General features: G+C 72.1%; 54 protein-coding genes (2 of these 54 running past the window's edge). 34 read left to right on the forward strand and 20 right to left on the reverse strand.

Going from position 1 to position 56,859, the window contains the following annotated elements; genetic code table 11:
- A protein-coding gene (gene ileS / locus AB0K18_RS02700; RefSeq protein WP_364908792.1) for an isoleucine--tRNA ligase crosses the window boundary here: on the reverse strand, positions 1–2,162 show its 5' portion. The gene continues 985 nt to the left of window position 1, outside the view; only the first 2,162 of its 3,147 coding nucleotides appear in the window; the start codon lies at positions 2,160–2,162; its stop codon lies off the left edge, out of view.
- Between the two features lie 462 nt (positions 2,163–2,624).
- Between ileS and AB0K18_RS02705 the strand changes: the two genes are divergently transcribed.
- The 3 genes from AB0K18_RS02705 to AB0K18_RS02715 all read left to right on the forward strand — a co-directional run bounded on the left by AB0K18_RS02705 (position 2,625) and on the right by AB0K18_RS02715 (position 4,520).
- On the forward strand, positions 2,625–3,014 hold the full coding sequence (locus AB0K18_RS02705; protein ID WP_364366072.1) for a TraR/DksA C4-type zinc finger protein: 390 nt from the start codon (positions 2,625–2,627) through the stop codon (positions 3,012–3,014).
- A 65-nt stretch (positions 3,015–3,079) separates the two neighbouring features.
- Positions 3,080–3,598, forward strand: a complete 519-nt coding sequence (gene lspA, locus AB0K18_RS02710) for a signal peptidase II (protein ID WP_364908794.1) — start codon at positions 3,080–3,082, stop codon at positions 3,596–3,598.
- Entirely contained in the window at positions 3,591–4,520 is a 930-nt protein-coding gene (locus tag AB0K18_RS02715; protein ID WP_364908797.1) for an RluA family pseudouridine synthase, read from the forward strand. Before lspA ends, AB0K18_RS02715 begins: the two co-directional genes overlap by 8 nt.
- 250 nt (positions 4,521–4,770) lie before the next feature.
- Here AB0K18_RS02715 and AB0K18_RS02720 read toward each other — a convergent pair whose 3' ends face one another.
- The 6 genes from AB0K18_RS02720 to AB0K18_RS02745 are packed head-to-tail and all read right to left on the reverse strand — an operon-like array spanning position 4,771 to position 11,749.
- Positions 4,771–6,147 (reverse strand): protein kinase, encoded by a 1,377-nt coding sequence (locus AB0K18_RS02720; protein WP_364908799.1) that lies wholly within the window; start codon positions 6,145–6,147, stop codon positions 4,771–4,773.
- Between the two features lie 10 nt (positions 6,148–6,157).
- The gene (locus tag AB0K18_RS02725; protein WP_364564281.1) at positions 6,158–6,469 is read right to left on the reverse strand and encodes an AzlD domain-containing protein; all 312 of its coding nucleotides are present in this window, start codon (positions 6,467–6,469) and stop codon (positions 6,158–6,160) included.
- Positions 6,466–7,128, reverse strand: a complete 663-nt coding sequence (locus AB0K18_RS02730; protein WP_364908802.1) for an AzlC family ABC transporter permease — start codon at positions 7,126–7,128, stop codon at positions 6,466–6,468. The genes AB0K18_RS02725 and AB0K18_RS02730 overlap by 4 nt, the downstream gene beginning before the upstream one ends.
- Positions 7,129–7,139: 11 nt before the next feature.
- Complete coding sequence (locus AB0K18_RS02735) at positions 7,140–7,994, reverse strand: AraC family transcriptional regulator (RefSeq protein ID WP_364908803.1); 855 nt, start codon at positions 7,992–7,994, stop codon at positions 7,140–7,142.
- Positions 7,995–8,004: 10 nt separating this feature from the next.
- The gene (locus AB0K18_RS02740) at positions 8,005–9,810 is read right to left on the reverse strand and encodes a protein kinase (RefSeq protein ID WP_364908806.1); all 1,806 of its coding nucleotides are present in this window, start codon (positions 9,808–9,810) and stop codon (positions 8,005–8,007) included.
- Positions 9,811–9,820: 10 nt separating this feature from the next.
- On the reverse strand, positions 9,821–11,749 hold the full coding sequence (locus AB0K18_RS02745; protein WP_364908808.1) for a protein kinase: 1,929 nt from the start codon (positions 11,747–11,749) through the stop codon (positions 9,821–9,823).
- A 286-nt stretch (positions 11,750–12,035) separates the two neighbouring features.
- Between AB0K18_RS02745 and AB0K18_RS02750 the strand changes: the two genes are divergently transcribed.
- Positions 12,036–12,929 carry a chorismate mutase gene (locus tag AB0K18_RS02750; protein ID WP_364908811.1) on the forward strand — a complete coding sequence of 298 codons (894 nt, stop codon included), beginning with the start codon at positions 12,036–12,038 and terminating at the stop codon, positions 12,927–12,929.
- An 87-nt stretch (positions 12,930–13,016) separates the two neighbouring features.
- Here AB0K18_RS02750 and AB0K18_RS02755 read toward each other — a convergent pair whose 3' ends face one another.
- The gene (locus tag AB0K18_RS02755) at positions 13,017–14,078 is read right to left on the reverse strand and encodes an SGNH/GDSL hydrolase family protein (protein WP_364908813.1); all 1,062 of its coding nucleotides are present in this window, start codon (positions 14,076–14,078) and stop codon (positions 13,017–13,019) included.
- Between the two features lie 81 nt (positions 14,079–14,159).
- Positions 14,160–15,512 carry an amino acid permease gene (locus AB0K18_RS02760; RefSeq protein ID WP_364908816.1) on the reverse strand — a complete coding sequence of 451 codons (1,353 nt, stop codon included), beginning with the start codon at positions 15,510–15,512 and terminating at the stop codon, positions 14,160–14,162.
- Positions 15,513–15,671: 159 nt separating this feature from the next.
- Between AB0K18_RS02760 and dnaE the strand changes: the two genes are divergently transcribed.
- On the forward strand, positions 15,672–19,199 hold the full coding sequence (gene dnaE, locus AB0K18_RS02765; protein ID WP_364908819.1) for a DNA polymerase III subunit alpha: 3,528 nt from the start codon (positions 15,672–15,674) through the stop codon (positions 19,197–19,199).
- A 58-nt stretch (positions 19,200–19,257) separates the two neighbouring features.
- The gene (locus AB0K18_RS02770) at positions 19,258–20,640 is read left to right on the forward strand and encodes an amidase (protein WP_364908822.1); all 1,383 of its coding nucleotides are present in this window, start codon (positions 19,258–19,260) and stop codon (positions 20,638–20,640) included.
- Here AB0K18_RS02770 and AB0K18_RS02775 read toward each other — a convergent pair.
- Positions 20,637–21,206, reverse strand: a complete 570-nt coding sequence (locus tag AB0K18_RS02775) for a hypothetical protein (protein ID WP_364908825.1) — start codon at positions 21,204–21,206, stop codon at positions 20,637–20,639. The two genes, AB0K18_RS02770 and AB0K18_RS02775, sit on opposite strands and share 4 nt — an antisense overlap.
- Positions 21,207–21,269: 63 nt before the next feature.
- Here AB0K18_RS02775 and murA point away from each other — a divergent pair, with 63 nt between their 5' ends.
- Positions 21,270–22,580 (forward strand): UDP-N-acetylglucosamine 1-carboxyvinyltransferase, encoded by a 1,311-nt coding sequence (murA, locus tag AB0K18_RS02780; protein ID WP_355420749.1) that lies wholly within the window; start codon positions 21,270–21,272, stop codon positions 22,578–22,580.
- 52 nt (positions 22,581–22,632) lie between these two features.
- Positions 22,633–25,197, forward strand: a complete 2,565-nt coding sequence (locus AB0K18_RS02785; protein WP_364908828.1) for a transglycosylase domain-containing protein — start codon at positions 22,633–22,635, stop codon at positions 25,195–25,197.
- A 12-nt stretch (positions 25,198–25,209) separates the two neighbouring features.
- On the opposite strand, the gene ybaK is transcribed toward AB0K18_RS02785, so the two are convergent.
- Together ybaK and AB0K18_RS02795 are read right to left on the reverse strand one after the other, a co-directional pair.
- Entirely contained in the window at positions 25,210–25,665 is a 456-nt protein-coding gene (gene ybaK, locus AB0K18_RS02790) for a Cys-tRNA(Pro) deacylase (RefSeq protein WP_364909176.1), read from the reverse strand.
- Positions 25,666–25,724: 59 nt separating this feature from the next.
- On the reverse strand, positions 25,725–26,462 hold the full coding sequence (locus AB0K18_RS02795; protein WP_364908831.1) for a helix-turn-helix transcriptional regulator: 738 nt from the start codon (positions 26,460–26,462) through the stop codon (positions 25,725–25,727).
- 55 nt (positions 26,463–26,517) lie between these two features.
- On the opposite strand from AB0K18_RS02795, the gene AB0K18_RS02800 reads away from it, so the two are divergent.
- Positions 26,518–27,645: an MFS transporter gene (locus AB0K18_RS02800; protein WP_364908833.1), complete on the forward strand. Its 1,128-nt coding sequence runs from the start codon at positions 26,518–26,520 to the stop codon at positions 27,643–27,645.
- On the opposite strand, the gene AB0K18_RS02805 is transcribed toward AB0K18_RS02800, so the two are convergent.
- From AB0K18_RS02805 to AB0K18_RS02815, 3 genes are all read right to left on the reverse strand, one after another.
- Positions 27,632–29,125, reverse strand: coding sequence for a trypsin-like peptidase domain-containing protein (locus AB0K18_RS02805; protein WP_364908836.1), 1,494 nt, complete (start codon positions 29,123–29,125; stop codon positions 27,632–27,634). The two genes, AB0K18_RS02800 and AB0K18_RS02805, sit on opposite strands and share 14 nt — an antisense overlap.
- An 88-nt stretch (positions 29,126–29,213) precedes the next feature.
- A complete protein-coding gene (gene ligD / locus AB0K18_RS02810) occupies positions 29,214–30,218 on the reverse strand; it encodes a non-homologous end-joining DNA ligase (RefSeq protein WP_364908838.1) in 1,005 nt (334 codons plus the stop codon).
- A 48-nt stretch (positions 30,219–30,266) separates the two neighbouring features.
- Positions 30,267–30,470 carry a hypothetical protein gene (locus tag AB0K18_RS02815; protein ID WP_364908839.1) on the reverse strand — a complete coding sequence of 68 codons (204 nt, stop codon included), beginning with the start codon at positions 30,468–30,470 and terminating at the stop codon, positions 30,267–30,269.
- Between the two features lie 411 nt (positions 30,471–30,881).
- Here AB0K18_RS02815 and hisD point away from each other — a divergent pair, with 411 nt between their 5' ends.
- Genes hisD through hisF form a run of 9 tightly spaced genes read left to right on the forward strand, consistent with a single transcriptional unit; the run spans position 30,882 to position 36,889 of the window.
- Entirely contained in the window at positions 30,882–32,198 is a 1,317-nt protein-coding gene (hisD, locus tag AB0K18_RS02820; RefSeq protein ID WP_364908842.1) for a histidinol dehydrogenase, read from the forward strand.
- Positions 32,195–33,265: a histidinol-phosphate transaminase gene (locus AB0K18_RS02825; protein WP_364908845.1), complete on the forward strand. Its 1,071-nt coding sequence runs from the start codon at positions 32,195–32,197 to the stop codon at positions 33,263–33,265. The genes hisD and AB0K18_RS02825 overlap by 4 nt, the downstream gene beginning before the upstream one ends.
- Complete coding sequence (gene hisB, locus AB0K18_RS02830; protein ID WP_345401418.1) at positions 33,262–33,855, forward strand: imidazoleglycerol-phosphate dehydratase HisB; 594 nt, start codon at positions 33,262–33,264, stop codon at positions 33,853–33,855. The genes AB0K18_RS02825 and hisB overlap by 4 nt, the downstream gene beginning before the upstream one ends.
- On the forward strand, positions 33,852–34,007 hold the full coding sequence (locus tag AB0K18_RS02835; RefSeq protein WP_364366130.1) for a hypothetical protein: 156 nt from the start codon (positions 33,852–33,854) through the stop codon (positions 34,005–34,007). Before hisB ends, AB0K18_RS02835 begins: the two co-directional genes overlap by 4 nt.
- A complete protein-coding gene (gene hisH / locus AB0K18_RS02840) occupies positions 34,004–34,639 on the forward strand; it encodes an imidazole glycerol phosphate synthase subunit HisH (protein WP_364908848.1) in 636 nt (211 codons plus the stop codon). The genes AB0K18_RS02835 and hisH overlap by 4 nt, the downstream gene beginning before the upstream one ends.
- On the forward strand, positions 34,636–34,977 hold the full coding sequence (locus AB0K18_RS02845; RefSeq protein ID WP_364908851.1) for a hypothetical protein: 342 nt from the start codon (positions 34,636–34,638) through the stop codon (positions 34,975–34,977). The genes hisH and AB0K18_RS02845 overlap by 4 nt, the downstream gene beginning before the upstream one ends.
- Positions 34,978–35,700: a bifunctional 1-(5-phosphoribosyl)-5-((5-phosphoribosylamino)methylideneamino)imidazole-4-carboxamide isomerase/phosphoribosylanthranilate isomerase PriA gene (priA, locus tag AB0K18_RS02850; protein WP_364908853.1), complete on the forward strand. Its 723-nt coding sequence runs from the start codon at positions 34,978–34,980 to the stop codon at positions 35,698–35,700. It abuts the gene before it with no gap.
- A gap of 20 nt (positions 35,701–35,720) precedes the next feature.
- A complete protein-coding gene (locus tag AB0K18_RS02855; protein WP_364908855.1) occupies positions 35,721–36,131 on the forward strand; it encodes a Rid family hydrolase in 411 nt (136 codons plus the stop codon).
- Positions 36,128–36,889 carry an imidazole glycerol phosphate synthase subunit HisF gene (gene hisF, locus AB0K18_RS02860; protein WP_364908857.1) on the forward strand — a complete coding sequence of 254 codons (762 nt, stop codon included), beginning with the start codon at positions 36,128–36,130 and terminating at the stop codon, positions 36,887–36,889. The genes AB0K18_RS02855 and hisF overlap by 4 nt, the downstream gene beginning before the upstream one ends.
- A 6-nt stretch (positions 36,890–36,895) precedes the next feature.
- Here the strand turns inward: hisF and AB0K18_RS02865 are convergent, their stop codons facing one another.
- The 3 genes from AB0K18_RS02865 to AB0K18_RS02875 all read right to left on the reverse strand — a co-directional run bounded on the left by AB0K18_RS02865 (position 36,896) and on the right by AB0K18_RS02875 (position 39,307).
- Positions 36,896–38,257 carry a glutamine synthetase family protein gene (locus AB0K18_RS02865; protein WP_364908860.1) on the reverse strand — a complete coding sequence of 454 codons (1,362 nt, stop codon included), beginning with the start codon at positions 38,255–38,257 and terminating at the stop codon, positions 36,896–36,898.
- 61 nt (positions 38,258–38,318) lie between these two features.
- Positions 38,319–38,480, reverse strand: a complete 162-nt coding sequence (locus tag AB0K18_RS02870) for a hypothetical protein (protein WP_345401436.1) — start codon at positions 38,478–38,480, stop codon at positions 38,319–38,321.
- Between the two features lie 197 nt (positions 38,481–38,677).
- Positions 38,678–39,307, reverse strand: a complete 630-nt coding sequence (locus AB0K18_RS02875) for a TIGR03085 family metal-binding protein (RefSeq protein WP_364908863.1) — start codon at positions 39,305–39,307, stop codon at positions 38,678–38,680.
- A 116-nt stretch (positions 39,308–39,423) separates the two neighbouring features.
- Between AB0K18_RS02875 and AB0K18_RS02880 the strand changes: the two genes are divergently transcribed.
- On the forward strand, positions 39,424–41,232 hold the full coding sequence (locus tag AB0K18_RS02880) for an ABC transporter ATP-binding protein (RefSeq protein ID WP_364909179.1): 1,809 nt from the start codon (positions 39,424–39,426) through the stop codon (positions 41,230–41,232).
- Positions 41,229–43,010, forward strand: a complete 1,782-nt coding sequence (locus AB0K18_RS02885; protein ID WP_364908866.1) for an ABC transporter ATP-binding protein — start codon at positions 41,229–41,231, stop codon at positions 43,008–43,010. Before AB0K18_RS02880 ends, AB0K18_RS02885 begins: the two co-directional genes overlap by 4 nt.
- A gap of 36 nt (positions 43,011–43,046) precedes the next feature.
- Here AB0K18_RS02885 and AB0K18_RS02890 read toward each other — a convergent pair whose 3' ends face one another.
- Together AB0K18_RS02890 and AB0K18_RS02895 are read right to left on the reverse strand one after the other, a co-directional pair.
- Positions 43,047–43,460, reverse strand: coding sequence for an ATP-binding protein (locus AB0K18_RS02890; RefSeq protein ID WP_364908868.1), 414 nt, complete (start codon positions 43,458–43,460; stop codon positions 43,047–43,049).
- Positions 43,461–43,464: 4 nt separating this feature from the next.
- Positions 43,465–44,295, reverse strand: coding sequence for an MEDS domain-containing protein (locus tag AB0K18_RS02895; protein WP_364908870.1), 831 nt, complete (start codon positions 44,293–44,295; stop codon positions 43,465–43,467).
- Positions 44,296–44,435: 140 nt separating this feature from the next.
- Between AB0K18_RS02895 and AB0K18_RS02900 the strand changes: the two genes are divergently transcribed.
- The 14 genes from AB0K18_RS02900 to AB0K18_RS02965 all read left to right on the forward strand — a co-directional run.
- Complete coding sequence (locus AB0K18_RS02900; RefSeq protein ID WP_364908873.1) at positions 44,436–44,786, forward strand: STAS domain-containing protein; 351 nt, start codon at positions 44,436–44,438, stop codon at positions 44,784–44,786.
- 25 nt (positions 44,787–44,811) lie between these two features.
- Positions 44,812–45,171, forward strand: coding sequence for a phosphoribosyl-AMP cyclohydrolase (gene hisI / locus AB0K18_RS02905; RefSeq protein ID WP_364909182.1), 360 nt, complete (start codon positions 44,812–44,814; stop codon positions 45,169–45,171).
- Between the two features lie 4 nt (positions 45,172–45,175).
- Positions 45,176–45,745, forward strand: coding sequence for a Trp biosynthesis-associated membrane protein (locus tag AB0K18_RS02910; RefSeq protein ID WP_364908875.1), 570 nt, complete (start codon positions 45,176–45,178; stop codon positions 45,743–45,745).
- Between the two features lie 110 nt (positions 45,746–45,855).
- On the forward strand, positions 45,856–46,590 hold the full coding sequence (locus AB0K18_RS02915; RefSeq protein ID WP_364908878.1) for a DUF4190 domain-containing protein: 735 nt from the start codon (positions 45,856–45,858) through the stop codon (positions 46,588–46,590).
- Between the two features lie 28 nt (positions 46,591–46,618).
- Complete coding sequence (locus AB0K18_RS02920; RefSeq protein WP_364564367.1) at positions 46,619–47,050, forward strand: DUF2752 domain-containing protein; 432 nt, start codon at positions 46,619–46,621, stop codon at positions 47,048–47,050.
- A 122-nt stretch (positions 47,051–47,172) separates the two neighbouring features.
- Positions 47,173–48,012: an indole-3-glycerol phosphate synthase TrpC gene (gene trpC, locus AB0K18_RS02925; protein ID WP_364908881.1), complete on the forward strand. Its 840-nt coding sequence runs from the start codon at positions 47,173–47,175 to the stop codon at positions 48,010–48,012.
- Between the two features lie 38 nt (positions 48,013–48,050).
- On the forward strand, positions 48,051–49,256 hold the full coding sequence (gene trpB / locus AB0K18_RS02930) for a tryptophan synthase subunit beta (protein ID WP_364909185.1): 1,206 nt from the start codon (positions 48,051–48,053) through the stop codon (positions 49,254–49,256).
- 87 nt (positions 49,257–49,343) lie between these two features.
- The gene (trpA, locus tag AB0K18_RS02935) at positions 49,344–50,138 is read left to right on the forward strand and encodes a tryptophan synthase subunit alpha (RefSeq protein ID WP_364908884.1); all 795 of its coding nucleotides are present in this window, start codon (positions 49,344–49,346) and stop codon (positions 50,136–50,138) included.
- A 510-nt stretch (positions 50,139–50,648) separates the two neighbouring features.
- Positions 50,649–51,152, forward strand: coding sequence for a MauE/DoxX family redox-associated membrane protein (locus tag AB0K18_RS02940; protein WP_355431813.1), 504 nt, complete (start codon positions 50,649–50,651; stop codon positions 51,150–51,152).
- Entirely contained in the window at positions 51,149–51,913 is a 765-nt protein-coding gene (locus tag AB0K18_RS02945; protein WP_364908886.1) for a thioredoxin domain-containing protein, read from the forward strand. The genes AB0K18_RS02940 and AB0K18_RS02945 overlap by 4 nt, the downstream gene beginning before the upstream one ends.
- Before the next feature lie 26 nt (positions 51,914–51,939).
- Entirely contained in the window at positions 51,940–53,202 is a 1,263-nt protein-coding gene (lgt, locus tag AB0K18_RS02950; RefSeq protein WP_364908888.1) for a prolipoprotein diacylglyceryl transferase, read from the forward strand.
- Positions 53,199–53,903, forward strand: coding sequence for a VIT1/CCC1 transporter family protein (locus AB0K18_RS02955; protein WP_364908890.1), 705 nt, complete (start codon positions 53,199–53,201; stop codon positions 53,901–53,903). Before lgt ends, AB0K18_RS02955 begins: the two co-directional genes overlap by 4 nt.
- A gap of 909 nt (positions 53,904–54,812) precedes the next feature.
- On the forward strand, positions 54,813–55,229 hold the full coding sequence (locus tag AB0K18_RS02960) for a hypothetical protein (RefSeq protein WP_364908893.1): 417 nt from the start codon (positions 54,813–54,815) through the stop codon (positions 55,227–55,229).
- Between the two features lie 1,445 nt (positions 55,230–56,674).
- On the forward strand, positions 56,675–56,859 hold the beginning of the coding sequence (locus AB0K18_RS02965) for a hypothetical protein (RefSeq protein WP_364908896.1). The gene runs 556 nt beyond the window's last position; 185 of the gene's 741 nt are visible here — the first part of the coding sequence; its start codon is at positions 56,675–56,677; its stop codon lies off the right edge, out of view.

Genomic DNA, 56,859 nt, shown 5'->3' on the forward strand with positions numbered 1-56,859 from the left:
TCGAGGAAGTCGGCCAGGCGGCGGCCGGCGCGCTGGGTGTCGTAGTCGTCGAGCGCCGCGGTGACCTCGGCCACCGTGCGGTGCAGCTCGGCCAGCGCCCAGCGGTCGAGCAGCGGGCGCTCGGCCGGCGGGACGGCCTGGGAGAGCCGGGACGGCGACCAGGACTCGGCGTTGGCGTAGAGGGTGAAGAAGGACGCCGTGTTCCACAGCGTCAGCAGCACCTTGCGGACGATCTCCTCAAGGGTGCCGTGCCCCACCCTGCGGGCCGCCCACGGCGAGCCCGAACAGGCCATGAACCAGCGCAGCGCGTCGGCTCCGTGCTGGTCCATCAGCGGGATCGGCTCGAGGATGTTGCCGAGGTGCTTGCTCATCTTGCGGCCGTCCTCGGCGAGGATGAGGCCGAGGCAGAGCACGTTCTCGTAGGAGGACTGGCCGAAGACGAGCGTGCCGACGGCCATCAGCGAGTAGAACCAGCCACGCGTCTGGTCGGTGGCCTCGCAGATGAACTGCGCCGGGTAGACGCCCTCGGGCTTGCCGCGCTCGCCCCACTGGGCGAACGGCATGGAGCCGGAGTCGTACCAGGCGTCGATGACGTCGGGCACGCGGCGGGCCGGCGCCCCGCACGACGGGCAGTCGAAGGTGACGTCGTCGACGTAGGGGCGGTGGGGGTCGAGGGCGGAGATGTCCTGGCCGGCGAGCGCGCCCAGCTCCTCCAGCGACCCGACACACGTGACGTGGGACTCGTCCTGCGTGCACACCCACAGCGGCAGCGGCGTGCCCCAGTAGCGGGAGCGCGACAGCGACCAGTCGACGTTGTTGCGCAGCCACTCGCCGAAGCGGCCCCACTTGATGGTGTCGGGGTACCAGTTGGTGCCGGCGTTCTCGGCCAGCATCTGGTCCTTGACGGCGGTGGTGCGGATGTACCAGGACGGGAGCGCGTAGTAGAGCAGCGGGGTGTGGCAGCGCCAGCAGTGGGGGTAGCTGTGCTCGAAGTGGCCGCCGCGGAACAGCAGCCCGCGCCGCTGCAGGTCCTCGGTCAGCTCCTCGTCGGCGTCCTTGAAGAAGCGGCCGCCCACCATGGGGACGTCGTCGAGGAAGCGGCCGTCGGGGCCGATCGGGTTGACGACGGGCATGTCGTAGCGCTTGATGACGGCCATGTCGTCGGCGCCGAAGGCGGGAGCCTGGTGGACCAGGCCGGTGCCGTCCTCGACCGTGACGTAGTCGCCGAGCACGACGTAGTGGGCGCCGGGGATGTCGACCAGGTCGAACGGCCGGCTGTAGGTGGTGTGCTCCAGCTCGCGGCCGGAGTGGCGGGAGACCTCGGTGACGCCCTCGCCGAGCACCGACAGCAGCGGCTCGGCCACGACCAGCACCTCGCCGTCGGCGGTGCGGGCGGCGACGTAGGTGACGTCGGGGTGGACGGCGACCGCGGTGTTGGAGACCAGCGTCCACGGCGTGGTCGTCCAGACCAGCAGCGAGGCGCCGGCCTCGGCCAGCGGGCCCGAGGTGACGGGCATGCGGACGTAGACCGACGGGCTGGAGACGGTCTCGTAGCCGCCCGGCTGGCCCAGCTCGTGGTCGGACAGCCCGGTGCCGCAGCGCGGGCAGTAGGGGGTGATGCGGAAGTCGCGGAACAGCAGGCCCTTGTCGAAGACGACCTTCAGCGACCACCACACGGACTCGATGTAGGACGGGTCCATCGTGCGGTAGGCCTGGGACAGGTCGATCCAGTAGCCCATGCGCTCGGTCATCTGCTCGAACGCGTCGACGTGGCGCAGCACCGACTCGCGGCACTTGGCGTTGAACTCGGCGATGCCGTAGGTCTCGATGTCCTTCTTGCCGGACAGGCCCAGCTCGCGCTCGACGCCGACCTCGACGGGCAGCCCGTGGCAGTCCCAGCCGGCCTTACGCGGGACGCTGAAACCGCGCATCGACTTGTAGCGCGGGAACAGGTCCTTGAACACGCGGGCCTCGACGTGGTGCACGCCGGGCAGGCCGTTGGCGGTGGGCGGGCCCTCGTAGAAGACCCACGACGGGTTGCCGGCGTTCTGCTCGACGGAACGCTCGAAGATCTTCCCGTCCCGCCAGCGGTCCAGGACCTCGCGCTCGAGCGCGGGCAGGTCGACCTGCGCGGGAAGAGAGCGGAACGTTGGGGAAGACATCTCGGGCGTGACCTCCACGCGTGAAGCGGCCGGTAGGGCTTTGCGTGAAGGGACGAAGCCTCGCGGCCCCGCGGTACCACCCTTCTTGACCCCGCCCGCGGGCGAGGCCCTCTTCATTCGACTGCTGCCGGGTCTAATGAGCTCTGACGAGCCGTTCTTCCGGCGGCTCCGGGGTGATATCCCTCACAGCGGGCCCCATCAACGCCTTGCAGGCTTAAACCATAACGCAGAGTCGGGGTCAAGGCTTCCAGGTTTCCGGGTCAGGAGGTTCATCGCCGCCCAGCGGTACGTGAGTCGTAAAGGGCGCAAAGATGTGGGAATGGACGCCGGTGTGGAGGAGTTGAATGCGCGAGGCGGGATAGTACGGGCTAGGTAAACCGTCCGGCGGGTCGTTTGCCGTTCCGTTATCAGGATCCTAAGCTGCCCGCACCATTCACGGCCTTGATCAGCATGGAGGCAGCCATGGCGGCAGTCACGCAGACCGCTACACCGTCGATGTGGTCGGATGAGGAGCTGGCCGAGGTACGCGGCAGGCTCCAGCAGGAGATCGACGAGCTCGAGGCGGACATCCTGCGCCACGAGTCGGAGATAGCCTCTGGGGACGTCACACAGGGCGCGGGCGACGACCAGGCGGACGCCGGCGCGAAGACGTACGAGCGCGAACGCGAGATCGCCCTTACCCTGAATGCGCGCGATCTGGTCGCGCAGAACGAACGTGCGATCGCCAGGATCGACGCAGGGACCTATGGAGTGTGCGAATCGTGCCACAAGCCGATCGGCAAGGAACGCCTCCAGGCGTTCCCGAGGGCGACGCTGTGCGTGGCCTGCAAGCAGAAGGAGGAGCGCCGGTAGGACAGGGGGGCACCGCCGGCCGGCCACGCGGGCGCCTGTTCGCCGTCCTCGTCGCGCTGGGGGCCGTGATCTACGCGGCCGACCTCGCCACCAAGACGCTGGTGCTGCGCACCCTCGAGGGTGAGGCGCCCCTGGTCGTGTTGCCCGGCGTGCTCCAGTTCAGGGTCATCTTCAACTCCGGTGCCGCCTTCAGCATCGGCACCGGAATGACGTTCGTCTTCACCTTCATCGCGGCCGGCGTGGTCGTCGCCATCGTCCGCACGGCGCGCAAGCTCGGCAGCCTCTCGTGGGCGATCGCGCTCGGCCTGCTGCTCGGCGGCGCCGTCGGCAACCTCACCGACCGGCTGCTGCGCTACCCCTCGGGGTTCGGGCGCTCCACCCAGCTCCAGGGCCACGTGGTCGACTTCATCGAGGTGCTGCCGGGCAACTTCCCGGTCATCGACTACTTCCCCGTCTTCAACATCGCCGACTCCGCCATCGTCTGCGGCGGCATCCTGGCCGTGATCCTGGCCTGGCGCAACGTGCAGATCGACGGGTCGAAGGAGATCGACGGGACGAAGGAGGAGGCGGCCAAGGATGAGTGAGCAGCGCAGCCTGCCCGTGCCCGACGGGCTGGAGGGCGAGCGGCTCGACGCCGCGCTCTCGCGCCTGTTCGGGTTCTCCCGCACGCGCGCGGCCGAGTTGATCGGCGCGGGCGAGGTGCTGGTGGACGGCCGCGTGCCGGCCAAGTCCGACCGCGTGCACGCCGGCGCGTGGCTCGACGTCACGATGCCGCCGCCGGTCACCACGCCCATGCCGGTCGCCGAGCCGGTGCCGGGCATGACGATCGTGTACGAGGACGACGACGTCATCGTGGTCAACAAGCCCATCGGCGTGGCGGCGCACCCCACCGTCGGCTGGACCGGGCCCACCGTGATCGGCGGGCTGCTCGGCGCCGGTCACACCATCGCCACCAGCGGGGCCGCCGAGCGCCAGGGCATCGTGCACCGGCTCGACGCCAACACCACGGGCGCGATGGTCGTGGCCAAGAGCGAGCACGCGTACTCGTTCCTCAAGCGGGCCTTCAAGGAGCGCACGGTCGACAAGCGTTACCACGCGCTCGTGCAGGGGCACCCCGACCCGTTCAGGGGGACCGTCGACGCGCCCATCGACCGGCACCCGTCGGGCGACGGCCGCTGGGCCGTCGTCGCCGGTGGCAAGCCTTCGGTGACCCACTACGACACGGTCGAGGCGTTCCGCGCGGCGTCCCTGCTGGACATCAAGCTCGAGACGGGGCGTACGCACCAGATCCGGGTGCACATGTCGGCGCTGCGCCACCCGTGCGTCGGCGACCTGCTGTACGGCGCCGACCCCACGCTGGCGGCCCGCCTGGGCGTCACCCGGCAGTGGCTGCACGCGGTCGCGCTCGGCTTCGAGCACCCGTCGACCGGTGAGTGGATGTCGTTCAGCACGGACTACCCGCAGGACCTGCAGAAGGCCCTCGACCTGGTCCGCGCCGAGTCCTGAGGCGAGCCGGGTCCTGGTCCGCGCCGGGTCCTGACGCGAGCCGGGTCCTGACGCGAGCCGGGTCCTGACGCGAGCCGGGTCCTGAGGCGAGCCGGGTCCTGGTCCGCGCCGGGTCCTGACCCGGGCCGAGTCCTGACCCGGGCCTGCAGGCCGCCGGCCTGAGGCTCGCGCCCAGCGGCCCTCGCGCGGGGCGCGGTTCGTGCCCTGCGGCCCCTGTGCCGATCACGCCTGCGGCGGCCCCTGAGCGGGCTCAGCCGCCGTCCGAGCCTTCGATCTGGCCGGGGGTCTCCTCCGAGGGCTTCGAGGGCTCCGAGGGCTCCGAGGGGGACTCGCTCTGCCGCTGCGGGCGGTCTGTCTCGTTCTTCCGGTCCGTCTCGTTCTTCCGGGGGGTCTCGTTCTTCCGGGGGGTCTCGTCCCGCGTCCTGGTCGGGGTGTCGTCGGGGCGGGGGCGGCGGTTCTGGGTGCGTTCGCCGGTGTCCGGGGTTCTCGGCTGGGTTCGGGCGGGTGGTGGGGAGCTGCGGGGAGTGACCACCTCGGTGTCGCTGCGGGGTGACTCGCCCGCGGGCCGTTCGGTCGTCGTGTCGCGGTCGGCCGGCGCGGAGGTGGTCACCACCGCCGGTACGGGCCGCCCGCCGCGCGGCTGCTCACGGCCCTGCTTCGACCACCAGGCCGCCCCGCCCGTGACGATGCCGATGAGCAGCGCGCCGCCCGCGATCGCGGCCACCGGCAGCACCCGTGACCGCCGGCGCGGCACCACGACGGGCCCGGTACGCGCGGGCAGCGGGACGGGCCCGGTCTGCTCGGGCGAGCCGCCCGCCAGGATGCCGGCCAGCCGCCGCTCGGTCTCCTCCAGCGTCATCCGCTCCGCCGGGTCCTTGCGCAGCAGCCCGTGCAGGACGGGAGCCAGGACCCCCGCCCTGGCCAGCGGCGCCGGCTCGGCGTGCATCACCGCGCCCAGCGTGGCCAGCGCGTTGTCCCGGTGGAAGGGGGAGTGGCCCTCGACCGCGAGGTACAGCGTCACGCCCAGCGCCCACAGGTCGGACGCGGGCCGCGCCCGCCCGCCCGCCGCGCGTTCAGGGGCGACGAAGGCCGGGGTGCCGACCAGGACGCCCGTACGCGTGACCGGCGCCTCGTCCTCCGTGGTGGCGATGCCGAAGTCGGTGAGCACGGCCCTGCCGTCCTCGGTGAGCAGCACGTTGTCCGGTTTGACGTCGCGGTGCAGCACCCCGGCCGCGTGCGCGGCGCGCAGCGCCTCCAGCACCTGCAGCCCGATGTCCGCGGCCCGCAAGGGCGTCATGGGGCCCTCGTCGCGCAGCAGCTCGCCGAGCGTGCGCGATCGTACGAGCTGCATGACGATCCAGGGGTGCCCGCGTTCCTCCAGCACGTCGTAGACCGTGGCCACGCCCGGGTGCGCCACCCGGCCCGCCGCCCTGGCCTCCCTGAACGTGCGCACAGCGAAATCCTCGCGCTCGGCGCCCGTCAGCTCGGGAGGCGGAGGCACCTCCTTGACCGCCACGTCGCGGCCGAGCACCTCGTCGTGCGCGTGCCACACCGTGCCCATGCCGCCCTTGCCGATCGTCCTGAGGAGCCGGTAACGCCCACCGACCATCACCGCGGATTTGGACATGCAGCGGCGACTACCCCAGAAGAAACCGGACAAGCGCCGTCATCGCGGCCGCTGCCGCCAGAACGACCAGAAAAGGGGCGCGGAGCAGGAGGGCGACGATTCCCGCGCCAAGTCCCGCCGTACGGGCCGCATCGAAGCTCAGCCCGCCCTCCTGCGTGAACACCTGCACCGCGATCAGCGCCGCCAGCAGCGCCACCGGCACCAGCTCCGCGAACCTGCGCACCTTCGGATGGTCCAGCACCGCGCGCGGCGCGGCGAGGCCCGCGAGCTTGAGCGCGTAACAGCCCGCGCACACCAGGGCGATCGCCCACCACAACGTCATCGCACCATCACCACCAGGACCGCCACGGCCGACAGCAGCACCGGCACGCCGGGCGGGAAGAACGGCGTCGCGCACAGGGCGACCGCCGCCGCCACCGCGGCCAGCCCGCGCAGCTCGGCGCTGCCCGCCAGCCGGGGCCACAGGATCGCCAGGAACGCCACCGGGCCCACGACGTCCAGGCCGAGGACGGCGGGGTCGCCGAGGAAGGAGGTGCCGTACGCGCCCGCCAGCGTGGTCAGGTTCCAGGTGAGGTAGAGGGTGGCGAACGTGGTGACGAAGGCCGTACGCGAGGAGCGGGGGCCGGGCTGGGCCATCGCCACGGCCGCGGTCTCGTCGATGACGCCTTGGGCGGCCAGCAGCCTGCGGGGGCCGCGTACCTGGAGGAGGTCGGCCAGGCGCAGGCCGTACAGGGTGTTGCGGCCGCCCAGCAGCAGCGCGCCGAGACTGGCGGCCAGCAGGTCGCCGCCCGCGCCCACCGCGCCCGTCAGCGCGAACTGCGAGGCGCCCGTGAACGCCAGCAGGCTCAGCACGCACGCCTGCGCCACGGACAGGCCCGCGGTGATCGCTGCGGCGCCGAAGGCGAGCCCGGACAGCCCCACGGCCAGGCCCACGCCCAGACCGTCCCGCACTGCCGCGGAACGGTGAGTTGTCGGTTCCATGCCTCCCGAGGCTATGAGATGCGGGAATGTGAGTTCTTGTACGATCCTGCGGCCCGCTGATACGCCGCCGGCGGCACGCCCACGACGCGCTTGAAATGCCGGCTGAGATGCGCCTGATCGGTGAACCCCGACTCGGCCGCCACCTGCGCCGGCGGCATACCGCTCAGGAGCAGGTGCCGCGCCTTGGCGACGCGAAGGGAGATCAGGTAGGCGTGCGGCGGCAGGCCCGTCGCCGCCTTGAACGCCCGCAGCAGCGGGAACGGCCGCGCCCCCACCGCCTCCGCCAGCCCGTCGAGCGTCGGCGGGTCGAGCAGGCTCTCGTGCAGCAGGTCGAGCGCCGCGCGCACGGCCATCCTGCCCTCGCCGGGCGGCACGGCGGGCGGCCTCGGCGCGGAGTGCCGCGTCAGCAGCCGGGCGAACAGCGTGCGGCTCAGCGTCGACGCGGCCAGCGCGTCGCCCCGCTCGGCCGCCTGGTGCGCCCGCCGCAGCAGCGCCGCCACCTCGGCGTCGCGCACCACCTGGCGCGGGAAGTGCGGCGTCCCGCCAGGCCCGCCCAGCTCACGCGCGATCGCCGCGACCGCCTCGATCGACGGATAGAGCATCCGGTACGCCCACCCGCCCGGCACCCCCGCGTGCCCGGTGTGCACCGACTCCGGGTTGACCAGCACCACCTCGCCCGCGCCCGCCCGGAGCAGCGTGCCCCGGTAGTCGAACTCCTCAACCCCCGAGACGATCAGCCCGATGGCGTAACCGTCGTGGACGTGCCGGGAGAAGCGGTGGGTGACGTAGCGGGCCTTCAGCAGGTCGGTCTCCGGCACCGCCGGGTGCCGCCAGAACGTCGCCCGCTCCTCGGTCGTCCTGCTCACAGCGTCTTACTCACTGGGGCCGGAACGTCTCGAGGAAGTCGTAGAAGTAGTGGCGGTCCTGGGCCCAGCGCGTGTGCGTGGTCTCCCAGTAGACGGCGAACGGGCGGCCGTCGGCGGTGCGCAGGCCGCGGTTGAGCACGTGGATCGTCACGCCGTCGCGGACCCTGGTGAACTCCCAGTCGGCGGCCGGGCGGCCGAGGAACTCGGTGGACGTGATGCCGATCCGCCGGTATCCCTGGAACTCGCCCTTCTTCTTGATCTCCGCCTCCAGGCGGATCCAGTGCCGTTCCGGGTCCGTCCAGGTGATGTCGGGGACCGTCCACTCCACCAGCAGCTTGCCGGGAGTGCCAGGACCGGTGACCGACACGCTGTCGCGGCCGTCGGTCTTCCGCACCTGCCACTTCGCGGGGATGGCGAGCTGGAAGCGGCCGTCCGCGTTCCGGTAGGGCCGCCAGCCTTCCGGGATCTCAGGCTCGTCGGTGGGCTCGTCCGTGGGCTCCTCCGTCGGGTCGTCCGTGGGGTCCTCGGACGGCTCCTCCGTCGGCTCCTCCGTCGGCTCCTCCGTCGGCTCCTCCGTCGGCTCCTGCGTCGGCTCCTGCGTCGGTTCCTGCGGTCCCGTCGTGGGCTCACCCGTCGGGGTGTCCGCCGTGGGCGAGGGGCTCTGCGCGGCGGTCGAGCCCGTCCAGCGGTCGGACAGCAGCACGCCGCCGGCGCCCAGCACCGCCACCACGAGCACCGCCGCGGGCAGGCCCACCCACAACGTCTTGCGCCGCCCGCCCCGCGGCCGGTCCATCGTCACCTGGCCCTGCCCGGCGGGCCACCGATCCCCGGTCGGCTGCCCGCCCGGCGGCGTCCCCTGCCAGGAGGCGTGGGGAGGCGGGGTGGAGTGTGCCGAGCCTTCGGGGGGCGGTGTGGGCTGCCAGGGGGCGTGGGGCGGTGGGGTGGGGTGGCCGGAGGCGTCCGTGGGCGGGGTGGCGTGCCAGGGGGTGTCCGTGGTGGTCGCGGGGCGGGGTGGGGCGGTGGCGGCGAGGTCGTACAGGAGGCGGGCGGCCTCGGCGGCGGGCAGCCGCGCGCCCGGCTCGCGCCGCAGCAGCCCCATGACGATCGGCCCGAGCGCCCCGGCCCGCGCCGGCGGCTCGGGGTCGTCGCGCAGCACCGCCGCCACGGTCGCCGCCCACGAGTCGCGCTTGAACGGCGGCCGCCCCTCGACGGCCGTGTACAGCGTCGCGCCCAGCGACCACAGGTCGGACTCGGGCCGCGCGGGCTCGCCGTTGAGCCGCTCGGGCGGCATGTACGCGGGCGTGCCCACCAGCCCGCCCGTCGCGGTCAGCCCGGCCTCGGCCTCCATGGAGGCGATGCCGAAGTCGGTGAGCACCACCCGCCCGTCGTCGGCGAGCAGCACGTTCTCGGGCTTGACGTCGCGGTGCAGCACGCCGGTCGCGTGGGCGGCCCGCAGCGCGTCGAGCACCCGGCTGCCGATCACCGCGGCCTGCGCGGGGCGCAGCGGCCCGTCCTCGGAGATCACCCTGGCCAGCGAGCGCGAGCGGACGAGCTGCATGACGATCCACGGCCGGCCGTCCTCCTCGACGACGTCGTGGATGACGACCACCGACGGATGGTCGAGCCGCCCGGCCGCCCTGGCCTCGCGGATGGTGCGGCGGTTGAGCTCGGCCCGCTTGGCGTCGCCGACCCCGGTGTAGCGGACCTCCTTGATCGCGACCGTACGGTCGAGCAACTCGTCGTAGGCCCGCCAGACCACCCCCATGCCGCCCTCGCCGATGGGCTCGACGAGGCGGTAACGATTGCTGACGTGCACGCCGCGCAGCCTACTTCTTCGGCGAGAACGTCGCGCAGAAGCCTTCGAAGAAGCGGAGGTCGTCCTTCCAGTGGCTGTTCAGGGTGTGCCAGTAGATCGTGTACGCCTTGCCGTCCTCGGCGATGAACCCCCGGTAGCGGATGCGGGACTTGCCCGTCTGGGTGGGCCAGATGAAGTCCCAGTCGGCCGCCGCCTTGCCGTACTTGACCTCCTTGATGCCGAGCTTCTTGTAGCCGCCGAAGCGGTCCTTCAGCCGCGGCTCCAGCTTCTTCCAGCCCTTCAGCGGGTCCTTGCCCAGCTTGGAGGCCCGCTCGATGCGGACATGCGCGTTGGGCGCCCCGCCGGGGCCCTTGAACTCGACGCCGCTGCCGACCATCCCGGAACGCTGCCACTCGTCCCAGCCCTTGGGCAGGCCGATGGAGAAGCCGAGCTTCTTGTCCGTGTGCATCTTCCAGCCGGACGGCAGCGCGGGCTTGGCCTCCTTGGTCTCCTCGGGCTCGGCCGTGGGGCTGTCCTCCTGGGTGGGGGACTGGGTCGGGGACGGATCCTCCTCCTCATCGGAGGGAGCGGCCGACGGGGACGCCGGGGGAGTCTGCGGAGCGGACGCGCTGGGCCCGGTCGGGACCGTGCTGGCGACCGCCGCCTGGGCGCCCTCGCCATCCGAGTCCTCGGGCGCGGAACGCAGACCGAGATAGCCGCCCACACCCGCGACCAGCAGCACGGCCACGGCCGCCGCGACGACCGTGATCATGCGCCGCGGCTCACCCTTCGACGCGCTCAACGTCGACTCGCCGGTCGGCCCCGACGGCGGCTGCCGCGGCTCCACGGTCGGCGCCTGGGACAGGCGCACACCGGTCTCGGGAACGTTCTCAGCGGCGGGCGCGGCCTGCGAGCGGGCGCTCGCGAGGTTCGGGTCGGTGGGGGTGTCGTCCTCCACCGGCGCGTACGGCCGCCGCGCCTTGGCCGGGCCAGGCCGCTTCGGCTTCGAAGGCTGCTGCACCTGGTTCTGGGCCTGGCCGGTGACCGGATGCTTGGCCGGCTCCGGCACCCGCAGCTCCTGCTCGGGCGGGAACTGCGCCGCCGGGAACTGGGCGGTGGGCGGCGCGCTCGGCTGCGCGAAGCCCGCGATGGCCGCGCGCAGCATGCGCTGCGTCTCCTCGTACGTCAGCCGCTGCACCGGCTCCTTGACCAGCAACCCCATGATCACGTCGGCCAGCGGCCCCGCGTGCGGCGCGGGGTCGGGCTCGTCCGTCAGCACGGCGTGCATGGTCGCCAGCGCCATGCCGCGCTCGTGCGGCGAGCGGCCCTCGACCGCCGTGTAGAGGGTGGCGCCCAGCGACCACAGGTCCGACTCGCGCCGCGCGGGCAGGCCCTTGAGCCGCTCCGGCGCGATGAACGCCGGCGTGCCCGCCAGGCCCGTCACCGTGAGCTGCGTCTCGGTCTCCAGCGTGGCGATGCCGAAGTCGGTCAGCACCACCCTGCCGTCGTCGGCCAGCAACACGTTCTCGGGCTTGACGTCCCGATGCAGCACCCCCGCCTCATGGGCGCGGTGCAGCGCGTCGAGCACGGCCAGCCCGATCTCCGCCACCCGCTTGGGCGGCAAGGGACCGTCCTGCTTGATCACCGCGCCCAGCGAGCGCGACTGGACCAGCTGCATGACGATCCAGGGCCGGTCGTCCTCCTCGATCACGTCGTGCACGACGATCACGTTGGGATGCTCGAACCTCGCCGCCGCCCTCGCCTCGCGCATCGTGCGCCGGTTCAGCAGCTGCACCTCTTCGCCGAGGGCGGCGGCGTACCTGACCTCCTTGACCGCCACCGTGCGGTCCAAGAGCTCGTCGTAGGCACGCCAGACGATGCCCATCCCGCCCCTGCCGATGGGTTCCTGCAGCTGGTAGCGGCCGGCGATGCGGCGTCCCTCCTGCTTGCGATCCGACATCAACGGCCTCAAACCCTCCTCTAGGCCAAGAAATACTCCCATAGGCAGGGATCATCGGCGACTCGCTCGAAGGCCAGTCCGTCCTGTGAGAAGTGCCGCCCAGCAGGTGGAGGCAGGGGTGTAAGGTTCAGATATGACTTGTCGTCGCTATGCGTTTACCGAGCCGGCTCCGGGAGAGCCGGTCGTCAGCTAGCGACCACCTGGAGTCGGCACGAGGCAGAGACCGTCGTCTCTGCCTTTTTTCGTTCCCCGCCGGCTCCAGGGGCCGGCCGAATGAGGAGTCGGGATGTCATCGACTTTGGAGCGGCAGGCGATCACGCTGGGCGGCCTGCCTGTGGGTGAAGGGCGCCCGGCGATCATCGCCACCCGCGTCAGCCTGCGCGAACCCTGCGACACGACCTCGGCACCGTCTCCGGTGTCGCTCCCGGTGTCGCTCGCTGCGGGGCCTGATGGGCGGTCCGCCGGGCTCGCGCAGGGGGCCACGCTCGTTGAGCCGGCCACCTCGGCGGACCTGCCGGCGATCGCCGCGCACGCCGACGCGGTCGTCGTGGGGGCGTCGTGGACGCGGGACATCCCCCTCGTCCGGGCGGCGGCCGGGACGGGGCTGCCGGTCGTCGTGGAGCGGCGGCCGGGTGCGTCACTCGAGGAGTGGCTGGGGCTGGCCGACTACTGCGCCGTCGAGGGCGACGGGCGGGTGATCCTGTGCGAGGGCGGGCGGCCCGATCTGGGTCTCGTACGCGCGGCGCGGGCCGCGTCAGGGCGTCCCGTGCTCGTGGACGTCACCGGCGACCCGGAGCTCGTCGCCGCGGCCGTCGCCGCAGGGGCGGACGGGCTGGTGGCCGGCCCCGAGGGCCGCGCGCTCGCGGAGGAGGCCGTCACGGTCGCCGGCGGGCTGCTGCGCCCCGAGTGGCCCGCCACGCTGCCCGAGTGCCGCGCCGCGATCGACCGGGTGGACGCCGCCCTGGCCACGCTGCTCGAACGCCGGGTGGAGCTGGCGGGCATCGTGCAGCGCATCAAGCCGGTGGGCGGCTTCGCGGGACGCGACATGGACCGTGAACGCGCCCTGGTCGCCAGAATGGCCGAGCGCGCCCCGTCACTCGGCGAACCCGGCCTCACCCCGATCATGAACGCCGTCATCGAAGCCGGCCTCCACCTCGCGGAGCGCCGCACCACCCCCTGATCCGCGCTGACGCCCTATGGCGGAGCCCCTACGCCCCAGGGGGCTGCGCGCCGGGCCGCCCCTGACCGACACGGTGGCCCTGGTGGGTCAGCCGGGGGTGGGCTGGGAGAGCTGGAGGTTGTTCAGCGGGCGGCCGGGGCCGTCGGCGATCTGCTTGATGATCAGCTCGGCGAAGCGGCGGTAGCCGTCGCCGGTCGGGTGGTAGCTGCGGGCGTTGACGCGCAGCTCGCCCACCTCCATGGCGAGCCCGTTCAGGTACGGCGCGGGCTGCCCGACCTCGTGCCCGCTGAACGCCTCGTAGGCGTCGACGTACTCGGCGCTGCCGGGGGCGCCGAACGCGGCGATCGTCCGGTCGAAGTCCTTCACCACGGACCCGACCGTGTCGTTGAGCCGCCGCGTCACGCCGTTGAGCCACCGCTGGTCGGCCACGCTCAGGTTGTCGACGGTGTCCACCGGGTCCTCGGGGAACGGCCGCGGGTAGCCGAGCACGATCACCCGCGCCTGCGGAGCCCGCACCCGCAGCTCCCTGAGCACCTTCAGCACGCTCGTACGCAGCTCGTCGATGCGCCGGTTGACCGCGGTCTCCTGGTCGACGCAGGCCGACGACCACGGCAGCTTCACGATGCACCCGGTCAGCACCTTGGTGAAGCCGGCGTCGTTGCCGCCGATGCTGAGCGTGACCAGGCTGGCGCCCGGCCCGACCCGGCTGATCTGGGGCGGCTGGCCGTGCTGCCCGGCGAGGAGCTGGCGGGTGGTGGCGCCGCTGCAGGCGTAGAAGGCGGTGCCGCCGCCGAAGCGGTAGGTCTTGGCGACGAGCGGCACGTACGAGCCGGTGGCCCGGTGGCAGCGGTCGGCGCCCTCGTTCACCGGCTGCCTGTCGAGGTCGTAGACCCCCTCGCCGGAGGAGTAGGAGTCGCCCAGCGCCACGTAGGCGCCGCTCTGGGCGGCCTGTAAGGCGGTCAGGCGGGTCACTCGCGGCAGTTCGCCCGCGGGCGAGCCGGGCGGGCAGCCCGCGTCGAGCACCGCGCAGGCGAGCTTCGGATAGACCCCCAGGGGCAGGCAGGCCAGCGCGAGCGCCACGCCGATCGCGATCGCCGCTCCGGCCCTGATGAGCGACCCCCTGGTGCCGCGTCCAGCCTCGTCCAGCACGACCTCCCCGAGCGGCGACTCCTCACGACTGCGCCATCGAGACTACCCAGCCGATCACCGGGCCGGGTATGGCCGGGCGGGTCAGGCCCTGGGCACGGCGTCGCGACGGCGGCGTACCATCCGCCAGCCGAAGGCGATGCCGGCGGCGAGCACCGGGATGAGGAAGAAGGCGACGAGCTGGTCCTCGTCGGCGAACGGCATCAGCAGCACCACCAGCGCGAGGAACCCGAGCGTCAGCCAGTTGGTGTAGGGGGAGCCGGGCATCGGGAAGGTGGAGCGGTGGCCGGAGCGGCGCAGGCGGATCTGGCACCACACCAGCACGCCCCACGTGGTGATGACGCCGAGCGAGGCGCAGGCGGTGGCGATGTTGAAGGCCCGCTCGGGCAGGAAGTAGAACAGCGCCACCCCGGCCAGCAGCATCGACGCGGTGAACAGGATGCCGCCCATCGGCACGTGGCGGGAGCTGAGCACGCCGGTGAAGCCGGGCGCCTCCTCCTTCATGGCCATCGAGCGCAGGATGCGGCCGGTGGCGTACAGGCCGGAGTTGCAGGACGACAGGGCGGCGGTGATCACGACGAGGTTCATCGCGTCGGCCGCCCAGGGCACGCCGAGGCCGGCGAAGACGGTCACGAAGGGGGAGGTGCCCGCGCTGTAGGCGGTCCACGGCAGGACCATGCAGAGCAACGCGACCGAGCCGACGTAGAAGATCGCGATGCGCCACACGACGCCGTTGATCGCGCGGGGCATGATCTCGTGCGGCCTGGCCGTCTCGCCGGCGGCGATGCCGACCAGCTCGATCGAGGCGTACGCGAACACGACAGACTGCAGGCTCATCAGCACCAGCGGGAACCCGGTCGGGAAGAACCCGCCGTGCGCGACCACGTTGTGCGGCCCCGCGTCGCCCACCGCGAACACCACCAGCACCAGCCCCACGACCAGGAAGATCGTGATGGCCAGCACCTTGAGCAGCGCGAACCAGAACTCCAGCTCGCCGAACAGCCGCACCGACAGCAGGTTGACGGTCATGACGATGCCGAGCGCGATCAGCGCCGTCAGCCACTGCGGCCAGGCGGGCGCCCAGTAGTGGATGTAGGCGGCGATCGCCGTCAGCTCGGCGATGCCGGTGAAGGCCCAGTTGATCCAGTACATCCAGCCGCTGGCGAACGCGGCCCAGGGGCCGATGAACTCGCCGGCGTACTCGACGAAGGAGCCGGAGACCGGGCGGTAGAGGACCAGCTCGCCGAGGGCCCGCATGACGAAGAAGGCGGCCAGACCGGCGGCGGCGTAGGAGAGCACGAGCCCGGGCCCTGCGGCGGCCAGGCGGCCGCCCGCGCCCAGGAACAGGCCGACGCCGATCGCCCCGCCGATGGCGATCATCTGGACCTGCCGGTTGCCCAGCGCCTTCTGGTATCCCTCGTTTGTCTCCGTGCGCACCGCGTCACTCCTCGACTACTTAAGGTGACTTCCGAGGGTATCGGGTGCGGCGGGTGCGGGTGGCCCCCGGCACGCCGTTCCCGAGGCCGGGTGACCTGTCGGTGGCGCGGATTAAAGTCGGATCCGCACGTCCGTCCAGCGACTGGGAGGCGCGGTTTCATGTCGTCCAGTGACTCGTTCGTTCACCTGCACGTCCACACCGAATACTCGATGCTGGACGGAGCGGCCCGGCTCAGGCAGATGTTCGAGCTGGTCGGTGAGCTGGGCATGCCGGCGATCGCGATCACCGACCACGGCAACATGCACGGCGCCTACGACTTCTACCAGCAGGCCACGGCCGCCGGGGTCAAGCCGGTCATCGGCATCGAGGCCTATGTGGCGCCCGAGTCGCGCCACACCAAGCGGCCGGTGCTGTGGGGCGAGCCGCACCAGCGCAAGGACGACGTCTCGGCGGGCGGCCACTACACCCACATGACGATCTGGGCCCGCGACAAGGCCGGCCTGCACAACCTCATGCGGCTGTCCTCGCGCGCCTACACCGAGGGCTTCGTGCGCAAGTGGCCCCGCATGGACGCCGAGCTGATCGCCGAGCACGCCGAGGGCCTCATGGCCACCACCGGCTGCCCCTCGGGCGAGGTGCAGACCAGGCTGCGGCTCGGCCAATACGACAAGGCGCTCAAGGCCGCCGCGAAATATCAGGACATCTTCGGCAAGGACAACTTCTTCCTGGAGATCATGGACCACGGCCTCGACATCGAGCGCCGCGTCCGCGACGGCCTGACCCGCATCAGCAAAGAGCTGGGCATCCCGCCGCTGGTCACCAACGACTCCCACTACACCCACGAGTCCGACGCCGCCTCCCACGACGCGCTGCTCTGCATCCAGACCGGCAGGCAGCTGTCCGACCCCGACCGCTTCCGCTTCGACGGCACCGGCTACTACCTCAAGAGCGCCGGCGAGATGCGCGCGGTCGACTCCTCCGAGCTGTGGGCGGAGGGCTGCCGCAACACGCTGCTGGTGGCCGAGAAGGTCGATCCGAGCGGGTTCTTCGAGCACAAGAACCTCATGCCGACGTTCCCCGTCCCCGACGGCATGACAGAGAGCGAGTTCTTCCGCAAGACCGTCTGGGAGGGCATGGCCCGCCGCTGGCCCGAGGGCTACGACGAGCAGCACCGCAGGCGGGCCGAATATGAGATCGGCATCATCGAGCAGATGGGCTTCCCGAGCTACTTCCTCGTGGTGGCCGACTTCATCATGTGGGCCAAGCGGCAGGGCATCCCGGTCGGGCCGGGGCGCGGCTCGGCGGCGGGGTCGCTGGTGGCGTACGCGATGGGCATCACCGACCTCGACCCCATCCCGCACGGCCTGATCTTCGAGCGGTTCCTCAACCCCGAACGCGTGTCGATGCCCGACGTCGACATCGACTTCGACGAACGCCGGCGGGGCGACGTGATCCGCTACGTCACAGAGCGGTGGGGCGCCGACAAGGTGGCCATGATCGTCACGTTCGGCACCATCAAGGCCAAGGCCGCCATCAAGGACGCGGGGCGGGTGCTGGGCCATCCCTACGCGCTCGGCGACCGGGTCTCCAAGGCGTTCCCGCCCGCCGTCATGGGCAAGGACATCCCGCTGGCCGGCATCTTCGACCCCGACCACCCGCGCTACGCCGAGGCGGGCGAGCTGCGCCGCCTCTACGACGAGGACCCCGACGTCAAGGCCACGATGGACCTCGGCAGGGGCCTGGAGGGCCTGATCAGGCAGACCGGCGTGCACGCGGCCGGCGTGATCATGTCGCGCGAGGTGCTGACCGACCACGTCCCGATCATGCGCCGCGACTCCGACGGCGCGATCATCACGCAGTTCGACTATCCGACGTGTGAGACGCTCGGCCTGCTCAAGATGGACTTCCTGGGCCTGCGCAACCTCACCATCATGGACGACTGCCTCAAGCTGATCGAGTCCACGACGGGCGAGAAGGTCGACCTGCCGGCGCTGCCGCTGGACGACCGCAAGAGCTACGAGCTGCTGGCCAAGGGCGACACGCTGGGCGTCTTCCAGCTCGACGGCGGCGGCATGCGCTCGCTGCTGCGCCTCATGCGTCCCGACACCTTCGAGGACATCTCCGCCGCGCTCGCCCTCTACCGCCCCGGCCCGATGGGCGCCAACTCCCACACCAACTACGCGCTGCGCAAGAACGGCCAGCAGGAGATCACGCCCATCCACCCCGAGCTGGAGAAGCCGCTCGAGGACATCCTCGACACGACCTACGGCCTGATCATCTACCAGGAGCAGGTCATGGCCATCGCCCAGCGGGTGGCCGGCTACTCCCTGGGCGCCGCCGACCTGCTGCGCCGCGCGATGGGCAAGAAGAAGAAGGCGGAGCTCGACAAGCAGTACGCCTCCTTCGAGCGGGGCATGAAGGCCAACGGCTTCTCCGGCGAGGCCGTCAAGGCGCTGTGGGACATCCTGCTGCCGTTCTCCGACTACGCCTTCAACAAGGCCCACACGGCCGCCTACGGTCTCATCGCCTACTGGACGGCCTACCTCAAGGCCAACCACCCGGCGGCCTACATGGCGGCGCTGCTGACCTCGGTCAAGGACGACAAGGACAAGTCGGCCCTCTATCTCAACGAGTGCCGCCGCATGGGCATCACGGTCCTGCCGCCCGACGTCAACGACTCCGACTTCGACTTCACGCCGCGCGGCACCGACATCCGCTTCGGCCTGTCGGCCGTCCGCAACGTCGGCGCGAACGTGGTCGACGGCATCATCGCCGCCCGCAGGAGCAAGGGCCGCTTCACCGGCTTCTCCGACTTCCTGCGCAAGGTGCCCGCCGTGGTGTGCAACAAGCGGGTGATCGAGTCGCTGGTCAAGGCGGGCGCGTTCGACTCGCTGGGGCATCGGCGCAAGGGCCTGGTCATGGTGCACGAGCAGGCCGTCGACGCGGTCATCGACATCAAGAGGAACGAGGCCATCGGCCAGGACTCGCTGTTCGGGGCGCTCGGCGGGGGCGAGGATCAGACTTTCGACGTGCAGATCCCGGCGGGGGAGTGGGACAAGACCACGCTGCTGCAGTTCGAGCGGGAGATGCTCGGCCTCTACGTCTCCGACCATCCGCTGTTCGGCGTCGAGCACGTCCTGGCGGCGGGGGCCGACTGCTCGATCGCGGCCGTGCAGGACGACAGCCGCCCCGACGGGCAGGTGGTGACCGTGGGCGGCATCCTCAGCGGGGTGCAGCGCAAGGTCACCAAGAAGGGCGACACCTGGGTGCTGACCCAGCTGGAGGACCTCGCGGGCTCGATCGAGGTGATGATCTTCCCGTCGGCCTACCAGCTGTGCTCGACGATCCTGGCCGAGGACGCGATCGTGTTCGTCAGGGGCCGCATCGACAAGCGGGAGGACGTCGCCAAGATCATCGCCATGGAGGTGACCGCGCCCGACCTCACCCAGGAGGCGGGCGGTCCCGTGCTGGTCAGCCTGCCGCTGACGCGCTGCACGCCGCCCGTGGTCGGCCGGCTGAAGGAGATACTCACCACCCACCCCGGCACGTCCGAGGTGCACCTCCAGGTACGTAACGGGCCCAGGACGACGGTGCTGCGGGTGGACGACCGGCTGCGGGTCACGCCGTCGCCGGCGCTCATGGGCGACCTCAAACAGCTCCTCGGCCCGGCCTGCCTCAACGCGTGAGCGGCCTTCGGCAACCCTCGCCGTCGCCCGCCCGCCACGCGTGGGGGAGGATCACCACGTGAGCGAACTGCACTACCTGACCGCGACCGAGCTGGCCCGACTGATCAAGACCAGGCAGGTGAGCGCCGTGGAGGTCCTGCGCGCCCATCTCGACCGCATCGACAAGGTCAACCCCGCCGTCAACGCCGTCGTCACCCTCGCCGCCGGCCACGCCCTCGAAGCCGCCGAGGCGGCCGACCGGGCCCTGGCGGCGGGCGAGCCCACCGGGCCGCTGCACGGGGTGCCGGTCGCGCACAAGGACCTGCACGACACGGCCGGCATCCGCACGACATACGGCTCGCCGCTGTTCGCCGAGCACGTGCCCGAGCAGGACGACCTGATGGTGCGCCGGCTGCGCGCGGCAGGCGCGATCACCGTCGGCAAGACCAACACCCCCGAGTTCGGCACCGGCTCCCACACGGTCAACGAGGTGTTCGGCGCCACCAGGAACCCCTACGACCTGTCGAAGTCGGCCGGCGGCAGCAGCGGGGGAGCGGCGGTCGCGCTGGCCACCGGCATGGTCGCGCTGGCCGACGGCTCCGACATGGGCGGCTCCCTGCGCAACCCGGCCTCGTTCTGCAACGTCGTCGGGCTGCGGCCGACGCCGGGGCGCGTGCCCGCGCCGTCCGGCACGGCCGCCTGGTACACGCTGTCGGTGCCGGGGCCGATGGCGCGCACGGTCGAGGACGTCACGCTCATGCTCGGGGCCGTCGCCGGGTTCGACCGGCGCTCGCCGTACGCGATCAAGGAGGTGTTCGCGCCCGAGCCGGAGCAGGGCGTGGCAGGGCTGCGGGTGGCGTGGAGCCCCGACCTCGGCGGGCTGCCGGTCGATCCGCGTACGGCGGCGGTCACCGCGACGGCGCCCGCCGTGTTCGAGGGGCTCGGCGCCCGCGTCGAGCAGGTCGAGCTCGACCTGGAGGGCGCCGACGACGCGTTCAGGACCTACCGCGCCTGGTTCTACCTGCTGGCCCACGGCGACAAGAGCGGCCTCGGCCCCAACACCGCCTGGAACGTCGAGCAGGGCCGCAAGGTCACCGGCGCCGACCTGGCCAGGGCCGAGATGGCGCGCAGCCGCCTCTACCAGCGCATGGCGGCCTTCTTCGACACCTACGACGTGCTGATCGCGCCGGTCAGCCAGGTGCCGCCGTTCCCCGTCGAGCATCCGCACGTCAGCGAGATCAACGGTCACAAGCTGCCCGACTACCTTTCGTGGATGCGCTCGGCGTACTGGGTCAGCGTGCTGCACGCGCCGGCCGCGTCGGTGCCCGCCGGGTTCACCCCCGAGGGGCTGCCGGTGGGCGTGCAGATCATCGGGCGGCCGTTCGAGGACGCCAGGGTGCTGCGGGTGGCGCGGGCGTTCGAGCTCGCCACGGGCCACGGCAGGCGGCGGCCCGCGCTCTAGCGCCAGACGCCGGTGTGCGGGCCGCCGGGCTCGATCCCGCCCGGCTCGATCCCGTACGGCTGCCGCAGCGGCGACTCGCGGTAGCCGTGCATGCCTTCGAGCAGCGCGAAGAACCCCACGGCGAGCAGCGGCCAGCACACCAGCACCCCCCTGGCGGTCAGCTCCAGCGCGCCGGGGACGATCGACACCCCGGGCGCGGCGTTCGCCGCCACGGCGGCCTCCACCGTGACCGCCCCGATCGTCACCGAGGACCCGATCCAGAGCGTCAGGAACGCCGCGAGCACCCCGCCCGCGCAGAGCCCGAGCAGCACCGGCAGCATCCACCGCCGCGCGATGAACCAGGCGACGCCGCCGCACACCAGCCCGAGCCCGCCGGTGATCACCGCGAACCAGCCGTCGGCCGCTATCAGCGCCTGCGTGGTGGGGTCGGCGAGCACGGGCTCGCCCTGCCCGACGACCTGGTAGGGGGCCCGGGGCGTCAGCCCTGACCAGAGCAGGCCGGCGGCGGCTCCGAGAGTGGCGAGAGTGAGGACAGTTACCGCAAATGCGCGTACTTCCCTCGCCACGCGACTCCCCCTCACATGTACGTCCGAATCAGCTTGATGGTATCTCCCGGTTAGGCTCACTTCGTGATTGCAGAAGAGGTCTGGCAGATAGAACCCTCCGGCCCGCTCCGGGGTGACGTCGAAGTACGCGGTTCCAAGAACGGCGTGTCCAAGCACATGGTCGCCGCCATGCTCGGCGACGGCGAGAGCAGCATCCACAACGCCCCCGAGGTCGGCGAGGTCGAGATCACCGCCGCCATGCTGCGCGCCCTGGGCATCGACGTCGAGATCTCCCGTACGGAGATCAGGATCGAGCGGGGCGCGGCGATCGAGCCCCGGGTGCCCGACGCGTTCACCGGCCTGAACCGCATCCCCATCCTCATGCTCGGCCCCCTGCTGCACCTGGCGGGTGAGGCGTTCGTGCCGCTGGTCGGCGGCGACCCCATCGGGCGGCGGCCGGTCAACTTCCACGTGGACGCGCTGCGCGCCATGGGCGCCGAAGTGGAGGTGCAGGACGCCGGCATCTACGCCAAGGCGGGCCGGCTGCACGGCACCCGCATCGAGCTGCCGTACCCGAGCGTGGGCGCCACCGAGACCGTGCTGATGTCGGCGGTGCTGGCCGACGGCAAGACCGTGCTGAAGAACGCCGCCACCGAGCCGGAGGTGGTGGAGCTGGCGCTGTTCCTGCAGCGGATGGGGGCGCGGATCGAGCTGTCGCCCGACCGCAGGATCGTCATCGAGGGCGTCGAACGCCTGCGCGGCGCCTCCACCTGGCTGACCGGCGACCGCATCGAGGCGTTCTCCTACCTCGCGGCGGGGCTGATCACCCAGGGCGAGGTGCGCGTGCACGGCTGCCCCCAGGACCGCCTGGTCACCGCCATCACCACGCTGGCCAGGATGGGCGCCAGGTTCGACATCAACGACGAGTACCTGTGCGCCACCGCGCCGCCCGAGGGCCTGCGCTCGGCGGCCGTGCAGACCGACACCCACCCCGGCTTCATGACCGACTGGCAGACGCCGCTCATGGTGCTGTTCACCCAGAGCCAGGGCATGTCCGTGCTGCACGAGACGGTCTTCGAGAACCGCCTGGTGTACGTGCCCGCGCTGCAGAAGATGGGCTGCGAGATCGAGGTGTTCGACCAGTGCCTCGGCGGCCCGGCCTGCCGCTACCACGACACCAACGCCCGTCACTCGGCGGTCGTGCGCGGCGTGTCGAAGCTCAGGGGCGCCGACGTGACGCTGCCCGACATCAGGGCCGGCTTCTCGGCCGTGCTGGCCGCCGCCGTCGCCGACGGGCCCTCCACGCTGCGCGGCGTGCACCACATCGAACGCGGCTACCACCGGCCGTTCGAGCAGTTCGCGTCCCTCGGTCTGAACATCCGCAGGCAACGGTAAAGAGCTCGCAGCCGGGCGTTTGCCGCTGATCGGGACGTCGTACACATCTGACGTGAGCGTACTCAGATCCATCGGGGCTCTCGGCCTGGCGGGGGCGCTGGGCGGGCTGCTGGCGGCCGCGCTGGCCGTCCCGGTGGTGAGCGGGGGCGGCCTCGCCGCGAAGAACGCCGTCAACACTTTCGTGGACCTGCCGCCCGCCCCGCGCGAGGAGCAGCTCGCCCAGGTGACCAGGCTGCTCGACAGGAACGGCCGGCCGTTCGCGCAGTTCTACGAGGCCAACAGGACGACCGTGCGGCTCGGCGCCGTCGCGCCCGTGATGCGCCAGGCCATCGTGGCGATCGAGGACGCCCGCTTCTACGAGCACGGCGGCCTCGACGTCAGGGGCACGCTGCGGGCGCTGCTCACCAACACCCAGGCGGGCGGCATCCGGCAGGGCGGCTCGTCCCTGACCCAGCAGCTCGTCAAGAACATCCTGGTGGAGAGCGCGCGCACCGACGCCGAGCGCGACAAGGCCCGCGCGCCCAACCTGGCTCGCAAGATCAACGAGCTGCGGCTGGCGCTCGCGCTGGAGCGCAAGTACCGCAAGGACGAGATCCTGGAGCGCTATCTCAACATCGCCTACTTCGGGGCGGGCGCCCACGGCGTGCAGGCGGCGGCCAGGCGCTTCTTCTCCACCTCCGCCGCCCGGCTCACGCTCACCCAGGCGGCCACGCTGGCGGGGGCGGTGCGCATGCCGTACTCGACCGATCCCTCGCTCGGCAGCGCGCACCGCGAGCGGCTCAAGGGGCGGCGCGACCTCGTGCTCGACCGCATGGCCGGGCTCAAGCTGATCAGCCAGCAGGAGGCGGCGCAGGCCAAGAGCTCGCCGCTCGGGCTGCGGCTGCGGCCCGAGCCGGGCGGCTGCGCCCAGTCCGAGTACCCCTTCTACTGCCTGTACGTCCAGCAGGAGCTGCTCACCAACCCCGTCTTCGGCAACACCGCCGCCGAGCGGCGCCGCCGCATGGCCAAGGGCGGCATGGTGGTCAGGACCAGCCTCGACCCCGTCGCCCAGCGCGCCGCCGAGCAGGCCATCCGCCGGCACGTCGCGCCCGAGGACACCGAGGTGGCGGCCGAGGCCATGGTCGAGCCGGGGACCGGCCGCATCAGGGCGATGGCCGCGAGCAAGCGCTTCGGCCGCAACCCGGGCGACCGCAAGAACGGCCCCAGGACCACCTTCAACCTGCCCGCCGACGTCGCCCACGGGGGCGGGCAGGGCTTCCAGGCGGGCTCCACGTTCAAGGTGTTCACCCTGGCCACCGCCCTGCAGCAGGGCTGGCGCTTCGGCGACGGCTTCCAGACCCCCGGCGCCCTGTCGCCGTCGCAGGGCTACCGGAACTGTGACGGCCGTTCCGTCAACGACCCCGACACGCGCATCACCAACGCCAGCGGGGAGGGCGACGGCGGGCCGCACAGCATCGAGACCGGCACCTGGAAGTCGGTCAACATCTTCTACATGATGCTGGAGCGCAAGGTCGGGCTCTGCAACGTCGTCAAGACCGCGAAGAAGCTCGGCGTCGTCAGGGCCGACGGGGCGCCGCTACGGGAGGTGCCGACGTTCACGCTCGGCATCAACGAGATGGACCCGGTGACGGTGGCGGCCTCGTTCGCGGCCTTCGCGGCGCGCGGGCTCTACTGCCGGCCGCTCGCCATCGTGGAGATCACCGGCAGGGACGGGCGGCGTACGCACGTGCCGCCCTCCTGCGAGCAGGCCATCGAGGAGCGCGTCGCCGACGCCGTCAACCACGTGCTCACCGGCGTCTTCGACAAGGGCACCATGCAGGGGCAGAGCATCGGGCGGCCGGCCGCGGGCAAGACCGGCACCAACAACGGCTACACCTCCGCCTGGTTCGCCGGGCACACGCCCGACCTGGCGGCGGCGGTCAGCGTGGGGGACATCAGGGGGTCGTACAAGTTCCCGCTGCGGGGCGTGCAGATCGGTGACCGGCATTACGGGGCGGTGCAGGGGGCGTCGCTGCCGGGGCCGATCTGGGTGGAGTCGATGCGGCGTGCCTTGCGCCGTACGGAGCCGCGCGGCTTCCCCAAACCCGACATGTCCCGCTTCGGCGGCGGCCACACGCCGGGCCTGGAGCAGGCCCTGGCCGACGAGGAACGCAAGAAGCGCCGCACCCACCCGTTCCTGCGCCGCCACCGCCGCCTGTTCGAGTGGCTGATGGGCCAGGACGAAGTGATCTCCCCGAGGCAGGGCCGCACGGAGCTCACTTTCGACTGGCCCCCACGCGACCGCCACCGCCCGGCCACCCACACCCCACAAGAGGTCTCTCCGGGAAGGGCACCGGCTCCCGGAAGGGCACCCGCTCCCCAAAGGCCGCAGGCCCCTGAGGGGACGCAGGCCCCGGCTCCCGCGCGGCCTCCGGCCCGCCCCCAGCCCGCACGTCCCCAGCCGGCCCGGCAGGACGGCTCCGCCGGTCGCGTTCAGCCGCGGGGGTCAGGGGAGGGCTCAGGTCGTTCTCAGCCGTCTGGACGGTCGCGTCCCGACGGTCAGGGCGGCGCCCATCATCCAGGGCGTGATCGTCCGGAAGGGAACGGCGGGCCGCCGCAGGCTCATCGGCCCGGGTGAGGTGCTCTCAACCTAAGCGGGTTTGCCGATGGGGGCCGTCACGGCGCGGGTGAGGGTGATGAGGTTGGCGGGGGCGGTCTCGATCTGGAGGCCGCGTTTGCCGGCGGAGAAGTAGATCGTCTCGAAGTCGAGGGCTGAGGAGTCGACCACCGTGGGGAGCTGTTTGCGCTGGCCCAGCGGGCTGATGCCGCCGACGACGTAACCCGTGACGCGCTCGACCTTGGCGGCCTCGGCCATCGCGGCCCGCTTGCCGCCGAGCGCGCCGGCCAGCGCCTTGAGATCGAGCTTGCCGGCGACGGGCACGACGGCCACGGCCAGCCCGCCCTCGACCTCGGCGACCAGCGTCTTGAAGATCCGCTGGTAGGGGACGCCGAGCGCGTCGGCGGCCTCCTCGCCGTAGGCCTGCGCGTCGGGGTCGTGGTCGTAGGGGTGGAGCGTGAACTCGGCCTTGGCCCTGGTCAGCGCCATGGTGGCCGGAGTGCCGCCCTTACCTTTGGGTTTGCTCACGACACCCCAGTGTAGCGAATCTACAATGTAAAGGCCCGGCCGGGGGTGTACCCGAACGCCTTCCTGAACACGTCGATGAACGCGCTCGCCGACCCCCACCCGCACCGGTGCGCGACCGCCGTCACCGGCACCCCGTCGGCCAGCAGCAGGAGCGCGTGGTGCAGCCGGAGCTGGGTGCGCCACTGGGGAAAGCTCATGCCGAGCTCGGCCCGGCACAGGCGGGCGAGCGTGCGCTCGCTGGTGCCTGCCCGGGCGGCGAGCCTGGCCAGCGTGCTGGTGTCGGCGGGGTCGCGGTGCAGGGCGGCGCAGACGGCGGCCAGCCGGGGGTCGCGCGCGGTGGGCAGGTGCAGGGGCTGCTCGGGGGCGCGCCGGAGCTGGTCGAGGAGGACGGCGAGAAGCCGGTCGCGTTCGGGCTCGGGCACGGGAGGGTCGCGGGTGTAGGCGATGATCAGCTCGCGGAGGAGGGGCCCGACGGCGAGCACGGCGGGCCTGGCCAGGCGCAGCGGATTGCCGGTGAGTCCGACGAGGCGCAGGTCGGTGTCGCCGTGGGCGCGGTGCTCGTGCACGGTGCCCGCGGGCACCCAGATGGCCCGGTTGGCGGGGGCGACCCAGGTGCCGGCGTCGGTGGTGACGGACAGGACGCCGCGGCAGGCGTACACGATCTGGTGGGTGTCGTGCCGGTGGGCGTCGATGCCACCGCCCGAGGTCAGGGGACGGCGTCCCGTGGGGGCCTCTGGCAGGTGGCGGATTTCCGACATGATCTGGCATTTTATCGGAAGCGTGCCAGCGGCGTCCGCAGGAATCATCGAAGACGTGAAGCGGATCCCCATGCTCGCCGCCGGCCATGCCTGCGTGGACTTCTACCAGGGCGCGGTCCCGGCGCTCGTGCCGTTCCTGGTGGCCGGGCGCGGTTACGGGTACGTCGCGGTGTCCGGCATCGTGCTGGCCGCCACGCTGCTGTCGTCGATCGTGCAGCCGCTGTTCGGGGTGCTGACGGACCGGTGGCGGATGCCGTGGCTGATCCCGGTGAGCATGGTGGTGTCGGGGCTGGGGGTGGCGGCGGGCGGTCTGTCCGACTCGTACGCGCTGACCTGGCTGGCCGTGGCACTGTCCGGACTCGGCGTGGCCGCGTACCACCCGGAGGCGGCCCGCCTGGCCCGGATCGCGAGCGAGGGCGGCCACGTGCGGATGAGCTGGTTCTCCCTCGGCGGGACGCTGGGCTTCGCCTCGGCGCCGGTGCTGGTGACGCCGCTGCTGGCGGCGGGCGGCCTGGGCGCCTCGCCGTTCCTGGTGGTGCCGGCCGTGCTGGGCGCGCTGGTGACGTTGCCCGCGGTGCGTTCGCTGTCGGGCGGCGTGCGGACGCCGGGGGCGGTGGCGGCGGTGCGGGGGCGCGACGACTGGCCGGCGTTCGCCAGGCTGACGCTGGTGATCGTCTTCCGCTCGGTGGTGTACGTGGGGCTGAGCGCGTTCGTCGCCCTGCTGATGGGCGGGGGAGCGGCGGGGGCGGTGGCGCTGTTCGTGCTGTTCGCGGGCGGCGCGGTGGGCACGGTGCTGGGCGGCAGGCTGGCGGCGCGGTGGGGGCGGGTGCGGACGATGCGGCTGGCGTACGCGCTGGCCGTGCCGGCGGTCGCGGGCGCGGTGCTGGTGCCCGGCCCGGCCGCGTACGTGTTCGTGGCGGCCTCCTCGATCGCTCTGTACGCCCCGTTCTCCCTGCACGTCACGCTGGGCCAGGACCTGCTGCCGAGCCGGGTGGGCACGGCGGGCGGGGTGACGCTGGGCCTGGCGGTGAGCGTGGGCGGCCTGGCGAGCCCGCTGGTGGGCGCGGTGGCGGAGGCGTCGTCGCTGCGGACGGCGCTGGCCTGCCTCATCGTCTTCCCTGTGCTGGCCTGGCTGCTGGCCCGCACGCTGAAGGAGCCCGTCGCCGAGGTCAGCCGCGGGTGAACAGCCGCAGCACGTCGGTGTTGTCGCGCTGCGTCGGGTCGAGCCTGGTCGAGGTGACGCGGGCGGCGAGCGGCAGGCGGCGCGGCGCGTCGGCGGCGACGTGCACGCGTGCCTTGATCCTGACCGGCCGCCCGGGACGGACGGCCGGGATGAGGCAGGTGGCCTGGCGGCGGGTGGGCGCGCAGGCGACGCCGTGCACGGCGGCCAGCGCGGCGCCGCGCGGCGCGGCGATCGTGACGGGCACCCGGGTGGCGGCCATGAGCCCGCGCATGATGACGGTGGCGGTGACGGTCGTGGTGCGGCCGCGCCTGACGGGCCTCGCGGGCTTGGCGGGCCTGGCGGGCCTGGCGGAGCGGCTCAGCTTGACGGACAGCGCGTCGTAGACGCCCTTGGGGTCGGCCTTGCCGACGATGGCGCCGTAACCTTCGAGGTTGATCGCGGTGGCGACGGAGTTGCCGTCGGCCTCGCCGTCTTCCTTGCCGGCCGAGAGCACGCCGATGAGGTCGCCGGTGTCCTTGAGGAACCAGGGGCCGCCGGAGTGGCCCTTGTGGAGGTGGCAGTTGTGCGTCTCCATGCGTCCGCTTCCTGCGGGGCGGCCGGTGGCGTTGGCGGCGAGCATGGTCTCCGTCCGGGCGACGCCGGCGGACTGCCGGGTCCTGCCGAGGCACCAGAGCTGGTCGCGCCCGTCGTACGGCTCCCTGCCGAGCAGCCCGGGATAGCCGGTGGTGGCGATCGTGTGCCTGCCGCCCTGGTTGAGCATGGGGGTGAAGGCGCCGACGGCGTCCTGGAGGGTGCGCTCGCGCCTGCCGACCTCGATGAGGGCGATGTCGTAGCTGGAGTTCCAGTCGCCGCCGTGCAGGCCGGTGTAGCCGTCGGGCTTCCAGGCGCGCCGGCCGCCCCATCGCCCGTACGGCTCGCGCCCCCGCAGGCCGGCGGCGCGGCCGTCGTAGGCGGGGATGAACAGGAAGTTGCGGTGCCACTGCCCGGCGGCGGTGCCTTCCGCGACGCTGTAGACGCAGTGGGCGGCGGTGGCGATGAGCAGCTCGCTGGCGGAGCGTACGACGGAGGCGGTGCAGGAGTCGGGCTGGCCTCCCGCGTTGATGAAGAAGAGCCGGCCGCTGATGCGGCTGTAGGGGACGGCGGTGTACGGCCTGCGGACGCGGGCGTAGCCGTTGACGTCGCCGCCGGGGGTGAGGCGCTTGGCGGTGGGGACGCTGAGGGGCGCGGCGGCGCGCGCGGCTCCCTTGGGACTCTTCGGCAGGTCGGCGGCTCTGGCCTCGGCCTGTTTGGCGGCGGTCCAGTATTTGACGGCCTGTCCTGGACGCATGAGCGGCGAGGACGCGGCGCCCCAGACGGGCGGCGGGGCCTGGTGTTCGGTTTCCGCGGAGAACAGGGGCGGCTGGTCGGCCGTGGCGGGCGAGGCGGCGAGCCCGGTGAGTCCGGTGATCCCGGCCAGCGTGGTGACGAGAGTTCTGCGCACTATGTCCCCCGAACCGTTCGACATACCTTTTGGTCACTCTAAGTCACCATAAGGGGACGATGTGTGGTCAGGGGTGGCGTGTCGGGCGTCAGCCGGCGGCCGCGTCGCCCTCGTGGGGGAGCAGCCCGGAGGTGCGGGCCTCGGCGGGCTCGCGGTCGGGGCGCAGCCCGCGCCAGGAGGGGTGGCGCAGCCGGCCGTCGCCGGTGACCTCGGCGTACTGGACCTCGCCGACCAGCTCAGGGCGTACCCAGTGGGCGTCGCGGGCGTGCTCGCGCGGCACCTCGTCGCCGAACGGGGGGCCGGGCAGCTCCAGCGGGGCCAGCCGGTCGCGCAGGTCGCGCAGCACCTGGTCGGTGAAGCCGGTGCCGACGTGGCCGACGAACCTCAGCCGGCCCGCGTCGTCGTACGCGCCGAGCAGCAGCGACCCGATCGTGCCCGAGCGCCGCCCGCTGCCCGGCTTCCACCCGCCGATGACGACCTCGGCGGTGCTGACGTTCTTGACCTTCGTCCATTCGCTGCTGCGCCGCCCCGGCCGGTACGGCGAGGCGAGCCGCTTGCACACGACCCCTTCGAGCCCGAGCTGCTGCGAGGACTCGAAGGCGCGCTGGGCGTGGTCGGTGAACCAGACGGGCACCTGCCACCGGTAGCCGGGCGTGAGCGTGCTCTCCAGCAGCTCGCGCCGCTCGGTGTAGGGCCGCGCGACGGTGGCGGCGTCGCCGAGGTGCAGGATGTCGAAGGCCATGTACGTCACCGGCACCGCCCTGGTCAGCGCGGCCACGGCGGCCGGGTTGCGCTGGTGCATGCGGGGCTGCAGGGCCTCGAAGCTGGGCCGCCCGGCGTCGTCGAAGGCGACGATCTCCCCGTCGATGACCGCGTCGTGGCCGCCGGTGGCGCCGGCCATGAGCTGGAGCTCGGGGTAGGCGGGGGTGATGTCCTTGGCGTTGCGCGACATCAGGCGGACGGCGCCGTCCTCGACGTAGGCGAGGGCGCGCACGCCGTCCCATTTCATCTCCACGGCCCAGCCGGGGCCCTGGACGGAGGTCAGGGTGCCGGCCTGGGCCAGCATGGGCGTGTAGACCGGCAGCCGGACCATGGTGCATGCCGTACCCCGCCCGCTTGATCGACAGCGGCGGGCAGGGGTCTACAGATGGTCAAGCGGCCTGTCCTCCGTGCGCTCCACGAGCTCGGCGAGGTCCACGCCGTGCTTGTGGAGCTCGGCGACGGTGGCGCAGTATCCGCGCAGGTAGGTGCGGCCGTTGACGCGGTGGGAGACACGAAGGAGCGGGCGATCGTCCAAGATGATCGCCTCGACGAGCAGGCCGTCAGGCCCGTGCCACTGTCCCATGCCGGTAAGGGTAAAGGTCCGGACATAATGGACAGATAATGTCGGACGCCGCCGCCGGCGACCCGCTCCCGGCCCCGCGCCGCGCGGCAGCGGGACATCGTGGGCAAATTTCACGTAACGTCACCTTGTGATGGCACAAAGTTTTTCTTGAAGAAGTGCGTTAGTAGGGCGCGCCTGCGGGGCAGTGGAGTTTCCTCTGGCTTTCCCCGGCCGTGGCCGTACCCCCGTGACGGCCACGGCGCCGGCCCCGGCAGGCCCGGTCCGGGGTCATGACGGCCGCGAGGGGCGTGCGTCGGCGAGCGCCGCCCCCCGCGGCCGTCGGCTTTCCACGGCGGGCGCCCCTCGGGCGAGCAGCCTGTCCGCATGGTGGACGCCGCCTGACCCGGAGCCCGGACTCCGTAGACTGTGGGGGTGATTTCCCGTATCGACATGCGCGGTTCCCTGCCGGCGAACCTGCGCGACGTGCTGCCCCGCGCCGAGCTCGACGTCGAGGCCGCCCTGGAGAAGGTGCGGCCCATCTGCGACGAGGTGCGCCATCGCGGGGCGGCAGCCGTACGGGAGCTGACCGCCAGGTTCGACGGTGTCGAGATCGCCTCCGCCCGCGTCCCCACCGAGGCCCTGCGCGACGCGCTCGCCGGGCTCGATCCCCGGGTGCGCGCCGCGCTGGAGGAGTCGATCAGGCGGGCCAGGCTGGTCCACCGCGACCAGCGGCGCACCGACGTCACCACCCAGGTCGTGCCGGGCGGCACGGTGTCCGAGCGGTGGGTGCCCGTCGACCGGGTGGGCCTCTACGTCCCCGGCGGCCGCGCGGTCTATCCGTCCAGCGTCGTGATGAACGTCGTGCCCGCCCAGGAGGCGGGCGTCGGCTCCCTGGCGGTGACGAGCCCCGCGCAGAAGGAGTTCGGCGGCCTGCCGCACCCCACGATCCTGGCCGCGTGCGCGCTGCTCGGCGTGGACGAGGTCTACTCCGTGGGCGGGGCGCAGGCGGTGGCGATGTTCGCCTACGGCACCGAGGAGTGCGAGCCCGCGACCATGGTCACGGGCCCCGGCAACATCTGGGTGGCCGCTGCCAAGCGGCTGCTCAAGGGCCGCATCGGCATCGACTCCGAGGCCGGCCCCACCGAGATCGCGATCCTCGCCGACGAGAGCGCCGACCCCGTCCACGTCGCCGCCGACCTGATCAGCCAGGCCGAGCACGACACGATCGCCGCCGCCGTGCTGGTCACCACCAGCCCCGAGCTGGCCGACGCGGTCGAGAAGGAGCTGCCCGGCCAGGTCTCGGCCACCCGCCACTCCGAGCGCATCACCGAGGCGCTGAGCGGCCGGCAGTCCGGCATCGTGCTGGTGAGCTCCATCGACGACGGCCTCAAGGTGGTCGACGCCTACGCCGCCGAGCACCTGGAGATCCAGACCGCCGACGCGGCGGCCGTGGCGGCGCGAGTGCGCAACGCCGGCGCGATCTTCGTCGGCCCCTACGCGCCCGTCTCGCTCGGCGACTACCTCGCCGGGTCCAACCACGTGCTGCCCACCGGCGGCTGCGCCTGCCACTCCAGCGGCCTGTCGGTGCAGTCGTTCCTGCGCGGCATCCACGTCGTCGACTACACCCGCGAGGCGCTCGCCGGGGCGGCGGCCCACGTGTCGGTGCTGGCCGACGCCGAAGACCTGCCCGCGCACGGCGCCGCGATCCGCGCCCGATTCGACTGGCGAGTGCCGACGGAGACCGCGTGAACCTCGACGACCTGCCCATCCGCGACGATCTGCGCGGCAAGACGCCCTACGGCGCGCCGCAGATCGACGTCCCCGTACGCCTCAACACCAACGAAAATCCCTACCCGCCCTCGCCCGCCCTGGTCGCCGACCTGGCCAGGGAGATCGGCGAGCGGGCCGGCGAGCTCAACCGCTACCCCGACAGAGACGCGACCGAGCTGCGCGCCGACCTGGCCGCCTACCTCGGTCACGGCCTGACGGCCGCGCAGGTGTGGGCCGCCAACGGCTCCAACGAGGTGCTCCAGCAGATCCTCCAGGCGTTCGGCGGCCATGGCCGCACCGCCATCGGGTTCGAGCCCTCCTACTCCATGCACCCGATCATCACCGGCGGCACCAGCACCGAGTGGATCAGGGCGACGCGCGAGGAGGACTTCTCGATCGACCCCGGCAAGGCGGTCGCCGCGATCGAGGAGCACCGTCCCGACGTGGTGTTCCTGACCTCGCCCAACAACCCGACGGGCACGGCGCAGCCGCTGGAGACGATCGAGGCGGTGCTGTCGGCGGCTCCCGGCATGGTGGTGGTCGACGAGGCCTACGCCGAGTTCGCCCGCGAGGGCACGCCGTCGGCGCTCACCCTGCTGCCCGCCCACCCGAGGCTGATCGTCACCAGGACGATGTCGAAGGCGTTCGCGATGGCCGGCACCCGTGTCGGCTATCTGGCGGCGCACCCGGCGGTGGTCGAGGCGCTGCTGCTGGTGCGGCTGCCGTACCACCTGTCCACGCTCACCCAGGCGGCGGCGCGGGTGGCGCTGCGCCACCGCGGCGAGCTGCTCGGCACGGTCGACGCGCTGCGCCGCGAGCGTGACGACACGGTGGCCTGGCTGCGCGGCAAGGGCCTTCAGGTGGCCGACTCCGACGCCAACTTCGTGCTGTTCGGGCGCTTCCCCGACCGGCGCGGGGTGTGGGAGGGGATGCTGGAGCGCGGCGTGCTCATCCGCGAGGTGGGCCCGCCCGAGTGGCTGCGTGTGTCGATCGGCACGGGCGAGGAGATGGCGGCCTTCCGCGCCGCCCTGGAAGGAGCAATGTGAGCCGCGTAGGTCGCGTCGAGCGTGTCACGAAGGAGACCTCGGTCCTGGTGGAGGTCGGCCTCGACGGCACCGGCCGGGTCGAGGTGGCCACCGGGGTCGGCTTCTACGACCACATGCTGGCGCAGCTCGGCAAGCACGGACTGTTCGACCTGACGGTCAAGACCGAGGGCGACCTCCACATCGACTCCCACCACACGATCGAGGACACCGCGCTGGCGCTGGGCGCCGCGTTCCGCGAGGCGCTGGGCGACAAGTCCGGCATCCGGCGGTTCGGCAGCGCGTCGTGCCCGCTGGACGAGTCGCTCGCCCAGGTCACCGTCGACCTGTCGGGCCGCCCCTACCTCGTGCACACCGAGCCCGAGGGCATGGCGCCGATGATCGGCCCCGAGTACGACACGACGATGACCCGTCACATCCTGGAGTCGTTCGTCGCGCAGGCGGCCATCTGCCTGCACGTCCACGTGCCCTACGGCCGCAACGCGCACCACATCGTCGAGGCCCAGTTCAAGGCGCTGGCCAGGGCGCTGCGCGAGGCGTCCGAGCTCGACCCGCGGGCCAGCGGGGTGCCGAGCACCAAGGGCGTGCTATGACCGACAACCTGCTCGCCGGGGTGATGGTGTTCATCGGGCTGTTCCTGGGCGGCGGTGTGTTCTCCCTGGCCAAACAGGGGCTGAAGATCGGCGCGGCGATCTGCGCGGTCGGCGCGGTGATGGCGATCACGGCGGGGGTGTTGTGGTGGTGAAGAAGAACGTCGTGGTGCTCGACTACGGCTCGGGCAACCTGCGCTCGGCCGAGCGTGCCCTGGCCAGGGCGGGCGCCGAGGTGACGGTGACGTCCGACGTGCGGGCCGCGCAGGAGTGCGACGGCCTGGTGGTGCCGGGCGTGGGCGCGTTCGCGGCCTGCATGGCGGGCCTCACGTCGGTGCGCGGCGAGCAGATCATCGGCCGCCGCCTGTCGGGTGGCCGGCCGGTGCTGGGCATCTGCGTCGGCATGCAGATCCTGTTCGCGCGCGGCGTCGAGCACGGCGTCGAGACCGAGGGCTGCGGCGAGTGGCCCGGCACGGTCGAGCGGCTGGAGGCGCCGGTGCTGCCGCACATGGGCTGGAACACGGTCAAGGCGCCCGCCGGCAGCGTGCTGTTCGACGGGCTCGACGCCGACACCCGCTTCTACTTCGTGCACTCCTACGGCGTGCGCGACTGGGTGCTGCGGCCCGGCGACGGGTTCGCCGAGCCGGTCGTCACCTGGGCCGAGCACGGCGTGCCGTTCGTCGCCGCCGTGGAGAACGGCCCGCTCATGGCCACCCAGTTCCATCCGGAGAAGTCCGGCGACGCCGGAGCCGCCCTGCTGCGAAACTGGCTGAAGGCGCTGACGTGAGCAAGGAGCGTGCGCGCCGCAGGGCGGAGCGGGAGGCCGAGCGGGCGCGCGCGATCCGGGCCAACGAGGAACGGCAGGCCCGCGCGGCCAGACGCCGTGCCCTGCTGACCCGCCTCACGCCCCGTCCGACGGCACGGCCGGTGCGCTTCTACCGGCAAAGCGGCCTGCTCGCCCGCCGCCACCGTGCCCAGAACGCCGTGGTGGCGCTCGGCTTCCTGCTCGTCCAGGTGATCGCGTGGCTGGTGTGGGGGTCCTTCCCGATCAGCTTCGCGGTCCTGGTGCTGTCGGTGCTGTTCGTGCCCGTAGTCGTGACTCTCGCTTTCGACCGGAGGACCTGAATGTCTCTCACATTGCTGCCCGCCGTCGACGTCGCCGACGGCCAGGCCGTACGCCTGGTGCAGGGCGAGGCCGGCACCGAGACCGGCTACGGCGCGCCACTGGCCGCCGCGCTGGCCTGGCAGGAGGCGGGCGCGGAGTGGGTCCATCTCGTGGACCTCGACGCCGCGTTCGGCCGGGGGAGCAACCGGGAGCTGATCACCGAGGTGATCGGCAGGCTCGACGTCAACGTGGAGCTGTCCGGCGGCATCCGCGACGACGACTCCCTGGCCGCGGCCCTGGCCACCGGCTGCAGGCGGGTCAACATCGGCACCGCCGCGCTGGAGAACCCGTCCTGGTGCAGCAAGGTCATCGCCGAGCACGGTGACCGCGTCGCGGTCGGCCTCGACGTGCGCGGCACCACCCTGGCCGCCCGCGGCTGGACCGAGGACGCCGGCGACCTGTGGGAGGTGCTCGACCGGCTCGAGGCCGACGGCTGCCCCCGCTACGTCGTCACCGACGTCACCAAGGACGGCATGCTCCAGGGCCCCAACCTCGACCTCTACCGCCGCATCCTGGCCCGCACCGACAGGCCCGTGGTGGCCAGCGGCGGCGTTTCCAGCCTCGATGACCTGGTCTCTCTCGCTTCCCTCGTCCCCGACGGACTGGAGGGCGCCATCGTGGGCAGGGCGCTGTACGCTCACGCGTTCACCCTGGAAGACGCGCTGGCCGCGGTACGCGTGTAGCTGTGCCGGGAGGGGGCGAGATGAGTATCAGCAGCATCGGTATGGAGAGCACCGGTTACCGGGTGTTCTCGGGCGGCATCTGGGAGGAGAAGTACGGTTACGCCCGCGCGGTGGTGGCGGGCGGGCGCGTGATCGTGTCCGGCTGCACGGCCACGGTCGACGGAGAGGTACGCCACGTCGGAGACCCGCATCGGCAGGCCCTGACCGCGATCGAGATCGCGCTCGAAGCCGTCCTGATGGGCGGCCTGACGCGTGAGGACGTCGTCATGGTCCGCTACTACGTGGTGGAGCAACGTCACTTCGACCCCGTGGGCAAGGCGATCCACGAGGTCTTCGCCAAGGTGCGCCCCGCGTGCACCGGCGTACGGGTGGCCGGGCTGGTCGACCCGAGGATGCTGGTAGAGATCGAGATCGAGGCACTGCGAACATGACCGTGGCGGTAAGAGTCATCCCCTGTCTCGACGTGGACGCCGGGCGCGTGGTCAAGGGCGTCAACTTCGAGAACCTGCGCGACGCGGGCGACCCCGTCGAGCTGGCCAGGCGCTACGACGAGGAGGGCGCCGACGAGCTGACCTTCCTCGACATCACCGCCTCCTCAGGGGAGCGCGAGACCATGCTCGACGTCGTGCGCAGGACGGCCGAGCAGGTCTTCATCCCGCTGACCGTGGGCGGCGGCGTACGGTCGGCCGACGACGTCGACCGGCTGCTGCGGGCGGGCGCCGACAAGGTGTCGCTCAACACGGCCGCCATCGCCAGGCCCGAGCTGCTCACCGAGGCGTCCAGGCGGTTCGGCGCGCAGTGCGTCGTGCTGTCCGTGGACGCCAGGCGGGCGCCGGGGACGGCCAGCGGCTTCGAGGTGACCACCCACGGCGGGCGGCGCGGCACCGGCATCGACGCGGTGGAGTGGGCGGCCAGGGGCGAGGAGCTGGGCGCCGGCGAGATCCTGCTCAACTCGATGGACGGCGACGGCACGCTCGACGGCTACGACCTGGAGATGCTGCGCGCGGTCAGGGCGGCCGTGCGGGTGCCGGTGATCGCCAGCGGCGGCGCCGGCCGCCTGCAGGACTTCCCTCCGGCCGTGGCGGCGGGCGCCGACGCGGTGCTGGCGGCCAGCGTGTTCCACTTCGGCACGCTGAAGATCTCCGAGGTCAAGGAGACGATCAGGAACGCGGGCCACCCCGTCCGCTGAGCGGGCTCAGAACACCCGCAGGTGGTGGAAGAGCTCGTAGGAGGTGTCCTTGCCGGCGAACGCCGCGGCCTCGGACCGCTTGACGGCCAGATACGCGCTGCGCCGCAGCGGTCCGAGCGCCTCCATGAGCACCTCGTCGGCCTCCAGCGCGTCCAGCGCCTCCTCCAGTGAGGACGGCAGGCGCGGGTAGCGGCCAGGCCGGGTGTCGGGGTCGACCCCCACCGCCTCGCCCGGGTCGAGCTTGCGCCTGACGCCGTCGAGGCCGGCGTGGATGACCGCGCCGAGCGACAGGTAGGGGTTGGCCGCCGAGTCAGACGGCTTCAGCTCCAGGTTGGGCTCGCCGCTCTCGCCCAGCGGGGAGCAGACGCGCACGGCGGCCTCGCGGTTGTCGGGGCCGTACACCGCGTACGCGCTCGCCCACATGCGCGGCGCCAGCCGGCGGAAGCCGTTGACGCTGCCGCAGGTCAGTGCGGTCAGGGCGGGCAGGTGGGCGAGCAGGCCGCCGATGAAGCCGTCCCGCACCTCGTTGTCGGAGGCGAAGACGTTGCGCGTGTCGCTCCACAGCGACAGGTGCAGGTGGGCGCCGTTGCCGGCCTGGTCGGCCAGCGGTTTGGGGGCCAGCGAGGCCCACATCTGCATGCGCAGCGCCACGCCGCGCACGGTCTCGCGGTAGAGGACGTGGTTGTCGGCGGCGCGCAGCGCGGGCGCGTGGCGGATCGACAGCTCCTGCTGGCCGGGGCCGAGCTCGGGATGGTAGTGCTCGACGCGCAGGCCCTGCGTCTCCAGCGCGCGGACCAGCTTGATCGCGTAGTCGTGGGCGGTGTCGAAGCCGATCGCCGCGTAGCAGAGCGAGTCGTCGATCGGCACCAGCCGGTCGGGACCGCCCGACGGGTCGGGCAGCCGGCGGCCGAGCGTGAACTCCGGCTCGAAGGCCGCCTCCAGCGTGTAGCCCTCGGCGCGCAGTTCGGCGACGGCGTCCTTCAGGAACGTGCGGGGGCAGGCCGCCCACGGGGAGCCGTCGGGCATGCGCAGGTCCGACAGCATCGCCGCGGCGCCGGGCGCGTACGGCAGCGGGACGTACGTGGTGGCGTCGGGGACGATGCGCACCTCACCCACCGGACCCATGTGCTCGACCTCCTGCAACTGGTCGAGCATGTTCATCGCCATCATGGCCACCGTGTGGCCGATGCCCGAGCTGAGCCGCTCGGCCAGCCGGGACCGTGCCGCCGCCTTGCCGCGGATCACGCCTGCGTGGTCGGCGTACAGGAAACGGATCAGCTCGATGCCCTCGAGCTCGGCTCGTTCGAGGACGCGCCGGGCGGCGACGTCGAGCTGACGAGGTCTGGTGCCGGTGAGGCGATCTGTCATCCTGTCTGCGTAACACGATTGGGCACCGCGGGGAAGCACCTCACGCAGACAGAACCACCCGTCAGGTCAGAACACTCGAGAAGAACACCGCCAGCTGGTTGGCTCCGTGGACGATTCCGTCGAACACACCGTTGACCGCGGCGGCGGCTTGGGCCGGCCGGGTGAACAGGTAGAAGACCACGAACGCGACAGCCACGTAGGTGATCACCTTCTTGACCTGCATGGGGGGCCTCCTGCAGTTCGTTCCCAGCCGTATATACCCGAGTCTGGGCGATCCTTAGGCATCTCTGAAGATGTACATGATCCTAACCGGGGGGCTTCTTTCCTATGCCATGGTAAGGGCAGCGGACGGCGCGCGAGCGCCTGCCCCGCCGGTTTTTCCGCGCATCCGAAACCCCCGGCCGCCCTGACCCGGGAAGGTCAGACGCCCAGGGTCGCCTCGCGCAGCGCGGCCACCGCGGCCGGATCCCCGGTGAGCTCCACCCGGGCGTGTTCCTGCCGCCCGAAGCAGAACATCAGCAGCTCCGCCGCCCTGCCGGTGACCTCGACCCGGGCGTGTCCCTTGGGGCCGCCGAGCACCACGCCGCCGCCGAGCCGGTGCAGCACCACGCCGACGGGCGACTTGCGCAGCATCAGCCGGGCGCCGGTGGAGACCCGCTTCCAGATCAGCCGCTCGAGGTCCTCGGGCAGCTCGCGCGGCTCCCAGCCCGGCTGGGCGCGGCGCACGTCCTCGTGGTGGACGAACATCTCCAGCGTGTTGACCGCCTCGTCGAGCGCGGGCAGCAGGCCGTAGACGCCGCCCGGCTTGCGGACCAGGCCGACCAGCTCGGGGTAGGGGTGGCGGTCCTTCAGCCGCCGCTGCACCGAGGCGGTGTAGCCGGCGAGCGGCTTGAGCGCGATGCCGCCCATGGCGTCGGGCCTGCGCTCGCGCAGCGCGAGGTGCGCGGCCATGTCGTAGGTGGTCCAGCCCGTGCACAGGGTCGGCGCTTCTGGGCCGAGCCGGTCGAGCAGATCGCAGAGCGCGGTGCGTTCGCCACGAGCGTGAGTCACGTGGATCAGCCTACCGCTGGGAATAACCGACTGATCGGGAGTGATAGTGACATAAGTACAAATGACAGACATGAGAGGAAACCCACCGAGTGGCGAGCAAGGTCACCTCGGCCGTGATGCGTCAAGGACTCCGCGTCCTTGGGGTGGCCATTCGCACCGAGAAGCTGGTTTTCACCCTTGCGGTGCTGGCCAGCGCCGTCTACGGCGGCATGACGGTCGCCTCCGCCTCCGCCCTCGGGTGGGCGACCCAGAACGTGGTGCTGGCCGCGTTCGCCGACGGCGAGGTCGCCGCGGGCGCGATGTGGACCGGCGTGTTGCTCATCGTCGGCGCCGCGCTGCTCAAGGCGATCGGCGTGGCGGGGCGCCGCATCCTGGCCGGCGTCCTGCAGTACCGCATGCAGGCCCGCTCCCGCCGCGACGTCACCAAGCAGTACCTGCGGCTGCCGCTGGCCTGGCACCACCGGCACCCGACCGGGCAGCTGCTGTCGAACGCCAGCGCCGACGCCGAGGCCGCCTGGGCGCCGCTCGCGCCGCTGCCGATGGCCGTCGGCGTGATCGTCATGCTGGTCACCGCGGCGGTCGCGATGGTGGTGACCGACCTGGTGCTGGCGTTCGTGGGCTTCCTCATCTTCCCGGCCATCGCCGTGCTCAACCTGCTCTACCAGCGCAGGCTCAGCCCCCTGGCGACCCGCGCGCAGCAGCTGCGCGCCGAGGTCAGTGAGATCGCCCACGAGAGCTTCGACGGCGCGCTCGTCGTCAAGACGCTCGGCAGGGAGGAGCTGGAGACCGACCGGTTCCGGCGGCGCGCCCACGAGCTGCGCGACGCCAACATCGCCGTCGGACGCGTACGCGGCCTGTTCGACCCCATGCTGGAGGCGCTGCCCACGCTCGGCGTGCTCGCCGTGCTGGCCGTCGGCGCGGCCCGGCTGTCCGCGGGCGCGATCGACCCCGGCGGCCTGGTAGAGGTGGCCTACCTGTTCACGCTGCTGGCCTTCCCCATCAGGGCGCTCGGCTGGGTGCTGGCCGAGCTGCCGCGCAGCGTCGTCGGCTGGCAGCGGGTGCAGGCCGTGCTCGACGCCGACGGCTCCATGGAGTACGGCAGCGCCGCCGCCACGGCCTCCGACGCCCCCGCCGAGCTGGGCGTCAGCGGGGTCTCCTACGCCTACGGCGAGGCCCAGGTGCTGCACGACGTCACCTTCGACGTCCCCGCCGGGCGTACCGTCGCGCTGGTCGGCCCCACCGGGTCGGGCAAGTCCACGCTCGTGCAGCTCCTGGTGCGGCTGGTGGACCCCGACTCAGGGCGGGTGCTGCTCGACGGCGTGGACCTGCGCGAGCTGCCCTACGGCGCCGTGGCCGCCTCGGTGGCGCTGGTGCCGCAGCAGACGTTCCTGTTCGACGACACCGTACGCGGCAATGTCGCCCTCGGCGCCGAGGTCTCCGACGACGACGTCTGGGCCGCCCTGCGCCTGGCCCAGGCCGACGGCTTCGTCGGCCGGCTGCCCGACGGCCTCGCCACCCGCGTCGGCGAGCGCGGCGCCTCGCTGTCCGGCGGCCAGCGCCAGCGCCTGGCCCTGGCCCGCGCGGTGGCCCGCCGCCCCCGCCTGCTCATCCTCGACGACGCCACCTCCAGCGTGGACCCGCAGGTCGAGGCCAAGATCCTGTACGGCCTGCGGGACGCCGCCGAGGCGTCCACCGTCGTGGTCGTCGCCTACCGGATGGCCACCATCGCCCTGGCCGACGAGGTCGTCTACCTCGACCACGGCCGCGTCGTCGACCGCGGCACCCACGACGAGCTCATCAAGCGCTGCGACGGCTACCGCAACCTGGTGACCGCCTACGAGCGCGAGGAGGCCGAGCGCACCGCGATCGAGCTGTCGGACATCGACGCGGACATAGACATCGAGGAAGAAGGGGTCAGCGCATGACCGCGCAGAGCATCCACGGCAACGCCGAGCGCTCCGCGCTGGCCACGATCCGCCAGGGCCTGTCGCTGACGCCCGAGTTCCGCAAGGGCCTGCTCGGCACGCTGGCGCTGGCCGTGATCGCCACCCTGGGCAAGGTCATCGTGCCGGTCGCGGTGCAGCAGACCATCGACACCGGCCTCAAGAACGGCACGCCCGACGTCTCGTACATCACCAAGGCCGTGGTGATCTGCGCCGCCGCGGTGGTGCTGACCGCCTTGGCCGGGTACGTCATGAACGTCCGCCTCTACAAGGCCACCGAGTCCTCGCTCGCCACGCTCCGCGTCCGCGGCTTCCGCCACGTGCACGACCTGTCGGTGCTCACCCAGAACACCGAGCGCCGCGGCGCCCTGGTCTCCCGCGTCACCAACGACATCGACCAGATCAGCACGTTCATGCAGTGGGGCGGGCTGATGATCATCGTGTCGTTCGGCCAGCTCTTCGTGGCCACGGTGCTGATGTTCGTCTACTCCTGGCAGCTCACGCTGCTGGTGTGGGTCTGCTTCATTCCGCTGATGATCGCCCTGCCGCGCTTCCAGCGGCTGCTGTCGCGGGCGTACACGACCGTGCGCGAGCGCACCGGCGACATGCTGGCCGCGGTCAGCGAGTCGGTGGTCGGCGCCGCCGTCATCAGGGCCTACGCCTCCGAGCGGCGCACCGCCGAGCGCGTCGACCGGGCCGTGGACGCCAACAAGAAGGCCCAGGTGCGGGCGCAGACCATCGTCGGGTTCGTCTTCCCGCTGACCGAGATCGTGGCCGCGGTCGCCATCGCCGGCATCGTGCTGCTCGGCGTGCAGCTCGGCCTGTCGGGCGGCATCACGCAGGGCGAGCTGGTGGCGTTCCTGTTCCTCGTGACGCTGTTCGTCTCGCCGCTGCAGACCGCCACCGAGGTGCTGAACGAGGCCCAGAACGCGGTCGCGGGCTGGCGCCGCATCCTCGGCGTGCTCGACACCCCGCCCGACGTCGGCGACCCCGGTGAGCAGGGCGTGGTGCTGCCGCGCGGCCCCATCGAGGTGGCCTTCGAGGACGTGCACTTCTCCTACCCAGGCGGCGCGCCCGTGCTGCGCGAGATCACGCTCGCCATTCCGCCGCGCTCGCGCGTGGCCGTGGTGGGGGAGACCGGCTCGGGCAAGACCACCTTCGCCAAGCTCCTGACCAGGCTCATGGACCCGGCGGCGGGCCGCGTCACCGTGGACGGCCACGACCTGCGGAACGTGCGCTTCTCCTCGCTGCGCGAGCGCATCGTCATGGTGCCGCAGGACGGCTTCCTGTTCGACGGCACGCTGGAGGACAACATCCGCTACGGCAAGCCGTCGGCCACCGCCGAGGAGATCGAGCTGGCGCTGACCGAGCTGGGGCTGGCCGACTGGCTGGAGGGCCTGCCCGCGGGCCTGGCCACGCCGGTCGGTCAGCGCGGCGAGTCGCTGTCGGCGGGGGAGCGGCAGCTCGTCGCGCTGGCCCGCGCCTACCTCGCCGACCCCGACCTGCTCCTGCTGGACGAGGCCACCTCCGCCGTCGACCCGGCCACCGAGGTGCGCCTGGCCCGCGCGCTCGAAGGCGTCACCAGGGGACGCACCGCGATCTCCATCGCCCACCGGCTGTCCACCGCGGAGAACGCCGACGAGGTGCTGGTCTTCGACGCGGGCCGCCTGGTGCAGCGGGGCCCGCACGACGAGCTGGTCGGCGAGCCCGGCGTGTACGCCGACCTGCACGCCTCCTGGGTGTCGGCGGCCCGCTCATAGGAGGGCGCTCCTATGAGGGCGCTCCTATGAGGACGCTCAGAGGAGGGCGGCGGCCGGCTCGCGGCTCGGCGCGTCGCTCAGCAGCGCCGAGAACATCACCGTCGTGCCGGCCGGCCCCGACACGATCATCACCTGGTCGCACAGTATGCCGGTCAGCCACAGCCCCCGCCCGCGGAAGTCGAGCCCCTCGGGCGGGCGCCCGTCGCCCATCCACCCGGCGGGCAGCCCGGGGCCCTCGTCGCTGACCTCGCACCACAGCCGGCCGGCGTGCGACCACAGCCGCAGCCGGCCGTGACCGCCGCCGTGCAGGACCGCGTTCGTGACGATCTCGTTGACCGCCAGGACGAAGTCCTCAAGGCCGCGGCCGGTCAGCCCCTCGGCCGTGGCGTGCTCGGTGACGGTCCTGCGCAGGAGCGTGATGCGGCCGCGCGCGAAGGCGGTGCAGAGCACCTGTCTACACATCGTCCGCCCGTCGTACGGCGATGTACTCGTCCGCCCCGATCAGCCGCAGCACCCGGGCCATCGGGTCGCGGCACAGCACCGTCGTCGTGCCGCGCGGCCTGGCCATCGCCGTCATCGTCAGCAGCTGGGCCGAGCCCGCGTCGATGAACTCGAGCCCGGCCGCGTCGATCACCACCTCGCCCGGCTCCTTCTCCAGCCGCTCGAGCAGGGAGGCGAACGCGGGCCTGTTGGTCAGGTCGACGTCGCCCCACACCCGCAGCCCCGACTCGGCGTGCGCGAAGCGCAGCAGCGCCTGCTCGGGGGAGATCGGGTGCACGGCGGCGGCGCGGTCGAGGGCGTCGCGGGGGAAGACGCCGCGGTCGTACTGGCAGACCGCCGCCAGCCAGCCCTCGCCGAACAACTCGTTGACGGCCGCCTCGAACGCCGCGTGCCCCGGCACGTCGCCCAGCCCCCAGGAGGCGTCGACCAGCGCGTACACGCCGTGCCTGCCGTCCCTGCGCGCCTGGTCGCGGGCGTCGCTCAGCTCGGCGTGCAGCCGCGCGAGGTCGAGGAAGCCGTCGGTGAAGTGGGTGTCGGCGCAGGCCAGGATCGTGATCTGGCCGGCCTGCTCGGCGTCGGCGAACCCCGGCACCAGCGGCGCCAGCCACCCGCGCGTGCGCTCGGGGGTGTCGGTGTGGGTGATGATCACCACTTTGGTACGGCGGCGCAGGCCGTTCACGGTGAACGCCCGCGTGAGCGTCATCCGCTCCCGCTCGCCGTCGAACGGCAGGCAGACGTGATCGCCAAGATCCGGATCCAGGACGGAGCCCGCGACGTGCACCACGATCCTGCCCTCCCCTAGCACGCGGTCGAGTCAGAAAGTACTCGCCCGGATGTGATCACGTACCGCATTCTCAGCAAAACGCACGGTGATCCGGTCTGGTCCGGTGTACGTTTTCGGCGGAGCCGCCCACGGGAGGGGTCATGAGGAGCATGGACGTGGATGTGCTGGAGATGTCGCGACACCATCACGGGGGTTCGGTGGTGGTGAGACTGGCGGGGGAGATGGACGTCGACAACGTCTCCCAAGTGCGGAAATGTCTGGACGAAGCGGTCGCCGCTCACGACTCCACACTCGTCGTGGATCTGACAGCGCTGACCTTCATCGACACCACCGGGCTGGGCGTGCTGGTGCGGCTGCTCGCCTCGCTGCGCGAGCGCGACCGTACGATGGCGCTCGTCGCCCCTGACGGCCAGGTGCTGCGCAGGCTCCGCAGGACGAACCTCGCGCCCCTCTTCCCCATCTACGACACCCTTCCAGAGGCGCTCGCCTGACGGCGGGGGCGCGGCGGTGGCCTGGTTGAATGGCAGCATGTCCCTCGACCCGAAGATCGCCGCGCGGTTGAAGCGCAACCCCGACGGCCTGGTGCCCGCGATCACTCAGCAGTACGACACCGGCGAGGTGCTCATGCTGGCCTGGATGAACGACGAGGCCCTGCATCGGACGCTCACCACCGGCAAGGCCACCTACTGGTCGCGCAGCCGCCAGGAGCTGTGGGTCAAGGGCGGCACCTCGGGCAACGTCCAGCACGTCAAGTCCGTGGCGCTCGACTGCGACGGCGACACCCTGCTGGTCAAGGTCGACCAGGTCGGCGCGGCCTGCCACACCGGCGACCGCACCTGCTTCGACGCCGACCAGTTCGAGATCGTGGCCGGCTGACACCATGCGCAGCGACAAGCGGGAGCTGTGGATCTGGGTCGCCGCGACCGTGCTCGGCTGCCTGCTGGTGCTCGTCGCGGCCGGTCAGGACTGGGCGCGGGTGCTCCAGAGCGGCGTGGCCGCGCCCACCGGCGGCGACCTCAGCCCCGTGCTCACCCCCGTGGCGCTGGCCGGGCTCGCCGGTGTGGTGGCCGTGCTCGCCAGCAGGGGCACCGGCCGCCGCGTCGTCGGCGCCGTGCTCGCCCTGTGCGGCGCGGGCGCCGCGGCGGCGACCTGGACGGCGCTCGGCGCGTCCAATGTCACCGGCTGGCTCGCCGAGCAGAACGCGCTGCGCGGCGCCACCGACGTGCCGTGGGAGACCGCGCCGCTGTGGCCCGCCGTCGCGGCGGCGGGCGCGCTGCTGATGCTCGCCGGCGGCGTCACCGCGATCGTGCGGGGCGCCCGGTGGGCGGGCATGTCCGCCCGCTACGACCGGGCACAGGGCACGCCCGGCGAGGCGAAGGCGCAGGTCAGCGAGGACAGGGCGCTGTGGGAGGCGCTCGACAGGGGCGACGACCCCACCGAAGGCCGCTGAACACGGCCCGATGTCGAAACCTCCACTGTTCTGAGTCCTTGTCTTCTTGGCAAAGAATTCCTCACTAAGCTGCCGTATCAACTCGCCACGAATGATTGAGGAGCCAGCTCATGAGCTACGGGGATCAGAGCGGTAGCGGCGGCTACGGCGCGCAACCACCGGGCGGCGGCTACGGGCAGCAGCCCGGTTATGGCCAGCAGCAGCCGGGCTACGACGGAGGCTATGGTCAGCAGGCCCAGAGCGGCGGCTACGGCCAGCAGCCCCCGAGTGGAGGCGGCGGGTACAACCAGCAGCCTCCCAGCGGCGGCGGAGGCTACGGCCAGCAGCCGCCGAGCGGGGGCGGCTACGGCCAGCAGCCGCAGAGCGGCGGAGGTTACGGCCAGCAGCCGCCGAGCAGCGGTGGCTATGGGCAGCAGCCCCAGAGCAGCGGCGGCTACGGCCAGCAGCCGCCCAGCTACCCCCAGGACCTCGGCTACGGCCAGATGCCCCCGAGCGGCGGCTACTCCCAGCAGCAGGGCTACGGCTACGACCAGCAGCAGCAGGGCTACTACGGCGCGCCCCAGCAGCCCCGCTCCACCAACGGCATGGCGGTCGCCTCGCTCGTCCTCGGCATCATCGGCCTGGTCTTCTGCGGCCTCACCAGCATCCCCGGCGTGATCCTCGGCCACATCGCGCTCAACCGGATCAAGCGCACCGGCGAAGAGGGCTCGGGCATGGCCGTCGGCGGCCTGGTCACCTCCTACATCACCGTCGTGCTGTGGGTGCTGGGCTGGATCATCTTCGGCGGCATGCTGCTCTCGCTCATCGGGCTGAGCACCGCGGCCACCGCCACGTACGACTACTGAGCGTCCAGCAAAGGCGGATACTGGGGACATGAGCCACGCGACAACCGAGCGGACAGGCACGCGGCGCCTGAAGGTCCTGCTCCCGCCGCTCGGCGTCGCGGCCGTCACCTGCTCGGCCTTCGTGGTCGCCGCCGTGGTCGACCCCAACGAGCCAGGCCACTACCCGACCTGCCCGTTCCTGTGGATCACCGGCCTCTACTGCCCGGGGTGCGGCACGCTGCGCACCATGCACGCGCTGGCCCACCTCGACCCCGTGGCGGCGCTCGGCCTCAACCCCCTGCTGGTGGTCATGCTGCCGATCCTGCTGTTCTGGTGGGGGCGCTGGGTCGTGCGGGCGTGGCGGGGCAGGTCCATGAGCACCGCCGTGCCACACCCGGCGTGGCTGTGGGCGTTCATCGTGGTCGTCATGGTCTACTGGGTAGTCCGTAATCTGCCTTTCGGGGCGTTCCTCGCCCCATAGGCGGGGACCGGTGGTGAGGGCGCCTCACTGAGGCCGATACCATCGCAGGACGAGGCAGAGAGCGGACGCCGACGCGAACTCTCCGCCACACCCCCAGAAGCCGACCGGAGGGACCTCAGCGCGTGAGTGAGCGGACGGAAGGGCCGAGTGTCCTCGACGACATCCTCGACGGGGTGCGCGCCGACCTCGCCGCACGTCAGCAGGCCGTCTCGATGGACGAGCTCAAGCAGCGGGCCGAGCGGGCGCAGCCGCCCAGAGACGCCATGGCCGCGCTCGGGGGCGACCGGATCTCGGTGATCGCCGAGGTCAAGCGCTCCAGCCCGTCGAAGGGCGCGCTCGCCGCGATCGCCGACCCCGCCGCGCTGGCGGCCGACTACGAAGCGGGCGGCGCCCACGTCATCAGCGTGCTGACCGAGCGGCGCAAGTTCGGCGGCAGCCTCGACGACCTCGCCGCCGTCCGCGCCCGCGTCGACATCCCGATCCTGCGTAAAGACTTCATCCTCACCTCCTACCAGCTGTGGGAGGCCCGCGCCCACGGCGCAGACCTGGCCCTGCTCATGGTCGTCTGCCTGGAGCAGGAGGCGCTGGTCTCGCTCATCGAGCGCGCCGAGTCCATCGGGCTGACCCCGCTGGTCGAGGTGCACACGGAAGAGGAGCTCGAGCGGGCCGTCGCGGCCGGCGCGCGGGTCATCGGGGTCAACGCGCGAAATCTCAAGACACTCGAGGTCGACCGCGACGTCTTCGCGAAGATCGTGCCCAAGATCCCGGATAATGTCATCAAGATCGCGGAGTCGGGCGTGCGCGGCCCGCACGACCTGCTCGCCTACGCCAGGGCCGGCGCCGACGCCGTGCTGGTGGGCGAGAGCCTGGTCACCGGCAAGGATCCGCGCAAGGCAGTGGAGGCGCTGGTGACCGCCGGTGCTCATCCGTCGACGCGCCCCGACCACTCAGCAGAGGGATAGCAGTGGCAAACGAAGGCACCATCCTGACCGCCGCCGACCTGGCGGGCAACGGCGCGCACGGCGACGACCCCGACGTGCACGGCAAGTTCGGCATCTTCGGCGGCCGATACGTGCCCGAGGCGCTCATCCCGGCGCTCGACGAGGTGGCCGCGGTCTACGAGAAGGCCAAGAACGACGCGCAGTTCATCAAGGAGTTCGACCACCTGCTGCGCACCTACGCCGGCCGCCCCACCACGCTGACCGACGTGCCGCGCTTCAGCGAGCAGGCCGGCGGCGCGCGCGTCATCCTCAAGCGCGAAGACCTCACCCACACCGGCGCCCACAAGATCAACAACGTGCTGGGCCAGGCGCTGCTGACCAAGCGGCTGGGCAAGAAGCGGGTCATCGCCGAGACCGGCGCCGGCCAGCACGGCGTGGCCACCGCCACCGCCGCCGCGCTGCTCGGCCTCGAGTGCGTCATCTACATGGGCGCCGTCGACTGCGAGCGCCAGGCGCTCAACGTCGCCAGGATGAAGCTGCTCGGCGCGACCGTGGTGCCCGTCACCAACGGCTCCCAGACCCTCAAGGACGCCATCAACGAGGCGTTCCGTGACTGGGTGACCAACGTCGACACCACCCACTACCTGTTCGGCACCGTCGCGGGCCCGCACCCGTTCCCCGAGATCGTGCGCGACTTCGCGCGCATCATCGGCGTCGAGGCCCGCCGCCAGATGCTCGAGCTGACCGGCCGGTTGCCCGACGCGGTCTGCGCCGCCGTCGGCGGCGGCAGCAACGCCATCGGCGCCTTCCACGCCTTCATCGGCGACGAGGACGTTCAGCTGCACGGCTACGAGGCCGCCGGCCACGGCCTGGAGAGCGGCGAGCACGCGCTCACCCTCACCGCCGGCTCGGTCGGCGTGCTGCACGGCTCGCGCACCTACGTCCTGCAGGACGACGAGGGCCAGACCATCGAGTCCCACTCGATCTCCGCCGGCCTCGACTACCCCGGCGTCGGCCCCGAGCACGCCTGGCTCAAGGACACCGGCCGCGCCACCTACCACGGCGTCACCGACGACCAGGCGATGGCCGCGTTCTCGCTGCTGGCCAGGACCGAGGGCATCATCCCCGCCATCGAGTCCTCCCACGCGCTCGCCGGGGCGCTCGAGCTGGGCCGCGAGCTCGGCCCCGAGGCGATCATCCTGGTCAACCTCTCCGGGCGCGGCGACAAGGACATGGGCACGGCCATGAAGTACTTCAACCTGTGACACCGCCGGCCCGCTGACGCCCGAAGGCTTCGGGCCGGGCGCCGAACAGGGCATCATGGTGGGATTCGACCTTCGGAACGGACAGACATGACGACTCTTCAGACGGTCTTCGCCAAGGCGAAGGCGGACAACCGGGCCGCGCTCGTCGGCTACCTGCCCGCGGGCTTCCCGTCGAAAGACGGTGCCGTCGCCGCCGCCGCGGCCCTGGTGGAGGCCGGCTGCGACGTCATCGAGATCGGCCTGCCCTACTCCGACCCGCTCATGGACGGGCCGACCATCCAGGACGCGGTGCACCGCTCGCTCGTCAACGGCACCCGCATCGCCGACGTCATGCGCACCGTCGAAGGCGTGGCCGCCACCGGCGCCGCGACGCTCGTCATGACCTACTGGAACCCGATCGACAAATACGGCGCCGACCGGTTCGCCCGCGACCTCGCCAACGCCGGCGGCGTCGGCACCATCACGCCCGACCTGACGCCCGAGGAGTCCGAGCCATGGCGCGCGGCCTCCGCGGCGGCCGGCATCGACACGGTGTTCCTGGTCGCGCCCAGCTCCACCGAGCAGCGCATCAAGGCCGTCGTCGACTGCTGCACCGGGTTCGTCTACGCCGCCTCGCTCATGGGCGTCACGGGCGCCAGGGAGACCGTCAACGTCGCCGCCAAGGGCCTGGTCGAGCGCACCCGCGCCCACACCGACCTGCCCGTGTGCGTCGGCCTCGGCGTCGGCACCGGCGCCCAGGCGGCCGAGGTGGCCGGCTACGCCGACGGCGTGATCGTGGGCTCGGCCTTCATCCGCCGCATCCTCGACGCCCCCGACGAGGCGGCCGGCCGCGAGTCGATCGCCACCCTGGCCCGCGACATGGCGAAGGGCGTCCGCCGCTGACGCTTCGGCGCGCCCTGTACGGGGCCGCGCCGGGCCGATCGCTCTCGCCACTCGGTTCGGAGCCGTGCGGGTGACCTGCTCGGGCGCCTGCTCTGGAGCTGTGTTGCAGGTGACCTGCTCCTCCATGGAGCTGTGCGTGGGTGGCCTGCTCCGCCACCTGCGCCGGCGCGCGTACCAGTGGCTTGACACGCCGCATCGGACGTGCGGCCACGGCCGCCACCTCGCGCGTGGTGACGCCCCGCGCGCCTGGCCGCCATCCGGCGGGTGGTCGACAGGGCCGGCCCTGTCCTCGCCCTAGGAGCGTGCGTTGCGCCCGCGTTCCTAGTGTTCCGGACAGGGGATTGATCTTTGCCCGGTTGAGGGTGGGTTGCGGCGAACCTCCCAGTTCAACGGCGGGATACGCGCTTAGCTGACGCTTATCCCGGACGTGATCGGATGGTCGCGGGTACTGTGCGCATTCCGGCGCAGAGAAAGAGGAGAACACTAGTGGCCGCGTCACAATCGTCACTGATGGCGAGAACGGCGATACCCTGGGTGACGACCGTCGCCCGGCTGGTTCTGGGCGGGGTGCTGATCGCGGCGGGCGCGCTCAAGATCGGCAACCCGGCCGACTCCGTGGTTGCGGTCAAGGCGTACCAGCTGCTGCCGGAATCGATCGCCGTCGCGGTGGGCTACGCACTGCCCATCCTGGAGATCGTGGTCGGCGTGCTGCTGGTCGTCGGTCTGCTGACCAGGGCGGCCGCGGTGATCGCCGCACTGCTCATGTTCGCGTTCGTCTTCGGCATCGCCTGGGCGTGGGCGAACGGCCTGCGGATCGACTGCGGCTGCTTCGGTGGCGGCGGCCAGCTGGGTGCCGGACAGGAGCCGACCTACCTGCTCGACATCCTGCGCGACTTCGGCCTCGTGCTGCTCGGCGCGTGGGCCGTGCGCTTCCCGCCGGGCCGTTTCGCGCTCGACGGAGCTCTCGGTCTCGGGGGCGACAATGGTGTTGATGAGGGGGAGGACGAAGGATGAGCAAGGGCGAGCGCACCAAGACCAAGTCACAGTCCGCGCGCGACAAGATCAAGGCGCAGCAGGCCGCCCAGCGGGCCCGCGACAAGCGCCGCCGCATCGTGACGTACACCACCGCGGGCGTGGTCGCAGTGGCCGCCGTCGGCCTCGGCTGGTGGTACGCCGCGAGCACCTCGCGCTCCGAGGAGGCCCTCGGCGCCCTCGCGCCGATCACCGTGCAGTCCGACGGCACCGCGGTGATGGCCCAGAACGGCGTCACAGGACCGGTCGTCGACATCTACGAGGACTTCCAGTGTCCGGCCTGCAAGGAGCTCGAACGCGTCAGCGGCCAGACCTTCAAGAACCTCGCCGCCGAGGGCAAGGCCAAGGTCGTCTATCACCCGATCACGATCTTCTCGCAGGACCCGACGCGGGCCAACTCCGTACGCGCGGGCAGCGCGTCCCGCTGCGTCGCCGACGGCAAGCAGTGGATGGCCTTCCACGACCTGCTCTTCGAGAACCAGCCGCCGGAGACCGAGGAGGGCTTCCTGCCCGACCAGCTCAAGCAGTGGGGCAAGGACGCCGGCGTCGACACGCCCGGCTTCGACCAGTGCGTGACCAGCAACAAGAACGCCGACGCGCAGCTGGCGTACAGCAAGAAGGTCACCGAAGAGCAGAAGCTCGATCACACGCCGACAGTGAAATTGAACGGAACAGAAATAGACAATCAGGTACTGTTCAGCCCGTCGCAGCTGCGTGATGAGATTACCGAGGCGGCCAAATAGGCCCGCTTCCGCTACCCTCGCTTGACATGCCCCTAGCCTCGATTCCCAGCCCTTCAGAAGGGGTCTGGTATCTCGGAATCATCCCGATCCGGGCTTATGCGCTATGCATCGTGCTCGGCGTCATCGTCGCCGTCTGGCTGAGCGAGCGCCGCTGGCGCGCCCGCGGCGGCCAGGCGGGGACGATCGTGGACATCGCGGTTCCCGCGGTCATCTTCGGCCTGATCGGTGGCCGGCTCTACCACGTCATCACCGACTGGCAGACCTATTTCGGCAGCCGCGCCGTCAAGGAGCCCTACCAGGCCCTGTTCATCTGGGAGGGCGGCCTCGGCATCTGGGGCGCCGTCGCGCTGGGCGCGGTCGGTGTCTGGCTGGCCGTGCGCAAGCGCGGCCTGTCCATGAGCGCCGTCGCCGACACCGTCGCGCCCGGCATCGCCTTCGCGCAGGCCATCGGCCGCTGGGGCAACTGGTTCAACCAGGAGCTCTACGGCTCGCCGACCACGCTGCCGTGGGGGCTGGAGATCGACATCGCCCACGGCGGCGAGCCCGGTGTCCTCTACCACCCGACCTTCCTGTACGAGTCGCTGTGGAACGTCGCGGTGGGCTTCGTGCTCATCTACGCCGGCCGCCGCTTCGGGCTGCGCCACGGCCGGCTGTTCGCCCTCTACGTCGCCTGCTACACGCTCGGCCGCTTCTGGATCGAGGGGCTGCGCATCGACCCGGTGGGCGGGGTCGATCACGCGGTCCACTTCCTGGGGCTGCGCATCAACCAGTGGACCTCGATCGTGCTGTTCGTGCTCGCGCTGGTCTACTTCTTCGCCACCCGTAACAAGACGGGCGAGGAGGTCGTGGCGTTGCCCGAGTCCGGCCCCGACGACGAGCCCGACCCGGCTCACGGTCCCGGCCAGGCCGACCCCGGCACGGGCGAGTCCTCGTCCACGACCGCCGAAGGCTCGTCCGGCGAGCCACCGTCCGGAGCCTCCTCGGCCGCTGACGCTGACGGCGACGAACCGACCGGCACCGACAAGCCGAGCGCCGAAGCCTCCGCCTCCGACGCGTCGGGCTCTGACGCCTCCGCCGCTGACACGTCCGTTTCCGATGCTCCTGGCTCTGACGCCGCCGGTCCCGTCTCCTCCGCCTCTGGCGCCTCCGCCCCGGCCGGCGCTGACCCGGCCGCGTCCGGGTCGTCGGCGCAGGGCGACGATGTCGTTTCTGCGGCGGCCCAAAAGGAGGGCGAGCAGGCGGGGCCCGTGGAGGCCGAGACCGTGACGAAGGAGAAGAACTCCCGATGAGCGATCGCGCGGAGGTCCACCACCACCATCGCGACGTCACCGGAGGCTGGCTACGGCCCTCGGTGTTCGGCGCGATGGACGGCCTGGTGTCGAACTTCGCGCTCATCGCAGGTGTGGCCGGCGGCAGCACCAACCCCAGGGTGGTCGCGCTCGGCGGCGTCGCCGGGCTGGCCGCCGGAGCCCTGTCCATGGCGGGCGGCGAATACGTCTCCGTCGCCAGCCAGCGCGAGCTGGCCCAGGCCGAGATCGCCGTCGAGCGGCGCGAGCTGGCCCACCACCCCGAGGACGAGCAGGCCGAGCTGGCCCAGACCTTCGTCGACAAGGGCGTGACGCCCGCCCTGGCCGCCGAGGTCGCCCGCCAGATCTCCCGCAACCCCGAACGCGCGCTCGAGGTGCACTCCCGTAACGAGCTCGGCGTGGTGCCGGGCGAGCTGCCGTCGCCGGTGGTGGCCGCCGTCTCGTCGTTCGTGTCGTTCGCGGTGGGGGCGGCGCTGCCGCTGCTGCCGTACCTGTTCGGGGCGCGCGAGCTGGCGATCTCCGCTGTGGTGTCCTGCTGCGCGCTGTTCGCCGCAGGGGCGCTGGTGTCGGCGGTGACCGCCCGCAGCTGGTGGTACTCCGGGCTGCGGCAACTCCTGGTGGGGGCGGTGGCGGCAGCGGTCACCTTCGCCCTCGGCAACGTCATCGGGGCGGCGGGGCTGTGATGGCCCGCCGACGCGCCAACCCTGGTTCCGGCCGCTCCGGCGGCGACGGCACCGGCCACGGCCGCAACCGCCCCAACTCCCGCCGCCCTGCCGCTGACTCCGGCCCAGAGCCCGGCGCCGGCTCCGAGTTCGGCTCTGGTTCCGAGTTCGGCTCTGGTTCCGAGTTCGGGTCAGGATCCGCGTTCGGGTCAGGTTCTGGGTTCGGGTCCGAGCCCACGCCGGGGTTCGGGCCGGGAGCCGGGCAGGGGTCCGTCGAAGGCGTCTGGCCCGGCGCAGGCGTTCCCGCCGACGGCCGGGACGGTGGCACCGGCGGCTTCGGTGGCTATGGCGTCGGTACGGACTACGTCGCTGGTGCGGGCGCCGGCCAGGGAGCTGCTTACGGCGGCTCCGGGACGGGCGACGGCCACGGTGCTGAGACACGAGGCAGGCGCAGCGCTGGAAGGCGCGGCAGTCGTGGCGCTCAAATGGACGGCGGTCGCGGTGCTGAGGCACGCGGCGGCGCTGCTTGGACGGGCGCCGGCGGTGTTGGGACGGGTGCCGGCGGCATTGGGACGGGCGCCGGCGGCGTAGGGACCGGTGCCGGCGGCGCTCGGACCGGTGCCGGCGATGTCGGCCCTGGTGTTTGGCGGGATGCCGGCACGGAGAGCGGTCAGCGCAGCGACGGGTGGCAGGCCTTCGGCGACAGCCGGGGGCGGGGCCGTGGCCGTGGCCGTGGCAGGCGTGCCGCCGAAAACGCCCAGCCTTTGAGCGATCCCCAGCCCACCGGTGACGGCCGATCGGGAACCGGCGGCCGGCCCGCCGACGACGGCCGGTCCAGTACAGGCGGTTGGCCTGCGAGCGACGGCACCTCAGGTACGGGCGGTTGGCCTGCGGCCGACGGTTCTTCGGGTACTGGTGGTTGGCCCGCGGGTGACGGTGGTTCGCGCGCTGGTGGTCGGTCTGCTGGTGGTGGCCGTTCTGGCGTGGGTGGCCGGTCTGCGGGTGGAGGCCGCTCGGACACTGGTGGTTGGCCCGCGGGTGACGGTGGTTCGGGTACTGGTGGTTGGGCTGCCGATGGTGGCCGCTCTAGTTCGGGCGGTCGGTCTGCTGGGGGTGGCCGCTCTGGTGTGGGTGGTCGGTCTGCTGGTGATGGCCGTTCGGGCACGGGTGGTTGGGCTGCGGGCGATGGCGGCTCAGGCACGGGTGGTTGGGCCGCTGGTGGTGGCCGCTCCAATGCGGGTGGTCGATCTGCTGGTGATGGTGGTTCGGGTGACACCGGTGGTTGGTCTGCTGCTGATACAGGGGCCGGCACTGGCGGGTGGCGGGCCGCTGATGTGGGGTCTGTGAGTGACGGTCGGTCGGGTACCGGTGGTTGGGCCGCAGCTGACGGGCGGTCGGGCACTGGCGGGTGGCCGGCTGGTGATGTCGGGTCGGCGGGGGATGGTCGGTCCGCGCCGGATGGCTGGTTCGTTGATGACGGGCGGGCTGGGGATGGTCGTGCCGCTGGTGAGGGGGTTGCGGAGGCGGGGGCTGAGGGTGGCAGGAGGTCGCGTTCGGGGGGTCGGCGGGCGCGTCGCCATGGGCAGTCTGCTGCGGGCGGCACTGATGCCGCTGGGTGGCCGGTGGCGGGGGCGGGCACGCCTAGCGATGCGTGGTCGGCTGCTGGGACGGATCCCGGTAGGCATGGGGGCGGCGCTCGAAGCGGTGGCTGGGAGGCGGCCGAGAGCGGCAGGAAGGCGGCGTCCCGTGAGGAGAGCGGTCAGGCGGTAGCGGGGGCGGATGACATCTGGGGCTCGGCCCTCGAGGGCCGGTCCGAGGGCCGGTCCGAGGGCCGGTCCGAGGGCCGATCCCAGGGTGAGACGTCCAGGCGTTCTTGGGGTGGTCGTGGGCGCAGGGCTGCTCGCCGGGCCGAGCAGTCCGCGGCGTCGGCCAGCGGGGAATGGTCGGCGACCGGGCCGGATGTGGACGGGCGTGCTGCGTCCGGCCGTGGGCGGCGAGCGGCCGCGGATGAGGGCGGCCGGTCTGCGGGTGGTGGTTCGTCGGTGCCCGGGCCGGAGGACGGCAGGCGTGCCGCTGCTGGTCGAGGACGCCGGCATGCGAACGCGAACAGCGGTGCCCCATCGGCGGCGGTCAGCGAAGGCCGGGGTCGGGCTGGTGCCGAAGGCGACCCCCTTGGTGGGGCTGGTGCCGGGAGTGACTCTTTTGGTCGGATTGGTGCCGGGAGCGACCCCGATGGTCGGGCTGGCGCTGGGAGCGACCCTCTTGGGTGGGCCGCCGGTGGGAGCGACTCCGTTGGTCGGGCTGGTGCTGCGAGCGATGCCGCTGGTGCTGATGGTGATGGTCGGGCTGGGGTCGACGGTGGTCGGGGGCGGGGTGCTGCCAAGGAAGGTCGCGGTCGGGGAGCTGCTAAGGGGCGGCGGGCGGCTGCTGCCGGTGAGGCGCCCGCTGATGGGGATGAGGACTTCTGGGGTGGGTCCGGCGCTGCGGATGATGAGGGTGGGCAGCGGCGGAGGCTGGGGTTCCGTGGCCGCGGGAAGGGTGATGGCGGGCGCGCCAAGGATGAGGTGGACTCCGGTTCGCGGGTGCGCGGTGGCCAGGATGACGAGAGTGGACTTGGGTTGCCGCTGGAGGGGCTGTCCCGGGGTGGTAGGCGGGGGCGCGTTGCCGCGGCTGGGAGTGCGGCGGGTGGCGGCGAGGCTTCGGAGGGCGTAGCCCGTGGTGAGGATGAGGGGAAGGGGCGGAAGCGGCGGCGGACGCCGCGTTCCGACTGGCAGTTCCCCGTCCTCACCGACATGGGCATGCGGCCTGAGCGGCAGCGGCTGCTGGTGATCATCTCCACGGTGGTCGCCGTTATCGTGGCGGGGGTCGGGTTCGTGACGGTGGTCAGGTCGCTGGGGACGTACACGCCGGAGAGGCAGGCCACCGCGGCCGTGCTCGCACCGGACGCGGTGCTGCCCAAGGTCTTCCACGGCTGGGA

It is taken from the genome of Nonomuraea sp. NPDC049421, from assembly GCF_040677005.1.
In the GTDB taxonomy this organism is placed as follows: Bacteria; Actinomycetota; Actinomycetes; order Streptosporangiales; family Streptosporangiaceae; genus Nonomuraea; species Nonomuraea salmonea.

Coding starts and splice junctions, on each gene's coding strand:
- AB0K18_RS02750 (WP_364908811.1), top strand. CDS start 12,036: ATGTCATCGACTTTGGAGCGGCAGGCGATCACGCTGGGCGGCCTGCCT.
- AB0K18_RS02705 (WP_364366072.1), top strand. CDS start 2,625: ATGGCGGCAGTCACGCAGACCGCTACACCGTCGATGTGGTCGGATGAG.
- AB0K18_RS02720 (WP_364908799.1), bottom strand. CDS start 6,147: ATGTCCAAATCCGCGGTGATGGTCGGTGGGCGTTACCGGCTCCTCAGG.
- AB0K18_RS02880 (WP_364909179.1), top strand. CDS start 39,424: ATGCGTCAAGGACTCCGCGTCCTTGGGGTGGCCATTCGCACCGAGAAG.
- AB0K18_RS02855 (WP_364908855.1), top strand. CDS start 35,721: ATGAGTATCAGCAGCATCGGTATGGAGAGCACCGGTTACCGGGTGTTC.
- hisF (WP_364908857.1), top strand. CDS start 36,128: ATGACCGTGGCGGTAAGAGTCATCCCCTGTCTCGACGTGGACGCCGGG.
- AB0K18_RS02955 (WP_364908890.1), top strand. CDS start 53,199: ATGAGCGATCGCGCGGAGGTCCACCACCACCATCGCGACGTCACCGGA.
- AB0K18_RS02940 (WP_355431813.1), top strand. CDS start 50,649: ATGGCGAGAACGGCGATACCCTGGGTGACGACCGTCGCCCGGCTGGTT.
- trpA (WP_364908884.1), top strand. CDS start 49,344: ATGACGACTCTTCAGACGGTCTTCGCCAAGGCGAAGGCGGACAACCGG.
- AB0K18_RS02745 (WP_364908808.1), bottom strand. CDS start 11,749: ATGTCGGATCGCAAGCAGGAGGGACGCCGCATCGCCGGCCGCTACCAG.
- AB0K18_RS02900 (WP_364908873.1), top strand. CDS start 44,436: ATGAGGAGCATGGACGTGGATGTGCTGGAGATGTCGCGACACCATCAC.
- dnaE (WP_364908819.1), top strand. CDS start 15,672: ATGTCGTCCAGTGACTCGTTCGTTCACCTGCACGTCCACACCGAATAC.
- AB0K18_RS02915 (WP_364908878.1), top strand. CDS start 45,856: ATGAGCTACGGGGATCAGAGCGGTAGCGGCGGCTACGGCGCGCAACCA.
- AB0K18_RS02835 (WP_364366130.1), top strand. CDS start 33,852: ATGACCGACAACCTGCTCGCCGGGGTGATGGTGTTCATCGGGCTGTTC.
- AB0K18_RS02725 (WP_364564281.1), bottom strand. CDS start 6,469: ATGACGTTGTGGTGGGCGATCGCCCTGGTGTGCGCGGGCTGTTACGCG.
- AB0K18_RS02715 (WP_364908797.1), top strand. CDS start 3,591: ATGAGTGAGCAGCGCAGCCTGCCCGTGCCCGACGGGCTGGAGGGCGAG.
- AB0K18_RS02865 (WP_364908860.1), bottom strand. CDS start 38,257: ATGACAGATCGCCTCACCGGCACCAGACCTCGTCAGCTCGACGTCGCC.
- AB0K18_RS02815 (WP_364908839.1), bottom strand. CDS start 30,470: ATGGGACAGTGGCACGGGCCTGACGGCCTGCTCGTCGAGGCGATCATC.
- AB0K18_RS02730 (WP_364908802.1), bottom strand. CDS start 7,128: ATGGAACCGACAACTCACCGTTCCGCGGCAGTGCGGGACGGTCTGGGC.
- AB0K18_RS02920 (WP_364564367.1), top strand. CDS start 46,619: ATGAGCCACGCGACAACCGAGCGGACAGGCACGCGGCGCCTGAAGGTC.
- lgt (WP_364908888.1), top strand. CDS start 51,940: ATGCCCCTAGCCTCGATTCCCAGCCCTTCAGAAGGGGTCTGGTATCTC.
- AB0K18_RS02795 (WP_364908831.1), bottom strand. CDS start 26,462: ATGTCGGAAATCCGCCACCTGCCAGAGGCCCCCACGGGACGCCGTCCC.
- AB0K18_RS02910 (WP_364908875.1), top strand. CDS start 45,176: ATGCGCAGCGACAAGCGGGAGCTGTGGATCTGGGTCGCCGCGACCGTG.
- AB0K18_RS02870 (WP_345401436.1), bottom strand. CDS start 38,480: ATGCAGGTCAAGAAGGTGATCACCTACGTGGCTGTCGCGTTCGTGGTC.
- ligD (WP_364908838.1), bottom strand. CDS start 30,218: ATGGTCCGGCTGCCGGTCTACACGCCCATGCTGGCCCAGGCCGGCACC.
- priA (WP_364908853.1), top strand. CDS start 34,978: ATGTCTCTCACATTGCTGCCCGCCGTCGACGTCGCCGACGGCCAGGCC.
- AB0K18_RS02885 (WP_364908866.1), top strand. CDS start 41,229: ATGACCGCGCAGAGCATCCACGGCAACGCCGAGCGCTCCGCGCTGGCC.
- AB0K18_RS02945 (WP_364908886.1), top strand. CDS start 51,149: ATGAGCAAGGGCGAGCGCACCAAGACCAAGTCACAGTCCGCGCGCGAC.
- ybaK (WP_364909176.1), bottom strand. CDS start 25,665: ATGGCGCTGACCAGGGCCAAGGCCGAGTTCACGCTCCACCCCTACGAC.